Annotated in this window: 57 protein-coding genes; 27 read left to right on the top strand and 30 right to left on the bottom strand. The window is 38.2% G+C overall.

What is annotated here, in order from left to right:
• Positions 1-470 precede the first annotated feature (470 nt).
• Positions 471-1,001 (bottom strand): DNA methyltransferase, encoded by a 531-nt coding sequence (locus CYP51_RS09185; RefSeq protein WP_180997761.1) that lies wholly within the window; start codon positions 999-1,001, stop codon positions 471-473.
• 84 nt (positions 1,002-1,085) lie between these two features.
• Complete coding sequence (locus tag CYP51_RS09180) at positions 1,086-1,307, bottom strand: hypothetical protein (protein ID WP_103625200.1); 222 nt, start codon at positions 1,305-1,307, stop codon at positions 1,086-1,088.
• A 145-nt stretch (positions 1,308-1,452) separates the two neighbouring features.
• Here CYP51_RS09180 and CYP51_RS09175 point away from each other — a divergent pair, with 145 nt between their 5' ends.
• Positions 1,453-2,463, top strand: coding sequence for an IS1595 family transposase (locus CYP51_RS09175; protein WP_103625199.1), 1,011 nt, complete (start codon positions 1,453-1,455; stop codon positions 2,461-2,463).
• On the opposite strand, the gene CYP51_RS09170 is transcribed toward CYP51_RS09175, so the two are convergent.
• Positions 2,460-2,876, bottom strand: coding sequence for a hypothetical protein (locus CYP51_RS09170; protein WP_103559221.1), 417 nt, complete (start codon positions 2,874-2,876; stop codon positions 2,460-2,462). The genes CYP51_RS09175 and CYP51_RS09170 overlap by 4 nt on opposite strands.
• A 391-nt stretch (positions 2,877-3,267) precedes the next feature.
• Here CYP51_RS09170 and CYP51_RS09165 point away from each other — a divergent pair, with 391 nt between their 5' ends.
• The 4 genes from CYP51_RS09165 (at position 3,268) to CYP51_RS09145 (ending at position 6,947) form a co-directional block, all read left to right on the top strand.
• On the top strand, positions 3,268-4,389 hold the full coding sequence (locus CYP51_RS09165) for a glycosyltransferase family 4 protein (RefSeq protein ID WP_103559222.1): 1,122 nt from the start codon (positions 3,268-3,270) through the stop codon (positions 4,387-4,389).
• A 43-nt stretch (positions 4,390-4,432) separates the two neighbouring features.
• Positions 4,433-5,740 carry a sugar transferase gene (locus tag CYP51_RS09160; RefSeq protein WP_103625198.1) on the top strand — a complete coding sequence of 436 codons (1,308 nt, stop codon included), beginning with the start codon at positions 4,433-4,435 and terminating at the stop codon, positions 5,738-5,740.
• 404 nt (positions 5,741-6,144) lie between these two features.
• Positions 6,145-6,324 (top strand): hypothetical protein, encoded by a 180-nt coding sequence (locus CYP51_RS09150; protein ID WP_103625196.1) that lies wholly within the window; start codon positions 6,145-6,147, stop codon positions 6,322-6,324.
• 194 nt (positions 6,325-6,518) lie between these two features.
• Entirely contained in the window at positions 6,519-6,947 is a 429-nt protein-coding gene (locus CYP51_RS09145; protein ID WP_103625195.1) for a hypothetical protein, read from the top strand.
• A gap of 44 nt (positions 6,948-6,991) precedes the next feature.
• Here the strand turns inward: CYP51_RS09145 and CYP51_RS09140 are convergent, their stop codons facing one another.
• The 4 genes from CYP51_RS09140 to CYP51_RS09125 all read right to left on the bottom strand — a co-directional run bounded on the left by CYP51_RS09140 (position 6,992) and on the right by CYP51_RS09125 (position 9,992).
• On the bottom strand, positions 6,992-7,852 hold the full coding sequence (locus CYP51_RS09140; RefSeq protein ID WP_021091264.1) for a cysteine ABC transporter substrate-binding protein: 861 nt from the start codon (positions 7,850-7,852) through the stop codon (positions 6,992-6,994).
• A gap of 92 nt (positions 7,853-7,944) precedes the next feature.
• Positions 7,945-8,682, bottom strand: coding sequence for an amino acid ABC transporter ATP-binding protein (locus tag CYP51_RS09135; protein WP_103625194.1), 738 nt, complete (start codon positions 8,680-8,682; stop codon positions 7,945-7,947).
• Position 8,683: 1 nt separating this feature from the next.
• Positions 8,684-9,352, bottom strand: a complete 669-nt coding sequence (locus tag CYP51_RS09130; RefSeq protein ID WP_103625193.1) for an amino acid ABC transporter permease — start codon at positions 9,350-9,352, stop codon at positions 8,684-8,686.
• Complete coding sequence (locus tag CYP51_RS09125; protein WP_103625192.1) at positions 9,339-9,992, bottom strand: amino acid ABC transporter permease; 654 nt, start codon at positions 9,990-9,992, stop codon at positions 9,339-9,341. Before CYP51_RS09125 ends, CYP51_RS09130 begins: the two co-directional genes overlap by 14 nt.
• Positions 9,993-10,102: 110 nt before the next feature.
• Between CYP51_RS09125 and CYP51_RS09120 the strand changes: the two genes are divergently transcribed.
• Genes CYP51_RS09120 through CYP51_RS09105 form a run of 4 tightly spaced genes read left to right on the top strand, consistent with a single transcriptional unit; the run spans position 10,103 to position 13,116 of the window.
• Positions 10,103-10,348, top strand: coding sequence for a CBU_0592 family membrane protein (locus CYP51_RS09120; protein WP_103625191.1), 246 nt, complete (start codon positions 10,103-10,105; stop codon positions 10,346-10,348).
• On the top strand, positions 10,345-11,313 hold the full coding sequence (locus CYP51_RS09115; protein ID WP_103625190.1) for an agmatine deiminase family protein: 969 nt from the start codon (positions 10,345-10,347) through the stop codon (positions 11,311-11,313). Before CYP51_RS09120 ends, CYP51_RS09115 begins: the two co-directional genes overlap by 4 nt.
• 2 nt (positions 11,314-11,315) lie before the next feature.
• Complete coding sequence (locus CYP51_RS09110; RefSeq protein ID WP_103625189.1) at positions 11,316-12,242, top strand: cation diffusion facilitator family transporter; 927 nt, start codon at positions 11,316-11,318, stop codon at positions 12,240-12,242.
• Between the two features lies 1 nt (position 12,243).
• Positions 12,244-13,116 carry a carbon-nitrogen hydrolase gene (locus tag CYP51_RS09105; protein ID WP_103625188.1) on the top strand — a complete coding sequence of 291 codons (873 nt, stop codon included), beginning with the start codon at positions 12,244-12,246 and terminating at the stop codon, positions 13,114-13,116.
• A gap of 26 nt (positions 13,117-13,142) precedes the next feature.
• On the opposite strand, the gene CYP51_RS09100 is transcribed toward CYP51_RS09105, so the two are convergent.
• From CYP51_RS09100 to CYP51_RS09085, 4 genes are read right to left on the bottom strand one after another with little or no spacing between them, the layout of a single operon-like run.
• Positions 13,143-13,808, bottom strand: a complete 666-nt coding sequence (locus CYP51_RS09100) for a phosphate ABC transporter ATP-binding protein (RefSeq protein ID WP_103625187.1) — start codon at positions 13,806-13,808, stop codon at positions 13,143-13,145.
• Positions 13,777-14,634, bottom strand: coding sequence for a PstA family ABC transporter permease (locus CYP51_RS09095; protein WP_103625186.1), 858 nt, complete (start codon positions 14,632-14,634; stop codon positions 13,777-13,779). Before CYP51_RS09095 ends, CYP51_RS09100 begins: the two co-directional genes overlap by 32 nt.
• Complete coding sequence (gene pstC, locus CYP51_RS09090) at positions 14,621-15,478, bottom strand: phosphate ABC transporter permease subunit PstC (RefSeq protein ID WP_103625185.1); 858 nt, start codon at positions 15,476-15,478, stop codon at positions 14,621-14,623. Before pstC ends, CYP51_RS09095 begins: the two co-directional genes overlap by 14 nt.
• Before the next feature lie 4 nt (positions 15,479-15,482).
• Complete coding sequence (locus CYP51_RS09085; RefSeq protein WP_103625184.1) at positions 15,483-16,355, bottom strand: phosphate ABC transporter substrate-binding protein; 873 nt, start codon at positions 16,353-16,355, stop codon at positions 15,483-15,485.
• 314 nt (positions 16,356-16,669) lie between these two features.
• Here CYP51_RS09085 and CYP51_RS09080 point away from each other — a divergent pair, with 314 nt between their 5' ends.
• The gene (locus CYP51_RS09080) at positions 16,670-17,611 is read left to right on the top strand and encodes a TAXI family TRAP transporter solute-binding subunit (protein WP_103559235.1); all 942 of its coding nucleotides are present in this window, start codon (positions 16,670-16,672) and stop codon (positions 17,609-17,611) included.
• Positions 17,612-17,698: 87 nt separating this feature from the next.
• Positions 17,699-19,765, top strand: coding sequence for a TRAP transporter permease (locus tag CYP51_RS09075; RefSeq protein ID WP_103625183.1), 2,067 nt, complete (start codon positions 17,699-17,701; stop codon positions 19,763-19,765).
• Positions 19,766-19,929: 164 nt separating this feature from the next.
• On the opposite strand, the gene CYP51_RS09070 is transcribed toward CYP51_RS09075, so the two are convergent.
• The 3 genes from CYP51_RS09070 to CYP51_RS09060 all read right to left on the bottom strand — a co-directional run bounded on the left by CYP51_RS09070 (position 19,930) and on the right by CYP51_RS09060 (position 22,447).
• Entirely contained in the window at positions 19,930-20,415 is a 486-nt protein-coding gene (locus tag CYP51_RS09070; RefSeq protein ID WP_084042177.1) for a tetratricopeptide repeat protein, read from the bottom strand.
• Between the two features lie 74 nt (positions 20,416-20,489).
• Positions 20,490-21,173 (bottom strand): YgjP family zinc-dependent metalloprotease, encoded by a 684-nt coding sequence (locus CYP51_RS09065; protein WP_103625182.1) that lies wholly within the window; start codon positions 21,171-21,173, stop codon positions 20,490-20,492.
• Complete coding sequence (locus tag CYP51_RS09060) at positions 21,128-22,447, bottom strand: MATE family efflux transporter (protein ID WP_103625181.1); 1,320 nt, start codon at positions 22,445-22,447, stop codon at positions 21,128-21,130. Before CYP51_RS09060 ends, CYP51_RS09065 begins: the two co-directional genes overlap by 46 nt.
• Positions 22,448-22,541: 94 nt before the next feature.
• Between CYP51_RS09060 and abc-f the strand changes: the two genes are divergently transcribed.
• From abc-f to CYP51_RS09035, 5 genes are all read left to right on the top strand, one after another.
• The gene (abc-f, locus tag CYP51_RS09055) at positions 22,542-24,473 is read left to right on the top strand and encodes a ribosomal protection-like ABC-F family protein (protein WP_103625180.1); all 1,932 of its coding nucleotides are present in this window, start codon (positions 22,542-22,544) and stop codon (positions 24,471-24,473) included.
• Positions 24,474-24,539: 66 nt separating this feature from the next.
• Positions 24,540-24,890 carry a hypothetical protein gene (locus CYP51_RS09050; RefSeq protein ID WP_180997759.1) on the top strand — a complete coding sequence of 117 codons (351 nt, stop codon included), beginning with the start codon at positions 24,540-24,542 and terminating at the stop codon, positions 24,888-24,890.
• A gap of 95 nt (positions 24,891-24,985) precedes the next feature.
• The gene (locus CYP51_RS09045) at positions 24,986-26,497 is read left to right on the top strand and encodes a DKNYY domain-containing protein (RefSeq protein ID WP_103625179.1); all 1,512 of its coding nucleotides are present in this window, start codon (positions 24,986-24,988) and stop codon (positions 26,495-26,497) included.
• Positions 26,497-27,942 (top strand): DKNYY domain-containing protein, encoded by a 1,446-nt coding sequence (locus tag CYP51_RS09040; RefSeq protein ID WP_103625178.1) that lies wholly within the window; start codon positions 26,497-26,499, stop codon positions 27,940-27,942. The genes CYP51_RS09045 and CYP51_RS09040 overlap by 1 nt, the downstream gene beginning before the upstream one ends.
• A 129-nt stretch (positions 27,943-28,071) precedes the next feature.
• Entirely contained in the window at positions 28,072-30,012 is a 1,941-nt protein-coding gene (locus CYP51_RS09035; RefSeq protein WP_103625177.1) for a BCCT family transporter, read from the top strand.
• 352 nt (positions 30,013-30,364) lie between these two features.
• Here CYP51_RS09035 and modD read toward each other — a convergent pair whose 3' ends face one another.
• From modD to CYP51_RS08985, 10 genes are all read right to left on the bottom strand, one after another.
• Positions 30,365-31,198 (bottom strand): ModD protein, encoded by an 834-nt coding sequence (gene modD / locus CYP51_RS09030; RefSeq protein ID WP_103625176.1) that lies wholly within the window; start codon positions 31,196-31,198, stop codon positions 30,365-30,367.
• A 1-nt stretch (position 31,199) separates the two neighbouring features.
• Positions 31,200-31,457 carry a helicase gene (locus CYP51_RS09025; RefSeq protein WP_103625175.1) on the bottom strand — a complete coding sequence of 86 codons (258 nt, stop codon included), beginning with the start codon at positions 31,455-31,457 and terminating at the stop codon, positions 31,200-31,202.
• A 12-nt stretch (positions 31,458-31,469) separates the two neighbouring features.
• A complete protein-coding gene (locus CYP51_RS09020) occupies positions 31,470-32,933 on the bottom strand; it encodes an alanine/glycine:cation symporter family protein (protein WP_258032840.1) in 1,464 nt (487 codons plus the stop codon).
• A gap of 14 nt (positions 32,934-32,947) precedes the next feature.
• Entirely contained in the window at positions 32,948-35,023 is a 2,076-nt protein-coding gene (locus tag CYP51_RS09015) for a heavy metal translocating P-type ATPase (RefSeq protein WP_103625174.1), read from the bottom strand.
• The gene (locus tag CYP51_RS09010; protein ID WP_087577962.1) at positions 35,007-35,330 is read right to left on the bottom strand and encodes an oxidoreductase; all 324 of its coding nucleotides are present in this window, start codon (positions 35,328-35,330) and stop codon (positions 35,007-35,009) included. The genes CYP51_RS09015 and CYP51_RS09010 overlap by 17 nt, the downstream gene beginning before the upstream one ends.
• Entirely contained in the window at positions 35,330-35,644 is a 315-nt protein-coding gene (locus tag CYP51_RS09005; protein ID WP_103625173.1) for a hypothetical protein, read from the bottom strand. The genes CYP51_RS09010 and CYP51_RS09005 overlap by 1 nt, the downstream gene beginning before the upstream one ends.
• 9 nt (positions 35,645-35,653) lie before the next feature.
• Positions 35,654-35,965, bottom strand: a complete 312-nt coding sequence (locus CYP51_RS09000; RefSeq protein ID WP_258032839.1) for a hypothetical protein — start codon at positions 35,963-35,965, stop codon at positions 35,654-35,656.
• Positions 35,966-35,996: 31 nt separating this feature from the next.
• Positions 35,997-36,647 carry a ferritin-like domain-containing protein gene (locus CYP51_RS08995; RefSeq protein ID WP_103625171.1) on the bottom strand — a complete coding sequence of 217 codons (651 nt, stop codon included), beginning with the start codon at positions 36,645-36,647 and terminating at the stop codon, positions 35,997-35,999.
• Positions 36,640-36,963: an HMA2 domain-containing protein gene (locus CYP51_RS08990; RefSeq protein WP_021091233.1), complete on the bottom strand. Its 324-nt coding sequence runs from the start codon at positions 36,961-36,963 to the stop codon at positions 36,640-36,642. Before CYP51_RS08990 ends, CYP51_RS08995 begins: the two co-directional genes overlap by 8 nt.
• 100 nt (positions 36,964-37,063) lie before the next feature.
• A complete protein-coding gene (locus CYP51_RS08985; protein WP_103625170.1) occupies positions 37,064-37,510 on the bottom strand; it encodes a Fur family transcriptional regulator in 447 nt (148 codons plus the stop codon).
• 150 nt (positions 37,511-37,660) lie between these two features.
• On the opposite strand from CYP51_RS08985, the gene CYP51_RS08980 reads away from it, so the two are divergent.
• Entirely contained in the window at positions 37,661-37,870 is a 210-nt protein-coding gene (locus tag CYP51_RS08980; RefSeq protein ID WP_002942234.1) for a hypothetical protein, read from the top strand.
• Between the two features lie 91 nt (positions 37,871-37,961).
• Here CYP51_RS08980 and CYP51_RS08975 read toward each other — a convergent pair whose 3' ends face one another.
• Positions 37,962-38,624, bottom strand: coding sequence for a lipid-binding SYLF domain-containing protein (locus CYP51_RS08975; protein ID WP_103625169.1), 663 nt, complete (start codon positions 38,622-38,624; stop codon positions 37,962-37,964).
• A gap of 117 nt (positions 38,625-38,741) precedes the next feature.
• On the opposite strand from CYP51_RS08975, the gene CYP51_RS08970 reads away from it, so the two are divergent.
• Entirely contained in the window at positions 38,742-39,350 is a 609-nt protein-coding gene (locus tag CYP51_RS08970; RefSeq protein ID WP_103625168.1) for a trimeric intracellular cation channel family protein, read from the top strand.
• The gene (locus CYP51_RS08965) at positions 39,347-40,333 is read left to right on the top strand and encodes an SAM-dependent methyltransferase (RefSeq protein ID WP_103625167.1); all 987 of its coding nucleotides are present in this window, start codon (positions 39,347-39,349) and stop codon (positions 40,331-40,333) included. Before CYP51_RS08970 ends, CYP51_RS08965 begins: the two co-directional genes overlap by 4 nt.
• Here CYP51_RS08965 and ybaK read toward each other — a convergent pair.
• Positions 40,322-40,804, bottom strand: coding sequence for a Cys-tRNA(Pro) deacylase (gene ybaK, locus CYP51_RS08960; RefSeq protein WP_103625166.1), 483 nt, complete (start codon positions 40,802-40,804; stop codon positions 40,322-40,324). The two genes, CYP51_RS08965 and ybaK, sit on opposite strands and share 12 nt — an antisense overlap.
• Before the next feature lie 58 nt (positions 40,805-40,862).
• Between ybaK and fliL the strand changes: the two genes are divergently transcribed.
• From fliL to CYP51_RS10140, 3 genes are all read left to right on the top strand, one after another.
• Positions 40,863-41,399, top strand: a complete 537-nt coding sequence (gene fliL / locus CYP51_RS08955) for a flagellar basal body-associated protein FliL (protein WP_103625165.1) — start codon at positions 40,863-40,865, stop codon at positions 41,397-41,399.
• Entirely contained in the window at positions 41,396-41,740 is a 345-nt protein-coding gene (gene acpS / locus CYP51_RS08950) for a holo-ACP synthase (RefSeq protein ID WP_103576349.1), read from the top strand. The genes fliL and acpS overlap by 4 nt, the downstream gene beginning before the upstream one ends.
• Before the next feature lie 144 nt (positions 41,741-41,884).
• On the top strand, positions 41,885-42,712 hold the full coding sequence (locus CYP51_RS10140; protein ID WP_103625164.1) for a polyribonucleotide nucleotidyltransferase: 828 nt from the start codon (positions 41,885-41,887) through the stop codon (positions 42,710-42,712).
• A gap of 145 nt (positions 42,713-42,857) precedes the next feature.
• Here the strand turns inward: CYP51_RS10140 and radA are convergent, their stop codons facing one another.
• Genes radA through CYP51_RS08925 form a run of 4 tightly spaced genes read right to left on the bottom strand, consistent with a single transcriptional unit; the run spans position 42,858 to position 46,026 of the window.
• Positions 42,858-44,198 (bottom strand): DNA repair protein RadA, encoded by a 1,341-nt coding sequence (gene radA, locus CYP51_RS08940; RefSeq protein ID WP_103625163.1) that lies wholly within the window; start codon positions 44,196-44,198, stop codon positions 42,858-42,860.
• The gene (locus CYP51_RS08935) at positions 44,173-44,535 is read right to left on the bottom strand and encodes a VanZ family protein (RefSeq protein WP_103625162.1); all 363 of its coding nucleotides are present in this window, start codon (positions 44,533-44,535) and stop codon (positions 44,173-44,175) included. The genes radA and CYP51_RS08935 overlap by 26 nt, the downstream gene beginning before the upstream one ends.
• On the bottom strand, positions 44,528-45,394 hold the full coding sequence (gene ftsY / locus CYP51_RS08930; RefSeq protein ID WP_103625161.1) for a signal recognition particle-docking protein FtsY: 867 nt from the start codon (positions 45,392-45,394) through the stop codon (positions 44,528-44,530). Before ftsY ends, CYP51_RS08935 begins: the two co-directional genes overlap by 8 nt.
• Positions 45,394-46,026, bottom strand: coding sequence for a TlpA family protein disulfide reductase (locus tag CYP51_RS08925; RefSeq protein WP_103625160.1), 633 nt, complete (start codon positions 46,024-46,026; stop codon positions 45,394-45,396). The genes ftsY and CYP51_RS08925 overlap by 1 nt, the downstream gene beginning before the upstream one ends.
• A 49-nt stretch (positions 46,027-46,075) precedes the next feature.
• Here CYP51_RS08925 and CYP51_RS08920 point away from each other — a divergent pair, with 49 nt between their 5' ends.
• From CYP51_RS08920 to CYP51_RS08900, 5 genes are read left to right on the top strand one after another with little or no spacing between them, the layout of a single operon-like run.
• The gene (locus CYP51_RS08920) at positions 46,076-46,708 is read left to right on the top strand and encodes a 5-formyltetrahydrofolate cyclo-ligase (protein WP_103625159.1); all 633 of its coding nucleotides are present in this window, start codon (positions 46,076-46,078) and stop codon (positions 46,706-46,708) included.
• Entirely contained in the window at positions 46,641-48,194 is a 1,554-nt protein-coding gene (gene rny / locus CYP51_RS08915; protein ID WP_103625158.1) for a ribonuclease Y, read from the top strand. Before CYP51_RS08920 ends, rny begins: the two co-directional genes overlap by 68 nt.
• Positions 48,195-48,203: 9 nt before the next feature.
• The gene (locus CYP51_RS08910) at positions 48,204-48,800 is read left to right on the top strand and encodes a lipid-binding SYLF domain-containing protein (RefSeq protein WP_103559257.1); all 597 of its coding nucleotides are present in this window, start codon (positions 48,204-48,206) and stop codon (positions 48,798-48,800) included.
• On the top strand, positions 48,800-49,366 hold the full coding sequence (locus tag CYP51_RS08905) for a DedA family protein (protein WP_103625157.1): 567 nt from the start codon (positions 48,800-48,802) through the stop codon (positions 49,364-49,366). The genes CYP51_RS08910 and CYP51_RS08905 overlap by 1 nt, the downstream gene beginning before the upstream one ends.
• Positions 49,363-50,703 (top strand): DUF945 family protein, encoded by a 1,341-nt coding sequence (locus tag CYP51_RS08900; protein ID WP_103625156.1) that lies wholly within the window; start codon positions 49,363-49,365, stop codon positions 50,701-50,703. Before CYP51_RS08905 ends, CYP51_RS08900 begins: the two co-directional genes overlap by 4 nt.
• Positions 50,704-50,887: the final 184 nt, after the last annotated feature.

The following is a 50,887-nucleotide window of genomic DNA, read 5'->3' as shown; positions in this document are numbered from 1 at the left end:
ACATAATATTTACCTATCCGTCATAACAAGGGAGTTAAAGAATCGTTAAAAAACTTTACTCTTTTTATAGCTTCGGGTACTTGATTATTTTTTGAAAAGAACAACATGTAATCTTTAGTTAATGCCCCTTTTCTCTTGTGGGGGGGGGTGGTAATAATGAGCTTTACGCTATTACTTGAAATATCTTTCATCTTTTTTTAAACAGCTTTCGTTGTAAATCCCAGCGTTACTATAAGCTTTATATTCGTTCGGTAGGTTTTTTAATAATTTTTTAGCCTTATTAATAAAACAGTTCCACACGTTTATATAGAAATGCTCTTTTGGAAGCCAAAAACCTATAACCCAAATACCCACTTCTCGCTTACCGTTTCTATTAATCACGAAAACCATATTGTTCATCTGACCGGATAGCTGAAGTAACAGTTAAAAGCAAAGCTCTTTTGATATTTTCATCTTTAAATAGATGGATTTCATCTAACAGTATATCTATATTGTAGAGCGCCCTTTTTGTAAAAAAAATCATATATCGTCATACTAGAATTAACATTAATTTTATTATTATTGAAAAATGTTATGTCGTTTAAGTATTTAGTCTTATATTCATTATATTTATTTAAAGTATTTATATCTTTTTTTGTTGCAATTATCACTTGCTTTTTGCCGTCATTTTTTATCCAAACTTCAGAGATTTTTCCATCTTGCCATACATAATGCGTCGCTATGTTATTTTGCGAATCCTTATAGCTATTGTTGATTCTGTTTTTAATCTTGTTTTCTAGCTGGGTAATGGCTTTTTCATATTCGACTTGCGTCGATAAATTTGTTAAGAAATCGGCAAATATTTTAGAAAAGGGGTTTATATCTATACCTATGAATTTTCTCGTATCGTCTAAAATCGATATTACGTTTGAGCTTCCTAAAAAAGGCTCTAATACCGTATCGCCTTGGGTGGTTAATGTATCTATAAAATATTCGTAGTATTCGAGAGGCTTTTTCCCCAATATTTGTGAAATCCGTTTATGTCGGTATAAGTTGTGATTTTTTCATTCTTAGTATCTATATATCTTTGTTAAAGTGTATGATTATTAATAATTATTTTTATTTTTTAACTCTCTTATAATTATATCCTTATCTCTATTTGAAAGATATAAATTAATCCAACTATCAACCCACTCTGGCGTTTTTCTACCTTGCCTAGTAGTAGCCCAGCCGTTCATAGTTAACTTATTTGTTTTAGTAAGCTCGGCAAATTCGTCTCTATCTATTCCAGCTTCTTTAAGTTTTAATAAAAACTTATCATAATTCATTATGTACCTTAATTATATATTTACGTATTATACAATATCTTACAATTTAAAAGCAAGTAAATTTAGGTAAATAACTTATAATATTTTAAGCAATATTTATGTATAATACATATATTAAAAATAAAAATACATAAAAGGCTTAAAAATGTCCCAACACTTCCTTCTCTCGTCTAAAGCTAGAACAATATCCGTTAGAAAGATAGCTTTGATGAGCGAGAACGAGTGTTACGAGTATTTTAAATCAATTCGTTGGAGTAGTAACAAAGGTAATCCTATCTGTCCGACTTGCGGAAGCGCATCGTCTCACTACTTTATAGAAAGTAGATTACAATATCGCTGCAAGGATTGTTTTCATACTTTTAGCGTTACTAGCGGAACTATATTTCACTCTCATAAGCTTGATTTTAAAGTTATCCTTCTTGCTATCGTCATATTTTCTAATGCTACCAAAGGTATTTCAGCTCTACAGCTTAGTAGAGACCTAGACGTTCAATATAAAACGGCTTGGGTCTTATCTCATAAAATCAGAGAAAGCCTTATGACTAGCGATAGCGGAAATAAATTTAGCGGTATAGTCGAGATTGACGGAGTATACGTCGGAAACTATATAAAACCCGCTAACAACATAAACGATAGAATAGATAGACGAAAAGCTTTTAAGCCCAATAAGAGAGTTATTATATCGCTTAGAGAAAGAAATCTACTTGGAAGCGGAGCTAGTAAGACTAAGACCTTTATATTAAAAAGCGAGAATAACGTAGATATAAACGCTATCGCTAAATCGCATATTGCGCCAAATAGCGAAATTCATACCGATGAAAACTCGGCTTACGACGATTTGCTAGCTCATTACGATTTAAAAAGAGTAAATCACCAAATAGAGTATTCGGGACTAAATGGGGAGAATAATAACCAAAGCGAAAGCTTTAACGCTAGATTTAGACGCTTACAATACGGTCAATGCCATAAGCTAGGAACACTTTACTTATCAAACTATGCAAACGAGATTGCTTGCCGCGAAGATACGAGAAGGCTAGATAATAAAGCCATAATGGACGATATTTTATCGAGATGTTTGGCTGATAACTCGATATCAAATGAATTCTGCGGTTACTGGCAAGGCAATCACAGAGTAGCCGAAAGACTTGGAGCTTAGGAAGCTATCTTATAAAATTTTACTCCGTTGTCGGTAAATAACGAGACAGTTCCTCTTTTTATGAGCTTTGAAATTAAAGAGAATATGTTTTGCTTATATTTGGCAATGAGAGCATCCTCTACTTTTTCATCTTTAAAAACATACTCGGCTATTTCATTTACAGTGCTAGACTTTATCTTTAAACACTCTATAATCCTACGATTTAGTTCACCGTGAGGAAAATACGAAGCATTGCTAACTCTTTTAGCCCTAATAAACGTAGTCTTATAGCTAGGGTCGAATATCGCGATAGCTTTATCTATGGTTTCAAGTTCGGATTTTAGCTTTAAAACTATATCTTGATGATATTTGATATTTCCTTGAAGCTCGGAATGCTTACTAACGAGAGCGGATATTACGTGAGATTCAGCCATATAAAATACTTTATGATATGCTATAATAGGCTGAATTTTAGCGGATTTTAGAATGAAAGTCTTGTGCGGTTGCTACATAATACCGAATATTTTTAATATTTATAATATTAATAGCGTGGTTATCTAACAATTTATTCATTATAATGTTTAGTATTTTTTTTGTCATTATTTGCAAAATATTTTGCATTAAGTTATGAGCTAGCCAAATTTATAAAGGTAGTAAATTTTTATAATATCGCAATGGGTTTTTATAGCATTCCTTCATAGCGATGTCTTATGTCCTATCTGGTATGTATTCGTTTTACATCACGATAACAATACTTGTTGTTTTATTTATATTTAAAGGAAAAAAAATTATACAATTACTCAAATTTATAAAAATGGAGCTTGAGTGAAAAAAGCACTAATCCACGACTGGTTTAGCACCTATGCGGGTGCAGAAAAATGCGTCGAGAGTTTCACGAATGTTTGGGACGATTTTGAAATTTACGGCCTCATCGATTTTTTAAGCGAGTGCGACCGAGACAAAATTTTAAAAGGCAAGCGAGCGCATACGAGCTTTATTGGGAAGCTACCCTTTGCAAAGAGCAAATACCGCAACTACTTGCCGCTTTTTCCGCTCGCGATAGAGCAGTTTGATCTAAGCGGATACGACGTCGTGCTATCTAGCTCGCATGCCGTGGCAAAGGGGGTGCTGACGCACTCAAATCAACTCCATATCGCATATATCCACACGCCGATTCGCTACGCGTGGGATCTATATCATCAGTATCTGCGCGAAAGCGGGCTGGACCGCGGTTTAAAGGGCGTGCTGGCGAAGTATTTTTTACACAAAATTAGGCTTTGGGACGCCGTTAGCGCAAACCGCGTGGATCACTACGTCGCAAATAGCCGCTACATCGCGCGCCGTATAGAAAAAATCTACGGCAAGCCTAGCGACGTCATCTATCCGCCCGTAGACGTGGATAAATTTACGCTGCGCGAAGCCAAAGAGGAGTTTTATCTAACCGCCTCGCGAATGGTGCCGTATAAAAAGGTAGGCCTCATCGTCGAGGCGTTTTCGCAGACGGATAAAAAGCTAGTAGTCGTCGGCGACGGGCCCGATATGGCTAAAATCAAATCAAAAGCGGGCAAAAACGTCGAGCTTTTGGGTTTTGCGGACGATAAGACGATGAGGGATCTCATGGGGCGGGCTAAGGCGTTTGTTTTTGCCGCCGAAGAGGACTTCGGTATCACGCCCGTAGAAGCGCAAGCATGCGGCACGCCCGTGATCTGCTTTGGTCGCGGCGGCTCTCGCGAGACGGTGATTGACGGCGAGAGCGGGTTATACTTTATGGAGCAGAACACAAAAGAGATGCTTGCCGCCGTAGCTAAATTTGAGCAAAATCGCGATAAATTCGAACCCGTAAAAATCAGGGAAAATTCGCTAAGATTTTCGCGCGCGCGCTTTGAGGCCGAGATCAAAAGCTACGTCGAGAAAAAATACGAAAAATTTAAAGAAAAAATAAAATAGTCGCCAAGCGCGAAATTCGCACGGCACGTATCTGGATGGAAAAATGAAAAAATATCTTTGTAAAGCGATACTTCTTTTGGTCGATCTTTTGGCTATTTGGGTGTCTTTTGGTATAGCAGTCGAGCTTAAAAATTTATTTTACGGCGATCACGTGCTACTTGATATATCCAAGTATCAGGGCTTTGGCATCGCTTATGCCTTGATGATAGCCTTGTTTTTTTATCAGGGGATTTACGCTAGGAGGTATGATTTTTGGCACGAGTGCGCCATAGCGGTAAAAAGCTGTTTTTTTGGGCTTTTGCTTACTTTAGCCGCGCTTGCCTTGCTAAAGATAAACTATGATTTTTCAAGAGCTAGCTTGATTTTGGGCTTTGGCTTTATGATTTTTATTATCCCAGCTTTTAAATTTATAGCTAAAATTTCACTTTTTAAACTTGGCTTTTGGAAAAAGAAGGCTAAAATTTTAGGCGAGAACGAGAAATTTGGGCTGGCAATTTTTGAGGATAAATACCTCGGTTATATTCGCGCGCAGACTGAGTACGAGTCGCTTTTTATAGGCGACAGCGGCATGGGCGCACGCGAGCTAAATGAGCTCATAGAGCAAAATATCAAGGAAAATAAAGAGATTTTATTCACGCCCGTGCTTAGAGGCTACGATTTTACGCAAGCCCATATTTACAACCTATTTAACTCCCGCACGAGCCTTTTTGCGATACACAACTCTTTGCAGAGTAAATTTAACGTCGCGCTAAAAAGAGGGCTTGATATATTTTTGATAGTTATGGCTTTGCCGCTTTTAATTCCGATTTTTTGCGCGGTCGCGGTCGCTATGAAGGTAAGCGAGCCAAGGGGTAAGATATTTTTCTCACATCAAAGGATGGGGTTAAACGGCAAGCTATTTGACTGTCTTAAATTTCGCTCTATGAGAGAAAACGGAGCTGAAATTTTAAAAGGGTATCTTGAAAAAAATCCGCAAGAAGTAAAGTATTTTGAAAAATATCATAAATACAAAAACGATCCGCGCGTAACAAAACTCGGAAATTTTCTTAGAAAAAGCTCTCTTGACGAGTTCCCTCAACTAATCAACGTCTTAAAAGGCGAGATGAGTATAGTAGGTCCTCGCCCGTACATGCAGTGCGAGCGCAAGGATATGGGGCGATATGCCGATCTAATCTTGGCGGTTTTACCGGGGATTACCGGTATTTGGCAGGTTAGCGGCAGAAGCGACGTAGACTTTGAGACGAGGATACGGATGGATGCGTGGTATATGAAAAACTGGTGCATCTGGAGCGATATCGTGATAATCTTAAAGACCTTTAAGGTTGTTTTAATGCGTAAAGGTGCAAGTTAATTTCATTAAAAAGGAAAAATGTCAGAACGGAATGATCAAATAATTTATCAAGATGAAGAGATAGACTTATTTGAACTAGGCAAAAAGTATTGAGATATAAAATTAACTACCGGTGCGGCTTCGTTGGCGACCGGGTTATATGCCTTTGTAGCTACGCCGCTATATAAGGCTACGGCTTTAGTTGAGACGGGATACTACAAGAATGATAACGGCGAAGAAATCTTAATAGTAAATAATGCCGACAATGTACAAAAATTAACGATAAAGTATATCGACCTACTAAAAGGTGTTGAAAGCCTTAACTATAAAGTAGAAAAGATATCGGAGCTAAAAATAATAAAAAGTTTTTTGACGTAGAGGTCGTCGCAAAAAGTAATGATATAGCCGTAAAACAGATAAATAAAATGATAGATGATTTGGCGAGCGAGCATCAAAATGCCATAAACGCATATATCGAATTTAAAAAGGTTCAGCTTGCAAATATAGAATGTCAGATAAATTTCTTAAAAAACAACGTCATAGTGGAAAAGCAACAGCAGATAGAATATATAAAATCAACGCAGATACCTCGTATAGATAGGTAAATAACATATATGAAAGACGCTACTATACCTGCTGCACAGCGCGAAATATCGGCAATAGACGATATAAGTATTCCGTCGGTGCGAAAGAATATAGAGTTAAATACGCAAAGATTAAAAAATATGAAGCAGAACTAGAAAAACTTCGCACTAATAAAAATGTAGGCGAATCCGAAAATATTATACTTCGCCAGATGATGGAACAAGGTATTTATAATCAAATTTCAAATTTAGAGCAAAGTATGATAGCTTTTGAGCAGCAAAAGCAAGTATTATTAACAAAATCTAAACCTGATGCGCAGAATAGATTAGATAGGTTGGTTGGCGTAGAGCTAGAAAATATGAAGGCGGAAAAAGATATCTTAGTTAATGATAAATTACCGTCCTTACAAAGAGAATTAGTAAATTTGCAAACCGAGGAATTAAATAAGCTTTTAGATCAAAGATCTCTCATAGAGCTTGCATTAGAGCCCTATAATTACCAAAATACGCAGATAGTTTCCGATATAGTTATCTCAAATAAACCCGTTAAACCTAAAAAGGTAATCATAATTGCAATTGCATTTTTTGTCGAGTTTGATGCTGTCCGTATTCTGGGTTTTGGTTTACGATTCAATAAAAAATAGAATTAATAAAAATAAACGGGAGGGTTAAGTACCCTCCAAAATTTTTATAGTTTGCCGCCTTCAACGACAAGTGATTCTGGATTGACGCTGTCACCATAGATCGGTTTTAGTGTAGCATCATAGTCTTTGTGGAAGAAATTTTCTTTTCCAAGCTCAATGATCTCATTGTTTAGCCAGTCAAGTAAAACTTTGTTACCTTTTTTAACAGCTGGTGCTATCACATCCACATCACCAAGTGCTTCAACACCTACGACAAAACCAGGAGTCTCTTTTGCCCAGGCAAAAAGTAGGGCATTATCATGTGCTAGTGCGGCACCTCTTTTATCAACCAAAGCTGCAAATGTTTCAGTATTTTGGTCGTATTTTGCAAGCTTAATGTCAGGATAATTTTTTGTAAAAAACGCGTCTGCGGTTGTGCCTTTATTTACGATTAGGGTTTTATCTTTTAGCTCATCGATGCTCTTTATCACTGCACCTTCAGGGCTTACTATGCCAAGCGAAACCTTCATGTATGGAAGCGCAAAATCAACAACTTGTGCGCGCTCAGGTGTTTTTGTGAAATTTGCAAGCGTGATATCTACTTTATCAGCTACTAAAACTTCAACTCTACCAGCAGCCTCTACTAGCTCAAATTTTACCTTGCTCTCATCGCCTAGTAGATCTTTTGCGATACGTTTTGCAAAGTAAATATCATAGCCTTGGTTTTTGCCGTCTTTATCGACATAGCCAAATGGTGGTTTGTCGCTGAAAACGCCAATTCTTACATATCCGCGCTCTTTGATCTTTGCGATCGCATCAGCTTCGTTTGAAGCAGCTTTTGCCGTGTCGGCACCTTTGTCATTACCACAACCCGTTAGAAAGACGGTAGCGATTAATGCTAATAAGAAAAATTTAAATTTTCTCACTCTTTCTCCTTGTAAAAAGTTAAATAAATAAGAGCGTTAAAATTTCGCTCTAAACGCATTTTGAAAAAACGGCAAATTATCTCTTATTTTTTCTAAAACGAGAATAAATTTAGAAATTTCTTCGCGCGATCGCTCTTTGGGTTGGTAAAAAATTCCTCCGGCTCGCTGATCTCCACGATCGCTCCAGCGTCCATAAATACGATCTTGTTTGCAACCGCCCTTGCAAAGCTCATTTCATGGGTGACTATTAGCATCGTCATTCCATCTTTGGCTAAATTTAGTATCACGTCAAGCACTTCTCTAACGATCTCTGGATCAAGCGCAGCCGTAACCTCATCAAATAGCATAATTTCAGGGTTTAAACAAAGGCTTCTTACTATAGCTATACGCTGCTTTTGACCGCCACTTAGCTCCTTTGGATAGGCAAATTTCTTATCAAGCAGTCCAACCTTGCTTAACCACATATCAGCGGTCTTTTCGGCCTCGGCCCTATCTCTTTTTTGCACCTTTAAAGGCCCAAGAAGGACGTTGTCTATGACGTTCATGTGATCAAACAGCTCGTAGCTTTGAAAGACCATGCCGACTTTTTGGCGGATCCTTTGCCAATCATTAAATTTAGCATCAATTATTTCGCTATCAATTATTATCTCACCGCTTGCGATACTCTCAAGGCCGTTTATGCATCTAAGAGTTGTGCTCTTGCCACAGCCCGATGGTCCAAGAAGCACGACCACTTCACCGCTTTTTACCTCTAAATTTATGTCTTTTAAGGCGTGAAGCTCTCCATAAAATTTATTTATTTTTTTAAGTTCTAATATGTTTTCGCTCATTTTAGCTCCATTTTTCTTCTAGTTTTTTTGATAATTTTGAGACTGGATAGCAGATCGCAAAATATAAAAAGAATATGAGCGTGTATATCCAAAATGGTGCCATAGGATTTGTAAATACATTTCGCTCGATGATCTGCTGACCGACTTTGACCACCTCTACAACGCCGATTAGTACGACGATAGAGGTTGTTTTTATCATACGGCTTAGTAAATTTACAGCTCCAGGCACTAGCCTTCTTGTGGCAAGTGGGATGATGACATAAAAGTAAATTTGAAATTTACTAAGTCCAAGCGATGCGGCTGATTCAAATTGATGTTTTGGTATTGATGTTATTGCGCCACGCACGATGTCCATCATTTCAAAAATTCCCCACAAGCTAAAGACGATGAGTGAGGCTGTAAATGCTGAAATGTGAATATCAAACGCCTTACTGACACCAAAATAAAATAAAAATAGCCAAACGATCTGAGGCATTATGCGAACGATTTCTAGGCAAATTTTTAAAATAAAATAGATAAATTTGTTTTTCATGCTCATAAGTACGCCAAGCACTAAGCCACCGATTATAGAGATAAAAATAGAGATAAATGAAATTTCTGTGCTAACGACTAGACCTTCAAAGAGTCTTAGTAAATTTTGCGTGTCAAATAAAATACTAACTCCTTGCATTTCTCACCCTTTTTTCGATATAGCTAAGCGCCAGCGAGACTGGCAAGATGATGATGAGATAGCTAATTACTAGCATAAAAAGTGCCTCGTCTGTCTTGTAATAAAGCCCGATGAGATCCTTTGCGACGTAAACTAGATCAGCAAGAGCTACGATGCTAACGATGCTTGTCTCTTTTAGTAAAAAGATAATATTTGCACTAATGCTTGGCACTGCTACGCTAAATGCTTGAGGCAAGATAACATATCTTAAGAGCTGATTTTTGCTAAGCGCGATGCTTAGTCCTGCTTCTATCTGCGACTTTCTAACTGCCTCAAAACCAAGTCTAAAGCTCTCACTCATATAGCTGCCTCCAAGAAAGCTAAGTCCCGCGACCGCACAGGCAAAGCCACTCATCGACACCCCAAGCTTTGGCAAGCCATAATATAAAAAGAAAAGCTGTATAAGAAGTGGTGTATTTCTTGAGAGCTCGACGTAGCAGTCAATCACTTTTGATAGAAATTTTAGCTTGTAAAATTTCACAGCCATACAAAAAATACCGATCAAAATAGAAAAAACGATCCCTAAAAAGGCGATCTCACAGGTAAGCACTCCGGCCTTAACATAAAGCGGATAAAATTTCTCAATAAACTCAAAATCCATAAAACTTTAATCCAATCTGAAAAATGGAGTTATTTTATCTTATAATCATAAATTTAAAACTAATTAGATATGATCTTGCTTTAAATTTAAGCTTGCAAAAAGGATAAAATTTGATCGATCTTTTTCAGATCATCGGCTTTTTAGGGATGATTTGCATCGTGTTGGGCTACTTTTTACTTCAGATCGGCCGCCTAAATAGCCGCGATCTAGCCTATCAGATAATAAATTTAGCAGGTGCGGTGCTACTTATCATCTCGCTTTTTGTGCACTTTAACCTCGGTTCATTTTTGATAGAGGTCTTTTGGATATTCATCACGATTTATGGAATTTATAAAATTTATAAGGAGAGAGCGTGAGAGCTTACGCAGAGTGGGAAGAGCAGGAGCTTTTGTTTTTATCACTGCCACATAGTAAGAGCGACTGGGAGCCTTATTTAGAGGAGATTTTAGCTAGTTATGAAGAGCTAGTGGCTGCTATTACGCCGTTTGAAAAGGTAGTGCTCATCTGCCCTGATGAGGCAAATTTTGATAGATTTAAGAAATTTGAAAATGTAGAGTTTGTTAAGCTTGATACTGACGATACTTGGATCAGAGACTACGGCATGATCGACGTTTGCGATGGCTCTGGTGTAAAGAGCTACGACTTTAAATTTAACGCTTGGGGTGGTAAATTTAAGAGTTCAAAAGATAATGCAATAAATTTAGAGCTAGCTAAAATTTATAAAACTAAGCTTGAGCAAGTTGATATGATACTAGAGGGCGGGAGCATCGAGTTTAACGGAGATGGTGTGCTTTTAACCACCTCAAAATGTCTGCTAAATGAAAATAGAAACAAGGCACTTAGCAAAGAGCAGATCGAGGAGAAGCTAAAGAGTTTATTTGGTCTAAAACGTATCATCTGGCTTGAAAATGGCTTTATAAGAGGCGATGATACAGATAGTCACATCGACACTTTAGCGCGTTTTATTACGCCTGATACTATCGCTTACGCAGCTTGCGATGACGAGAGTGATGAGCACTTTGATGAGCTAAAAAGGATGGAGGACGAGCTTAAAAAAACTGGCTTTAAGTTGCTTGCTCTGCCACTTCCTAAGTCTAAATTTTATGATGGCAAAAGGCTTGGTTGCACTTATGCAAACTTCATCTTTATAAATGGTGCGCTAATCGTGCCAACATATAACGACGAAAACGATGAAAAGGTGCTAAATTTACTAGCTCAGGCACTGCCAGACAGAAAGATCATCGGTGTAAATTCACTAGTTTTTGTCCGTCAAAATGGCTCGCTTCACTGCTCAAGCCAAAATAGATACAAAAGGTCTTAAGCTTGGGAAGTCCGTTTGATTATGAGTTTAACCGCATAAATAAGCAGGAGTGCACGCAGGGCGAAAACAAGGCAGTTATCGCAGCTGGAGCTTGCGCCTTTTTACTCGCACTTGTGAAATTTACAGCGGGACTTTTTAGCGGCTCGGTCGCTGTGCTTGGCTCGGCGATTGATTCAATGCTTGATTTTATCGTTTCGCTTTTAAATTTATTTGCGCTTAGAAAGTCAAGAAAGCAAGCCGATGAGAGATTTAACTTTGGCTACACAAAGCTAGAGGCCTTGGCGGCGCTATTTGAGTGTGTCATCATCGTTGTGGCTGCTGGATATATATTTTATGAGAGCGTTAAGAAATTTAGCGAGCCAAATTTAGAGATAGACCTTGGCTTAAGCCTCGGCGTGATGATATTTTCAGTCGTAGTGACGCTATGTTTGGTGCTATTTTTAAACCAAATTTCTAAAAAAAGCGGAAACCTTATCATAAAAGCAGACGCGCTGCACTATAAGATCGACCTTTTTAGCAATCTAGCAGTCATCATCTCGCTACTTATTATTAAATTTAGTGGATTTGTGATGATAGATGCGATCTTTGGCATTGTGATAAGTGGCTACATCGCTCAAAGCGCAATAAGCCTTGGCAAAGACGCACTTGGTGTCTTGCTAGATCACGCAGCAAGCCCTGAAGTAACAGCCGAGATCATCAAGATGATAAAGGCAAAGCAGAGGGTTTCAGACTTTCACTACCTAAACACAAGGCAGAGCGCAAATACCATATTTTTAACGCTGCATTTAGTTTTTGACAAAGATATCTCGCTTTACGATGCGCACGAGGTGGCCGATTCGCTTGAAGCTGAGATAAGAGAGAAATTTAGGGATTATTCGTGGCAGATAACCACACATTTAGACCCATACAACGACAAAGAAGGGAAATGAGATGAAAGTAGCACTACTTCAACAAGAATTTAAAGGCACAAAAGAGGCGACCATCGCAAAGACGCTTGAGCTAATCGCTGAGGCAAAAAAGGGAGGTGCTGATCTCGTGGTCTGTCAAGAGCTGCACCAGACGCAGTACTTTTGCCAAAGCGAGGATACAAATTTCTTTGATCACGCAAATGACTGGCAAGATGACGTCGCTTTTTGGGGCAGGGTGGCTAAGGATAACGGCGTAGTTTTGGTCACTTCGCTATTTGAAAAAAGGGCTGACGGACTTTATCACAACACCGCCTTTGTCTTCGAGCGTGACGGCAGCGTGGCTGGCAAATACAGAAAAATGCACATCCCTGATGATCCAGGATTTTACGAAAAATTTTACTTCACGCCTGGCGATATCGGCTTTGAGCCTATTGAAACCAGTATTGGCAAGCTTGGAGTTTTGGTTTGCTGGGATCAGTGGTATCCAGAGGCAGCAAGGCTAATGGCGCTAAAAGGGGCAAAAATTCTTATCTATCCAACGGCTATTGGCTGGTTTGAGGGCGATAGTGACGATGAAAAATCAAGACAGCTTGAAGCGTGGGTGGCAGTGCAAAGAGGCCACAGCGTGGCAAATGGCCTGCCAGTGGTCGCAGTAAATCGCGTCGGCTTTGAAAAAGATGATAGCGGCGTGATGGATGGGATAAAATTTTGGGGAAATAGTTTTGTTTTTGGGCCACAAGGCGAGCAACTTTTCCGTGCAAATAGCACAGATGAGCTATGCAAGATCGTTGAAATAGACATGAAAAGAAGTGAAGAAGTCCGCAGAATTTGGCCATTTTTAAGAGACCGCAGGATCGATGCCTACGCAAATATCACAAAGAGATTTATCGACTAAATTTAGAGCTAGAAATTCTAGCTCTTTTAAAATGTAAATTTCTTATCCACTATGCGAACTATCCTACCGCCAAGCCTCTTTGCCTGCTCTTCGTTGTGTGTGTTAATGATGATCGTATATTTTTGCGATAGGCTTTTTAAAAGCTTCTCTACGATCAAGACATTTTTCATATCAAGCGATGAGCAAGGCTCGTCAAGCATGAGCACTTCAGGCTTTGTAGTTAGCATCCTTGCGATGCAAAGTCTTTGCTTTTGACCGCCTGAGAGTTTGCTAGCTGGCATGTCAAGGTCACTAATCTCATCAAGTAAATTTACGCTTTTAAGCAGCTCCTCTACTCTTTTTTGCTTATCTTTTATGCTGTCCTCGTAAAATTCCATCGCATAGGTCAAATTTCTTTCTACACTAAAAGGAAAGAGCGTGGCGTCTTGAAAGAGTATGGCTAGTTTTCGTCTTAGCCAAATTTCACCCTTATTTTTGATATTTTCGCCTTTAAATAGGATCTCTCCACTATATCTGCCGCCTTTTTGCTCCAAAAAGCCATTTAGCGCTGAAAGAAATGTCGATTTACCACATCCTGAGCTACCCATTAGGCAGATGATCTCGTTTTCGGCGACGTTTAAATTTAGATCTTTTAAAATTTCATTCTCTTGGTAAAAGATACTAAGATCTTTTATGTTTAAAATATCTGGCAATTTTCTCTCCTATATCAAATAAAACTACGGCTGAAAGCAGGTGCAAAATGATCAGTATAAAAATGAGCACAAGTGCCGTGGCGTAGGCATTTTGTGTTGCGACTGACTGGCTTAGTAGCATGTGCAGGTGAAAAGGCAGTGCCATAACTGGCGAGAGCAGGCCATCTGCCTTTGCCATGAAAACGACTCCAGTTAAAAGTAGCGGCGCGGTGGCTCCTATGGCGTAGCTACCAGCAAGTATTAAAATAGATATTATATTTTTTCTAATAGTTGGCAAAACCAGCTTTCTAGCCATGAAATTTTTATCAACACCAAGCGCGAAGCTATCTCTTAATATCTTTTCATCGATCTGCGAGATCACCTTTTCAACGCTTACTTCAACAAATGGAAAGACCATCAAGGCAAGCGTAATGCTAGCTGTTAGCAGGCTTTTGGGGATATCAAGACTAACGATAAAAAGTCCATAAACAAACATACCAAGCAAGATAGAAGGTATGGAGGCCATCGTTTGGATGATAAATTTAAGCCCAAGCTTTATTGTGCTAGAAGTGCAGTAAATTTGCCTATAAATGGCGCAGCTAACGCCAAGAAGTGCAGAAAATATCATAGATAGTATCATCAGCAAAAATGAGCCTATGATAGCGTCTCTTATGCCGCCACTCTCACCTAAATTTAAACCTTGCGGATTTTTAGTCAGAAAGTCTAAATTTATCTGAGAGATGCCATTTGCAAAGATGAAATAAAATATCCAAAATATCACCGCAACCACTATAAATACGCAAAGATAAGCGTAAAATTTGACTATAAAATCTTTAAAAGTGTTCATTGTTTTTCTCAAATTTAAAGATAAAAATATTTAGCAAAAATATAAAAACAAGCAGGATAAATCCGCTTGCAATAAGAGCGTGATAGTGCAAGCTACCAGCCTCGCTCATGCCCATTTCAAGGGCTATTAGAGATGGTATGGTCTGAGCTTTTGAGAGCAGGTGCGGAAAAAGCGGGGTGTTGCCTATGACCATCATCACAGCCATAGTCTCGCCAGCTGCCCTTGAAAATGCGAGTATAAAGCCTGAAATGCTAGCTTTTATAGATTTCCTAAAAATTATTTTTCTTATAAAATGTCCAGTGCTTACGCCAAGTGCGTCTGAGTTTGTTTTGAAATTTTGCTTTAGCAGACCCACGCTTTGGAGCAAGTGCGAAGTAAAAAAGGGCAGTATCATGACGCTAAGGATGAGGCTAGCTGCCAAAACTGACTCACCAGCGGACATTTTTAGCCCTGACTCTAAAATTTTTACAACCGTGTAAAGCGCAAAAAATCCATATATGATAGATGGTATGCCAGCTAGTATTCGTATCATCCAGTCTAGCACGTGCCTAAGCCAGGCGCTCGCAAAAAAACAGATAAATATAGTAACGCCAAGCGAGATAAAAAATGAAAATATACAAGCTAAAAACGCAACTGCGAAATTTGCGATTAGGATATTAAACAGCCCAAAGCTAAAAGGCTCTGTGCTAACGTCCCAGTCGCTGTTTAGCAAGAAGTCAAAAAGGCTTACTTCTGCAAAGAAACTCGTGGAATTTAGCAGTAAAAATCCCACGAGTAAAAGCAAAAGCATGGCGGATAAAAGTGTAAAAAGATATATCGCGCCTTTAAAAATTTGCCCTGTCATTAGACTATTTTACTGGTATAAATCCCATTTTTTCGATAGTCTTTTGACCTTCGGCTGAATTTAGCACGTCAACAAAAATTTGCTCGCTCTTGCTTAGATCCCCACTTTTTACGATGATGAGCGGACGAGAGATGTAGTATTTGCCATCAATTATATTTTTAACAGTTGGCTCCACGCCGTCAACGTTTAGTGGTATTAGCTTGCCTTTGTTTTGGTTTGTGATACCAAAAGATGCATATCCAATAGCGTTTTTATTTTCGATTATTTTTGAGACAAGCGCGCCCATGGAAGGTGATTGGATGACGTTTTTGCTAACTTTGACATCTTTCATTATCTTTTTTTGAAATACCTCGTGAGCGCCGCCACCAAGATCTCTTGTAACTACGACTATTTCGTCATTTGGTAGGGATTTGTCAAGATCGCTCCACCTTTTGTACTCGCCTGAGAAAATTTTGACGATCTCATCTTTGCTTAAATTTCCGCCCTTTAGCTTTATCACTTCATTTTCTGGATTTACAGCTACGCAAAGTGCGTCTATGCCAAGCGTGTAGGCTTTCATATCCTTGATCTTTGCCTTTTCGCTATCTTTTACGTCGCGAGCTAGCATGCCAAAGTCAGCGACATGATCAAGCACGGCTTTTACGCCAGCGCCAGAACCACCAGCTGAGACAAAAATGGTGATATTTTTGTTTGGTAAAGAGCTATCTACTTTATCCCAAGTCTCGTACTTTTCGATAAAGTCGGTTGAAATTTTAGCAATGACTGGAGCTAGGGTGGATGAGCCACTAAAGCTAACTTGCGTTTTTTCATCCGCACCAGAAGCGAAATTTAAAGATAAAAGTAGCATAGAAGCGGCCAACATAAGTGATTTTTTCATAAAAACCTCCAAAATTTGATTGTTATTAACATTTATAAAAGCTATTGATTAGTTGTAAATTTGCAACAGTTTTTCTAAAACTTAGAACTGCGGTGGATTATACAATAAAAAATGATATTTAAATAGCCGGTTTATCAAATTTATTTTGGCTGATAAAGAAATATAAATTTAATCTTAAGAAAATATTTTTTTAAGTCTTGATTGTGTAGAATGGTTGCAACTTTACTAAAACGGCATGAAAATATCATATCAAATAAGGTAAAAAGCTAAATTTATAGAATAAAATAGCCTTAAATTTCTTGAAAGGATCTTAGATGAAAACTACTTCTTTGGCACTTGCTGGCTTGCTTTTAGCAACAACTCTTTCAGCAAAAGAATTTATCAGTATCGGTACTGGCGGCATGACAGGCACTTATTATCCGATAGGTGGAGCGATTTGCCGTTTAGCAAACAAAAATACTAATGTAAAATGCTCAGTCCAATCAACTGGCGGCTCAGTCTATAACGTAAATAACGTCCTCAAAAAAGAGCTCACATTTGGCTTTGTTCAAAGTGACGTTGTTTATGATAAATATAACGGCACTGGCAAATTTGACGGAGCAAAAGATGAAAATTTACGCTCAGTAGTTGCTATCTATCCAGAACTTCTTGCATTTGTTGTAGCAAAAGATAGCGGTCTTACAAGTGATCTTGCTTCATTTGCAGGTAAAAAATATAACGTTGGAAACCCAGGCAGTGGCAACGAAGTGAGCACGCTTGAAGTCTTTAAAGCAAAAGGCTTTGACGTTTCAAAACTAGGCTACCGCGGCGTTTTAACAGTTGGTGAATGCCCACACGCACTAAAAGATAAAAAGATAGACGGATATAGCTTTGTTGTCGGCCATCCAACTGCAAACATCACTGACGCTGCGACATCTTTGCCGATCGATATCCTAAATATCGAAGGCAGCGAGATAGATAATCTTCTTAAAGAGAAGCCATACTTTGCAAAAGGTGTGATCCCAAAAGGCTCATATGACGGCGTTGATCACGATGTAAATACTATCGGCGTAAAAGCTGTTTTGGTAACTAATAAAGATACAAAAGATGAGGCTGTAAAAGCTGTGATAAAAGCTATTTTAGACAACTTTGATGAGTACAAAACTCTTCACCCAGCGCTAAAATCAGTAAACAAAGAAGATCTTGTTCAAGGTCTTTCAGCTCCGCTCCACCCAGCTGCAGAGGCTGCATTTAAAGAGGCTGGTATTTTAAAATAACCCATTTCCAGGGGCTTTTGCCTCTGGATAAAATTTAAATATACAAATTCTTATAAATTTATATATTTAAATTTTTAAAGGAGAGAGATGAACGAAGTCAAAGACAACGAAGAACAATTTGTCGAAGTAAAAACAAGGGAGATAAATAGCAATTTTTACAACTATTTCATTGCGATCGTATGCTTTTCTTGGTCAGTTTTTCAGCTTTATATAGCTTATTTTCCGCTAAATACTAACATTTCGCGCTCGATACACTTAGCCTTTGCGGTTGGGCTTGTATTTTTGCTTTATCCAGTCACTTTTCATAAAAAGGCACATTCTAGTTTGCCATTTTACGATCTGGTCTTTTGTGTAGTAGGCGTTGTTGCCGTGCTTTATCCAGCGGTTTATTTTTATGAACTAGCTGATAGGACCGGGGACTATATCACACAAGATATCGTCATATCGTTTTTAGCGATCATTGTCTTGCTTGAGGCTGGAAGGCGTGTCATGGGGCCAGCACTTCCAATTATTTGTATATTATTTTTGATATATGATCACTTTGGCCCTTATATGCCAGACATCATTGCTCATCAGGGTGCCAGCTTTGAAAAGATCGCAGGCCATATGTTTTTGACAACTGAGGGCATCTTTGGTGTGCCTATCGGCGTTAGTGTTAGTTTTATCTATCTTTTTGTTCTTTTTGGCTCGTTGCTTGAGAGGGCAGGTGCCGGACAATACTTCATAAATTTAGCTTTCTCGCTCCTTGGCAAATATAGAGGTGGCCCAGCTAAGGCTTCAGTTATCGCAAGTGGTCTAACTGGCATGGTTTCAGGAAGCTCCACAGCAAATGTTGTAACAGTTGGTACATTTACCATACCACTTATGAAAAAAGCCGGTCTTTCACGCACAAAAGCTGGAGCCATTGAGGTTGCAGCTGGCGTAAATGGACAGCTCATGCCTCCGATCATGGGTGCAGCTGCTTTTATCATCGCTGAGTTTTTGGGCATGACATATACAAATGTCATGATGGCAGCAATTATCCCAGCGTTTGCTTGTTATTTGTCGCTATTTTTTATCGTGCATTTAGAGAGTGTGAAGCTTGGCTTAAAAGGTATAAATCAAAGCGAATTTCACTCAAGATTTAAAATTTTTGTAAGCGGACTTCACTATATAACTCCGATTTTGATTTTGCTTTATACGCTATTAATCGCAAAAGAGTCAGCCATCGCTGCAGCATTTAATGCGATTGGATTTTTATTTTTAATAATGATCTTTCAAGAGCCAGTTAAAAAACTAGCAAGTGGCGAAAAAGTTGGAATAAATGATGTGTTAATAGGCTTTGAAGATATATTTTGGGCAATGGTTGCAGCCGCAAAAAGTATGACAACGATCGCCATCGCAACCGCACTTGCAGGTATCATCGTGGGCTCTATCTCTTTAACTGGCCTTGGTCAAGTACTTTCAGATCTAGTTGAGCTACTTGCTGGTGATAATATAGTTATGATATTGCTTCTTACTGCGATGATGTCGCTAATACTAGGAATGGGCCTTCCAACGACGGCAAACTACATCGTAGTTTCAAGTCTTGTGGCACCTGTCATTTTATTTTTGGCGCACAAAAATGGCTTTTTGATCCCAGCCATTGCTGTGCATCTTTTTGTATTTTACTTTGGAATTTTAGCTGATGATACGCCACCAGTTGGTATCGCGGCTTATGCGGCAGCTGGTATTGCTAAAGCAAATCCTATAACCGTTGGCGTTCAAGGATTCTTTTATGATCTAAGAACAGCGATCTTACCATTTGCCTTTTTCTTTAACAACAAACTTATGCTAATAGAAAGCGTAAACGAGGGCGATCCGCTTGATTCAAAAGGAATAATCTGGATGAGCAATCCACTTGAAATTTTACTTGTCTTTGGTATGGCGATCGTGGGAATGTTTGCATTTTCAAGCTTACTTCAAGGCTACTATGTCACAAAGCTTAGGATCTGGGAGCGTATTCTTTTGATCCCTGTTGTGCCACTAGCTCTTGTACCAAATATATGTGTGAAATTTAATCTTATACCAAACGAATACACTGCTTATATCGTAGCTGCTGTACTTTATGGATTTGTTTTTATGACTCAATGGGGCATTAAAGACAAACCACTTGATCAAATAAAAATAATCTAATCTTAGGCAAGATCATTCTTGCCTAAATTTCTAATATAAATTTTTTAGACTACCTTTATACTTTGAGTAATTTCTATTTAAAATAAGTGTTTTTTTAATTTTTTGTTTAAGGATATTGGTGTAATAAATTAAATAAGAAATTTCTAGGCTCGTAAGCCTAAAAATTATAGTTGTTTTGAGCGTCTTAGATCGCCTGCAAATTCGCAAGACATCTTATCGCCTAATTCGCAGCCTTTTACTAAAAATTCATAAGCTTTTTTAAATTCTTTAGCCTCTATCAAGATAGAACCTACCATCTCGCAAGAATATCCATCATTCTTATCACAAGCTTTATTAAAAAGTTCTCTTGCTTTTTGTGGCTCAGTATTTAGATAAAGTCCACCAGCTGCCGAGCAACCTTCAACCTCGCCAGCTTCGCAAGCTTTATTATAATACTCTAAGGCCTTGCTTGGATTAGGTAGAGCTGTTTTTCCTAGTTGGTAAATCGCTCCAACTTTTACGCAAGATTTTACATCATTTGCCAAACATCCTGCTTCAAATTTAGCCAAAGCTTCTTTGAAATTTGAGCTCCCATATGCCTTTAGTCCATCTTCAAAGTTACCTGCAAAAGCACAAGCAGCTAAGATTGAGATAAAAATCATTTTTTTCATTGAAATTCCCTTTTTTTGTGAATTAACATGCGATTTTAGCATATTAATTTTTACACTTACTTGATGAAAATAAATTACGCTCTTAAAATTCTTTCTTGCTCTTTATAATCAGGCATGATTTTTTCTATAAAATCGTAAAAACTTTTTTGATGATGTGGATATAGCAGGTGTGTTAGTTCGTGAAGAACGACGTAGCGCACGGCTGAGAGTGGCTTTTCTATGAGTCTTAGACTTAGGTTTATATAGCCTTTTTTATGATTGCAGCTGCCCCAGCGAGTTTTGCTATTTCGTATGACGATGCGCTTGATTGGCTTATTTATAAAAGGCTGGAAGTTGCTTACAAGCTCTAAAAATTGCTCTTTTGCTCTTATTTTTTTAAAATGCTCAAGACTTTTTAAATTTGGCGTAAAGACAAACTCGCCATCAAAAAATGGCTCTTTAAAATTTTCATCAAATTTTATCTTATAAACTTGTCCAAGAAATTTAATCTCATCATCTTTTGGCAAATTTACAAGAGCTTTTTTGTAAGTATTTTCAAGCCAAATTTTATGCATCTCAAGAAAGCTAAGAGCCATCTTTTGTGTGCTGTAAAATGGCATAGATAGCGTGATCTTAGCGTCCTTACCAACTCTTAAACGCATGGATTTTACATTTGTTTTAAAATTTATTAAAACGCTTAGCTCATAAAAGTCTAAATTTATACTCTTTTGCTTTAAACTAGGCGTTTTTCTTGCCATTTTTTGCTTCTCCAACGCCATGTATTTGCAAGGCCTCTTAGCCATTCATCAGCACAAAACCCTATCCAAACGCCGATAATTCCCCAGCCAAGATAGATGCCTAAGAAATATCCAAGTGGCAGCGAAAGCCCCCACATGAAGATAAGGCCAGTCGCAAGAGGAAATTTTGCGTCACCGCTTGCACGAAGGGCATTTACGATGACTATGTTAAAAGTTCTACCCGCTTCAAGAAATATCGAAAGTGTAAAAAGCGGTAACATGATCGCACGTAAATTTTCATTTAAATTTAGTGCGTCCATGATTTGATGCTTTAGTGTATAAACTATAAGCACGACTACAAGCGTTATAAAAACTCCAAGTCTTAACGCCCTAAATGTCCTTGTATAGGCCTCGTTAAACTCGCTTGCTCCAACTAAATGTCCTACAATGACCTCGTTTGCCACGCTAATGCTCGCTCCACAAAGCAAGATAAGAAGCGTGATCTGAAAGTAAATGGTCTGCACGCTAAGGCTAGCCTCACCCATACTTGCCACAAAGCCAAAAGCGACCATGTATTGCGCCATCCAGAGTAAATTTTCGCCTGCGCTTGGAAGGCCGATTGAGAGTATTTTCTTTAAAATTCCAAACGGCACGACAAGCAGTTTACTAAGATAAATTCTAACTTTTGCCACGCGTATGAGCATGTAAAGTAGGACAAAAACGCCTATTAGTCTGCCCACAAATGTCGAGATAGCAACACCTTGCAGGCCTAAATTTGGCAGATCAAACCAGCCAAAAAGAGCGATGGCGTTGCCAAAGATGGTGATGATGTTCATTAAAACCGATGTTAGCATTACAGCAGTTGCTAGATTATAGACGCGAAGCACCGCAGCTAGCACCATGCCGATGCCATCAAATAGCAGGGCAAAGCCAAGGATGTGAAGGTATGAAAAGCTATCGTTTATGAGATCATTTGGCACGTTTAGTAAATTTAAGATGTTGTAGCCAAAGACGTAGATGATGATGGCTGAAAAGATGCCAAAGATAGTATTTGACGTGATACTTGCGTGTATGACGCTGGAGGCTAGCTCGTTTTGCTTTGCGCCAAGGGCTTGTGCGACGACGACTGAGCAGCCCATGCTTAAAAAGTTAAAAATGGTCATAAAAAGATCCATCACTTGATTGCCAGCACCCATGGCGCCAACTAGATGCACGCTCACTTTTGTCACCATGTAGGTGTTGATGATGAGCGTTATAAAGTGTAAAAACATATCTAAAAATATAGGGACGACCAGCTTTTTCATAGAAAGATTCATAAATTTCTCCCTTTTAAATTTTGGGCGATTATAGCCAAATTAGGTTTTAGCTCCCTTTTGATATAATCCAAAAAATTTAAAATTTGAGAGAAAAATGGCATTAATCGACCTAATAGACGTAAGTAAAAAATTTGGCGCAAATGAAATTTTAAACAGCGTAAGCCTTAGCGTAAATGAAAATGAAAAGATAGCGATCATCGGCAAAAATGGCAGCGGCAAGAGCACGCTTATGAAGATCATCTCTGGCGAGGTGGTAGCAGATAGCGGCAGACGCATAGTGCAAAACCTAATAAGCGTCGAGATGCTAGCGCAAAATCCAAATTTTAACGCCACTTTTAGCGTAAGAGATGCGCTAAATAACGAGCTAAAAGAGATATTTGAGGCGATAAGCGAGTATGAAAAAAGTGGCGTCTTGCTAGCAAATGATCCTGAAAACAAAGAAATTTTAAAAGAGCAAGAGAGACTTTTGAAATTTATAGAGGCAAAGGACGGCTGGAATATCGAGCACAAGATCGAGCGAATTTTGCAAGAATTTAAGCTAAAAGAGTATGAAAACAGGCCCATTTGCTCGCTAAGTGGTGGCGAGATCAGGCGCGTGGCACTGGGCGCACTCATCCTTAAAAAGCCAGATGTGCTGCTGCTTGACGAGCCTACAAACCACCTTGATGTCTATATGGTCAAATTTCTTGAAGATATGCTTAAGGGCTCAAATCAAAGCATAGTTTTTATAAGCCACGATAGGTATTTTATCGATGCTCTCGCTACTAGGTGTGTTGAGGTCGAGGAGGCTGGGCTTAGAAGCTTTGATGGTGGATATGCAAACTATCTAACCAAAAAAGAGGAAATTCTAGCAAGTCTTGCAAAGTCGCATGAAACACTACTAAAACAGCTAAAAGCTGAGGAGGAGTGGCTAAGGCGCGGCGTAAAAGCTAGACTAAAACGAAATGAAGGCAGAAAAGAGCGAGTGCTAGCCATGCGCGAAGAGGCTAAGAAAAATCCAGGTGTGATAAGGCGCGTGAGGCTTGAGCTAGAGCGTGCGAGTAAAAATTTCAACCAAACGCAAAGCCAAAACCGCAAAAAAATGCTCTTTGAGTTTAAAAATTTAGGTAAAAGCATAGACGGCAAAGTGCTTTTTGAAAAATTTGACGCAAGGGTTTTGCAGGGCGAGAGGATCGCCATAGTCGGACGAAACGGTAGCGGCAAGAGCACGCTGCTTAAAATTTTACTAGGGCTTGAGCAGTCAAGTAGCGGCGAGATAAAAAGAGGCGAAGTAAGTATCGGCTACTTTGATCAAGCGAGAAATGTCCTTGATGATGACAAGAGCCTCATCGAGACATTTTGTCCAAACGGTGGCGACCACGTGCTAGTTCGTGGGCGAAATATGCACGTTTATGGCTATCTTAAAAATTTCCTTTTCCCAAAAGAATTTTTAGATAAAAAGATAGGTGTTTTAAGTGGTGGCGAGAAAAACCGCGTGGCGCTTGCACTTCTTTTTACAAAAACCTACGACGTACTAGTACTTGACGAGCCGACAAATGACCTAGATATCGCAACTATTAACATTTTAGAGGATTATTTGCAAAGCTTTGAGGGGGCGATCTTGTTAGTAAGCCACGATAGATATTTTGTCGATAAGATGGCAAATAAGCTTTGGGCGTTTGAAGGCGAGAGGATAAATGTTTTGCACGAAGAATACAGCGTATATTTGGAGCTTGAAGATGAAATGAAAGAGCTTGATAAATTTGAAAAAGAGCTCTCAAATAGTCAAAATGAAGCTAAGCAAAAGAGCAAAACAGGCGCAAAGCTGAGCTACAAACAAACGCAAATTTTAAACACATATCCAGATAAAATTTCAGCCCTTGAAATAAGAATAACCGAGCTAAACGAGGCTCTAAGCGACCCTAAAATTTATCAAGAACTAGGTCTTACCACGCTTTATAACGAGCTAGAAGCGGCAAAAGCCGAGCTAGAAGAGCTTGAAAATGACTATTTTGAAGTACTTGAGATCGCCGAGGGGCTGGAGTAGCTTGAAAAAGATCGGTAGGATAAGCGCGCTAAATAGAAGAGTTGTTAGGCAAATTTAGCCACAAGCATGAGTCTTTTGATAGGTAAAGAGAGATTTAGCGGGGTGTTTTCACCAGAGATAGAAAAATATGAAGTAGGCGATCTAGTCGAGATAAAATATAACAAGGTTGGTTTTTTAAATAAGATAGAGAGCATTTGGCTCGTCGCAAAAAACAGCGAAGAGTCAGGGCTTTTGGCAAGGATCAAAAATTTATTTTATTTGCTTGTTGCCTTGTATCTTTGTTTTCTTGCTTTGGGAATTATCTATTATGGGATCACGTTGGAATTTAGCATTTATAGGTTTTTTGTTATGTTAGCAGCCGCTTGTTTTCTATTTTGGATGGGTAAATCCGCATATTTTAGGCTTTTAATTTTTTAGATATTTTATATTTGGATAGGTACTTTGAAATTTAAATTTATGAAAGGTTTTTGCACCATGATGAGGCCTTTAAATTTGTTTAAAACGGAGCTAAAATGTTAAAAAAACATCCGCTAATTTCCGTAATGATCGCCATTGTTGTGATATTTTTTGCTACCTACTTTTTTATCTTTAGGTTAGTTTCTATTTTAGATGACGACATTGGCGATAGTAAAGAGCTAAATAATAGCTTTTTTTACGTCAAAGATGACAAAGTCTATGCCATGGTGCCAAGTGGGGGTAAATTTGAGCTAATAGGCGTGAAGGCCAGCAAATTTAGATACATTGACACTGGAAAATACGACAACAGAAACGTTGGCGCTAGCGATGAGGCGGTATATTGCGGCAACCTCGTGATGAGCGGGCTTGATCCAAATGGCGTTAGAGCGCTTGGTAATGGCTACTTTGGCGATGGCAATGTAACATACTTTTGCGATAGCGTAAGCGAGACAAACCTCGAAATATCCGCACTTAAAGAGTTTTGGGACATCCTCTCACATAAAATGTTTAAAACCCCAAAAGCGCAAACTCATATCTATAAATTTAGGCAGGTTGATAACACAAATTTAGCAGCGATCTTGGGCTTTGGCTACGCAAGTGACGGCGTGAAGGTCTATCATGAGGGCAAAGAGCTAGAGGGCGCAAATGCCAGCAAGATGCGCTACATCGAGCAGGTATCTGGCAGAAAGAGCGTGCATTTTACGACTGATGGAGAAAATGTCTATTATGACAGCACAAAGCTAGGGATCAAATTTAGCCCGCAAATGCGTGATATCGGCGAGATATGGCGCATTCACTATCTTTATGAGCCAAATTCTGGCATGGTCTATGCAAATGATCATGAATTTGACCCCAAATTTGCCCCATACGAGCCACTTTTTAACCTAAAAGATGAGCACTCCTATCACGCTCTTTTTCGCGGCAAAGGCGGGATCTATCACTGGGAGCGAAAGTGGCAGTGGTATAACAGCATAGATGAGGGTGAGTTTGTAAGAGACGGCGATGATCCATTTAAAGGCGAGATAACGCCGCTATATGGCGACGTGGTGATAAGTGATGGCAAGACATATTTTTTAAAAACCTATGAAATTTGGCACAACACAAAACAAAACCACAGCCTAAGCTCACGCCACACGTCTATCGTTAGGCTTGATACAAAAGAACAGTGGCGAAAGATCGGCTTTGTAAGAAACGATGGCTACGGAGCGGTCTATGCAAACGGCGATAAGACCTATTATTTTGATAACGTCGGCTACGGCTGGCATTTTAACAGCAGTGTTTATGATATAAACGACCTTGGCGTGGTTGAAATTCTCACTCGTCCTTATGACTCAAATGTTGAGAATTTAAAACTTGATGAGATAGTAAAAATGGTAGATCAAGGCGCTATGGTGCCAGCTGAGGGCGAGGTGGTGATCGATGCGATAAGCGACTTTGATGATTACTCGCAAAAATATGCCTACTGGATATTTTTAGCCATTGCATTTATAGTCTCGGTAGTTGGCGCTATTTTTAAAAATAAAAATCAAAAAAGCGAGCTTAAAAAAAGGGTGGATGATTATAGATAATGAGAAAAATTACTATTAGGTTTATTTATTTTTTAGTTATCTTGACGCTATTTTATGTTTTGGCGATGCTTTATCTATGGCATGAGGGCGAGTATCAAAGAAGCTTTGCAAACATTGATAATAGCGAGTTTTACCGCTCGCCTGAGGGTAAAATTTACGTTCAAATTTCAGGCAGTGGCAAGTATGAGCTAAAAGGCGTTGATGAGGCTAGTTTTAGGGTCTTAAAGCTAAAACACGCGTATGACTACTCAAACGTAGCGGCTGATAAAAACAGTGTCTATTGCGCTAGAGAAATTTTGCCTGGTCTTGATCCAAACAGCACCAAAGCGCTTGGCAATGGCTATATAAGCGACGGCAAGATAAGCTATTATTGCAGCTCTAGAAGCGAGAAAAAGGCTGTATTTAATGAATTTATCGCCGTCATGAAAAGCCTTGCTCATGTCTTTATAAAAAGCTACGATGATAGCTCATATTTTTATAGGACAAAGCTGGTTGAAAGTGCAAATTTAGAGCCTATATTTGACGCTGGCTTTGCAAGAGATGGCAGCATACTTTACTACAAGGGCGAAAAGCTTGACGCGAAGCCTAGCGAGCTAAGATACATCACGGCAGAAAATGGCGCTCCTAGCGGATATTACACAGATGGTAAAAGCCTATTTTTAGGCTTTTATAAGCTTGATGCTGGCTACACAGATAAGGTGCGCCAGATATGTTATGACCCAAAGCACGATATAGAATATCTTTTTGAGCCAAAAAATGGGGCGGCGTTTGCAAATGAGCTCAAATTTAGCGCTCAAAATATGCCTTATAGTGCCATTCATAGCGTGGATAACGTGCACTCGTTTTGGCCTCTTTTTGCCAGCAAAGATGGAATTTACTTTTGGGATAGCACGAAAAACGAGCAGGCTAAAATTTCAGACTATCAGCTAAAAGGCGAGCCAAAAAGGCTCTATGATGACGTTTTTGTAGATGAGAGCTCAGCGTATTTTTTACAGCAAGGCGAAGAGTGGCGGCGCTCAAAGCACGGCAGGCACTTAGAGGCGCAAACAGTCTCTTTATATAAATTTGCCCCAAGCAGCTCTTGGCGCGAAGTAGGGCTGGTAAAAGATGGCGAATATGGCGCAGTATATGCAAACGGCGAGAAGGTCTATTTTTTTAGCAAAATAAAGCCATTTTACGGCATAAAGCATAGCGTTTATGAGGTGGCTGATCTTAGCGCCATAGAAAATTTAACAAGAGCGTCTAAAGAGCTTAGCGCAAAAGATATCAGCGAGATGATAAAACGTGGCGAGCTAGTGGAGGCAAGCGGCGAAGAGGTCGCAAGGTCGAGGATAGAGTATGACTCGCCAAAGATCATTTTGTATATCACATTTGGTATTGCTTTTGTCGTCATAGCGCTAATAACTCTTGCAAAACCAAAGAAAGATAAAAGCGACTTGAGATAAATTTCAAAGTGGCTATTTTTGGTGGCTAAAGCTTAAAATTTCATAAAAACTTTAAAGAGAAAATTTGACCCATTTACTCTTTTTTGTTATTTTGAAATGAAGCTGAAATTTACAAAAAAAAGGAGAAAAATGATCAAATTTCAAAGGTCGAAATTTAACAATTCGGTATTTATCCCATCGCTTGTCGTCATATTTTTAATAACGGCATTTGCAGCGATATTTCCAAATTTCTCAAATGAGTTTTTTAAAGGTATGCAAAACTACATCGCGGCCAAATTTGGCTGGTTTTACATCCTGGTTGTCGCCGTCATACTGCTAAGCGTCATCATCCTTGGCTTTAGTAAGCTTGGCGAGATCAAGCTAGGAGCCGATCACGTAAAGCCAGAGCACAAAAATATCTCGTGGTTTTCTATGCTTTTTGCCGCTGGCATGGGCATAGGTCTAGTGTTTTTTGGTGTGGCCGAGCCGCTCATGCACTATCTAAACCCGCCAGTTGGCGACGCACAAACTATCGCAGCGCAAAAGCTTGCGTTGAATATCACATTTTTTCACTGGGGTATGGGTGCATGGTCGGTCTATGCTATCGTGGCGCTAATACTCGCCTTTTTCTCGTATAGGCACGGCTTGCCACTCACGCTTAGATCGGCATTTTATCCGATCATTGGAGATAAAATTTACGGCAAGATAGGTAGCGCCATCGATACATTTGCTGTCGTGGCGACCCTTTTTGGCGTGGCGACATCGCTGGGATACGGCGTGCTTCAGGTAAATGCCGGTCTTACGCACGTTTTTGGCCTGCCGACTATGCATATCACGCTTCTAATAGTGCTTTGTTTTGCTGCTACCATCTCAGCGGCAAGTGGTGTCGATAAGGGCATTAAAATCTTATCAAACGCAAACATCGCACTAGCTATATGTTTTATGTTTTTGATATTATTTTTAGGCGATACGACGCAGCTTCTAAAGTCGTTTGTACAAAACAGTGGCGACTACGTCTCTACGCTCATCTCAAACACCTTTAACCTCTACGCCTACGAGAGGCAAAACGAGAGCTGGCTTGGCGGTTGGACGCTACTATACTGGGCTTGGTGGCTATCTTGGTCGCCGTTTGTGGGGCTATTTATCGCCAAAATTTCAAAGGGCAGGACGATAAGAGAATTTGTCATCGGCGTGCTTTTAGTGCCAACTGGCTTTACTTTTGCTTGGATGAGTTTTTTTGGTAACTCAGCGATTGCGCTTGTTCAAAGTGGCTTTAGCGAGCTAGCGACCACGGTAAATTCTGACTCAGCCTCAGCACTTTTTATGTTTTTGGAGAAATTTAGCTTCTCAGGCGTGCTAAGCACCATCGCAGTCTTTATGATCGTCATATTTTTCGTGACTTCTGCAGACTCTGCGGCGATCGTGATGAATATGCTTTGCTCAAACGGCAAGGATGATACGCCGGTTTGGCAAAAGGTCTTTTGGGGCGTTACAGTGGGCGTCGTGGCGGCATTTTTGATGCTAGCAGGCGGTCTTGCCTCGCTTCAAGCTCTCACGATCACGACAGCGCTGCCATTTTCCATAGTGCTACTTGGTGCCATTTACGGGTTATTTAAGGCGTTACGTGTGGATCTAACCAAAAAAGAGACAAATAACTTTAGCAACATGCCCATTAGTGATCTTTCAAAGCCGTGGCAAGAGCGCCTAAGTGCGATCATTACGCTACCAGGCAAGAAAGATGGCAAGAAATTTTTAAACGAAGTCGTGCTAAAAGCTTTTAACGAGCTAAAAGAGGAATTTGCCAAAAACGGCCTTGAAGCAAAGGTCACAAATGGCGAAAATTTTGCAAATTTAAATGTCGGACTTAGCGACGAGATGGACTTTAGATATGGCGTCTATCTCACCAAGAGCCAGAGCCCAGACTACACCAGAGAGCTTGACGGCGACGATCTTTACTACAGAGCCGAGGTCTATCTAAAAGAGGGCGGTCAAGACTACGACGTGCTTGGCTGGAGCGAAGCTACGCTGATAAATGACGTCATCGAGCAATACCGCAAACATATGCAGTTTTTGCATGTCGTTAGAAGGTAGACTTTATTGAAATTTGCCTGGAATTTGAAAAGTTCTAGGCAAATTGTAAATCTTACTCACTCGTTATCATTTGTTGCTGAATTTAAAAGCATGATTTGCTTATAAATTTTAAAATTTAATTGAATTTATGCACGTGGTGTAAAGCAAGATATAAGTGTTATTGTTTTTAGAAAAAAACAAATTAGAAAAATTAACTTTATTAGTTTATGTTTTTGCTTGTAGTTATGAGATGAATTTGAAATAAAAAATGCTAATTTTTTGTTGCGTATCGTTCAAATTCCAGAGCCAAAATGCATTTTCTGTAAATTTTTAACTTTGATAGATGTTTTGTTGTATCGGTCGTTGTAAAAATTTACAAAATCTCAAGTCTAGTGCTGATATCAGCAACGCCTTTTGAATACATCGCTGACGTTACTATCGCATCGGCATTTGCGTAATCTTTTGCATTTGATAAATTTATACCACCAGCTGCTAGGATAATGGTATTTGGCGAAATCTCATCTCTTAAAGAGAGTACATTTTCGATGAGCTCTGGACTAAATTTATCACACTGCACGACGTCGCAATTTGCTTTTAAAAGCTTGTTTACTTCGTCTAAATTTTCAGCTTCAACGCAGATTTTTTTCTCAACCATTTTGGCTTTAAATTCTGGCAAAAGAGATACAAACTCATCAAAATTCGCATAAGCTTTTATGTGGTTTTTAAAAAATAAAATGCTATCACTAAGCCCAAGCCTATGCATTTTACCGCCACCTTCAAGCACTGCTTTTACGCAAAATTTCTTAGCAAATGGAAAGCTCTTTCTGGTTGCTAAAATTTCACATTTTTTATTGACGCACTTTGTGGCATTTACCATTTTGTTTGTATAAGTTGCGATGGCACTGGCATATTCTAGTGCGACTTGAGCTAACTTCCAAGCTTTATGCACATTTTCATAGTTTCCATAAATTTTTATGATCACATCGCTAGCTTTGCAGATTTGAGAATTTTGCACAAAAATTTCACTCTCGCACCCAAGTAGCCTTGCAACACTTGCGGCTACATCAACGCAGCTAACACAAATTTCATCGCGTGAATAAATTTCAAGTGAGGCTTTTTTATCGATATTTTGAAGCGACGTAGTAAGATCAAAGTAAGGTATATCTTCGTTTATATAGCTTAGAATTTCTGCGTCGCTAAGTATCATTTTATGCCTTTTTTGCCTCATTTTTTGCTTTTATTATCATTTTTTTAAAGATTCCATTGTCATAAAGCCCAGCATGATAAAGAGCAAAGCAAGTAAATGCAATGCCTGAAACTGTGTGTAATTTTTTCATACCTCTGCCATTCATGCAAAGTGCCGTTAAGCAAACTGTCGCTAAAGTAACGCCCATACCGACCTTTGCTACCTTTCTGTGAGTATTTATGTCAAGTAGTTTGCCACTTATTTTTGTATCGTTTTTCAAATTCTTCTCCATTTAGTTTTTATTCCAGCAACTTGTATTTTTTATACCAAGACTTTCTGGGTCAAATTCTGGATTTAGCCCAGCCTTTCTTTGAGCTTCGTAGTCTTTGACTGCTATTATCACTACCTTTGAAAGTAAGAATATAGCGATAATATTAATAGTTGCCATTGCAGCCATCGTGATATCAGCGATATTCCAAGCGAGCTTTAAATTCATTTGAGCACCAATAAATATCATAACGACGGCCGTTATCTTAAATAGCAACGTAAGCTTGTGGTTTTTGGTTAAAAATTTCATATTTGCCTGAGCGTAGTAGTAGTTGCCAATAAGTGAAGTGATAGCAAAAAGTACGACTGCAAGAGTGGTAAAATGAACTCCAAATTCGCCAAAGTACTCTTTCATTGCAGCTTGTACTAGCGGAAGTGCTGTTAGTATTTCGCCACTTGAGCCAGTTTGCTTTGTAAGATAGGCCTGCGAAAATAGCACGATCATACCAGAAGCGATACATATCGTCATATCTATAAAGACCGCCATAGCCTGAACTAGGCCTTGTTTTACTGGGTGGCTAGTATGTGCTGCAGCTGCTGCGTTTGGAGCTGAACCCATACCAGCTTCGTTCGAGAAAAGGCCTCTTTTGATACCTATTACGATTACGCTACCGGCAAATCCACCAAATATCGCTTTAAAATCAAAAGCATTTTCCAAAATCATCTTGATAACATCAGGAATTTCTTTAAAATTTAAGATGATAGCAACAAAGGCTAGCGATATGTAGGCAAGTGCCATAAAAGGCACTATGTATGAGCTTACTTTACCGATGATGTGGCTTTTGCTAAAAAACATTACTGCTGCAAATGCCGTAAGAATAAGACCAATGCCAACTGGCAAGCCGCTTTGCGAAAAGGTCACATTGCTACCAGCTTTATCGTAGTAAATTTCAAAAGCTGATGTCATGGTGTAGCTTTGAAGGCCGTTAAAGCCGTATGCGTAGGTGATGATGAGGATCACTGCAAAAAGCGAAGCCAGCCATTTTATACCAAGGCCATTTTTGATGTAATAGGCCGGGCCGCCTTTAAACCCAAAAACGTCTTTTGTCTTATAAATTTGTGCTAGTGTGCTCTCTATAAAAGCCGAAGCTGATCCTAAAAAAGCCATCAAACACATCCAAAAAAGAGCACCAGGACCGCCTGCGGCGATAGCAGCTGAAATTCCAGCGATATTGCCTATGCCAACGCGTGAAGCAGTCGAGATCATAAGTGCTTGAAACGGCGTTAAATGGTGCTTATTGTACTTGTCTTTTTTTTCTACTAAGACCCTGCAAGCCTCAAAAAACATCCTAAACTGCACAAAACGAGTCAAATAACTAAAATAAATTCCCGTAGCCACAAGAATAATGACTAAAAAATATCCATATAAAAAGTCGTTGGCTACGTCCATTTTGCCGTTTAAAAAATTTAAGAAACTATCAAGCACCATCTACCCTTTCAAATTTATTTTGATTTGAATTTTACGCCCTTCATTGAATTTAATAAAAGCCAAATCGTTGTGCCATTATGAAGCATGGCAGTTGCTATTGGATTTAACATGCCAAGTGTAGCAGCACTTAGTATAGCTGTGTTTACGCCAACGGTTGAGCGGAAATTTGAGCTAATTAAATCCATTGTTTTATTTGCAAGCTCTTTTACGAGAGCTACGCTCATGATGTCGTCTTTTAAAAGACTTATGTCAGCCGTCGCTTTAGCTATATCAGCACCTTTGTGCATGCTTATACCCACATTTGCTTTAGTTAGGCTTGGAGCATCATTTATGCCATCTCCCACAAAGGCTACTTTTTTGCCCTCACTCTTTAGCTCTTCGATGATAGCTGCTTTATCTGTTGGTAAGCACTCCGCATAGACCCTATCAAGCCCAAGCTCACGTGCCACCTCTTCAGCCTTGCTTTTGATGTCACCACTTAGCATGACGACCTCTTTTACGCCAAGACTGCGTAGTTTTGCCACCATGTCTTTTGCGTTTTCTCTCATATCATCTTTCATGGCGATGACTCCGACTAGCTCTTTGTCGTATCCAACGTAGAGTAAAGTTAAGCCGCTATTTAATGCTTTGCTTATTAAAGCTTCATGAGCCTTAAAGCTTATCATCTCGTCATCTTCTAAAAAGTGTCTACTGCCTATAACCACCTCTTTGCCGTGCATCGCAGTTTTTACGCCGTGAGCTACGATAAATTCAACTTCATCGTGATGAATATGGTGAAAACCACGCTTGTTTGCAGCTTCAACTATTGCTTCGGCTACTGGATGAAAGTAGTGCTCCTCAGCACTCGCAGTTAAATTTAATATATCATTTTGAGAAAAGCCCTCTTTGAATGAGTAAATTTCAACTACGCTTAGGCGTCCGTGTGTCAGAGTGCCCGTCTTATCAAATACAAAAGTATCAACTGAGCTTAAAGCCTCGATCGCTTTTGCACCTTTTACAAGAATGCCATTTCTTCCTGCTTTTGAGATGCTTGATTTAAAAGCAACTGGTGTAGCAAGCTTTAATGCGCAAGAGTAGTCCGCTTGAAGTACGCTAGCAACACTATTCATATTTTTATTTATAATGTATGAAAGTCCAGCAAGCGAGAGAGTAACAGGCACAAGTTTATCAGCTAGTTTTAACGCTTTTACACCAATGGCTGATTTTTCATTGAGTGAAGTTTGTATGTACTCTTTGATCCTAGCTGTTGCTGTATCACTACCTACATTTTCAGCCCAAATTTTTATCCTACCTTCATCAACCACGGTGCCACTTATAACACGGTCGCCTCTAGCTTTTGGTATAGGTTCAGCCTCTCCTGTCATTGAGACTTGATTTACATCGGCGTTGCCTTCAACGATATAACCATCAACACCTATCGTCTCACCAGCTCCTACTACTACGATGTCACCCTTTTTTAAATTTTCGGTTTTTACTTTTTCAAGCGTCTTTTCACCATTTAAATTTCTCTCGACCCAGACTTCTTCGATATTTGGTTTTGCTAGCTCTTTGATGAGATCATCACTTCTGTGGCTAGCACTTTCTTCCATATATTCGCCGATATTTATCATCAAATTTGTGCTATTTGCTGCTAAATGATCGCCCATTGCTAAGCTAGTACCAATGGCAGTTGCCTCAAGCACTTTTGAAGTGATGCCCTCATGCCTTAGTTCTTTTGCACCTTCTATTAAATTTGGTGCTGTGGCATAAAGAGTCACGGCTGATTTTAGAGTTTTATTGCTCATAAATGGTGTTATGCCAAGTGCAGCAGCAGCCTTATAGATATTTGCCTTGCTTGGCAAATTTGGATCTTTTGCCTTTGTTGGAAATTCGTAGCTCTTTATAAAGTTTAAAATTTTATCGTAGTTTTTATTGTATTCAACGATAATGCTTTTTGCGTATTTATTTACACGAACACTTAGTGCATCAGTTCGCTCTGAGATCGCAGCCTCGATAGCACTGACGTCGCTTCTAGCGTTTAGGCTCTCGCAAATAAACCTCGCTCTATTTTTACTCTTGTGAGCTAGAGTGATCTTATTTTTGTGAGTCAAGTTCTGCTTTGACATCTTCAAAACGCTCTTTTAGTTCTTCTATGCCAGCATTTATAAGCTCGCCACCTTTGATAATCGCTTTAAATACGCACTCTTGTGCTTTTGGATTAGTTAGTACATAAGCTGCGATACCACCTAAAACTAGACCTTTTACAAAGCCAGCAGCATTAAAATTTTCAGGTACAAATGGTAAATTTTGAGCTGCATTGTTTATTGCGTTATCAATTGCGCTTGGCTGAGTAGCTGCTGCATTGTTAGCCGCAGTTTCACTTGCTACGTTTTCTTCGTTGATGTAAGGGTTGTTCATTATTTACTCTCCAATTTTATTAGTTTTTCTGCTATCAAAAGACCGCCGATACCAGCTGCTGTAAAAGCTGCTGCATTTAGATATTTTTTTTGTGCTATTAAATTTGAAGCATGAATACCAACAGCACCTACAAAACCACCTGTTACAGCGTATTTCGCTATCTTTTTAGCGACATCTTTTTTAGTTGCTCTATTATTTAGATAGTCGCTAAAGCCAAGTGCAGTTGCACCCATGCCAGCGATTAAAGCACCACTGATGAAGTGATCAAATGGAAGTCTTGTGCTTGAAAGTGTAAAAAGACTATTTTCTTGCATTCTCTATCCTTAAGCTATATCGTTTGGTGTGATAGCTTTTGGAGCAGCTGGCTTTTTAGTGCGTGGTTTTCTTGTTTTCTTTACCACTTTTTCAGCCTCTTTTTCTACTTTTTTAGCACCGCGTTTTGCTTTTTTCTCTTCTTTTACTATAAAGTCTTTTGCATCTTTTGCAACACTTTTACCTTTTTTGTAAAGATCTTTTGCGGCCTCTTTGCCTTTATCAAAGCCATCTTGGGCGTACTCTTTGATCTTATCTCTTTTATTCCAAGCAGCTATCGCTAAACCGCCTACTGCTAAACCCGCTAAAAATGGTAATGCCATTTTAAATCCTTTCTTTGTTTGATTTTGTAAATTATTCATTTTCTTCATCCTTATTAAAATTTTTGCTAACTACTGAAATGCCTAATGCCCCAAGCGCAAGTCCGCTAAAAAACGAGAAATTTGGATTATTAGTTATCTTTGCTAACTCGCTTTTATCAGCCTTGCCACTTGCGATATTTTGCAAGCTTTTAGTTATCTCATTAAAGTCATTTTGATAGTTGTCTAAAATATTTGTTATGCCATTTTGCTCAAAATTTTGTGAAATTTCATTTAAATTTAGCTCATTTTTTATTTCACAGCCACTATAAATTTCTTTTAAGCGTTGCTTTAAAGAGGCAACGTATTCGTTATTTGAAGTAGCCCAAAGTCTAAAAAATAGATCTTTTAGCTCTTCATCATCTAAGCTTTCACAAAATTTTTCATACATTTTATTTAGCTCTAACTCATAGTTTAAAGCTTGTATCAGCGCATCTTCTTTATTTTTTGCTGGCAAAAATATAGCTTCATTTTCGCAAGCAAGCTCATAATCATGTGTGCTCGCAAATTTTTCTATCAAGATGATCGCATTTTTTCTGATATTTGCGATCTCGTTAAAAACATCACCAAATAAAGCTAAATTTTCATATAAGCTAAGTGCATTCTTTTCGCTGGTGTATGATGCATTTAAAAGTTCATTAAGCATATTTCACTTCTTTTGCAACTTCATTTACTCTAGTTGAAATCTCTTCTAAATTTTGCCCTTTTAAAAGATCTTCCCAAAGGTTTTTTGGAAAAATTTCATGATCATATTCGATCGTTACAGAGCCGATTAGCTTGTTAAATTTTACATTTTTTATACCATTTATCTGAGCTATCACATCATCTAGGCTAGCTAAATTTACGCTGCTACTTAGCTCTTTTATCTTTGGACTAACTCTTACTCTTAGTCTGCCGTTTGTGTGAGCTATCATTGAAAAATAGCTTGCAACTTGTGCTAAAGTTTGTGTTTTTATATCCATTTTCATCCTTTTTTAATTGCGTATTATCTATTTCACAGCTTAAATAAATCTGAAATTTTTTTGTTTTTCATTATCAAAAAGTAAAATGAAATGATAAAATTTAATTTTCATTTTTCTCTTGGCAATCACTACAAATACCATAAAGTATCATCGTATGCGACTGCTCGCTAAAATTTTTTTCTTTGCAAATTTGCTCTTGTCTTTGCTCTATCATCTCATCTTCAAAATCAACTATCTTTTCACAAATTTCACATATCAAATGATCGTGCGAGGATTTTAAATTTAGCTCAAATTTCTTTACTCCATTTTCTTCAAAACAGTTTGCAAGATGATGCATTTCGAGAAAATTTAAAAACGAGTAAATTGATGTCATTGAAATTTCATTCTTGTGGATTTTGTAAATTTCTGAAGAAATTTCTTGAGCACTTAGATGAGAGTTGCTAATAAAAAGTACATGCAAAATTTGTTCTTTTAACTCTGAGCTTTTCTGCCCAAAGGCTTCTAAAAACTCTTTAAAATGCTTATAAAATAGTTCAAAATTATCCACAAAAACCTAACTAAAATGATAATGAATATAAGGATTTTACAACTTTACTTATAAAAAAAGCATAAAATTTCTTACGAATTTCAAGTAAAGTATTTTATAAGATTGTTTTGGTATAGTGTCGCATTTTTTAAATCAAAATTAAGGAATAAAATGACTTACGACGAGCTTGAATTAGACGCCGTTTTGTTAGAGGTTTTAGAAAATAGAGGCAGTTTTGATTCTATGGACGATGAGGAGCTTTATGAGCTTATCGAACAAGTTGCACAATATACAGATGGCGATTACGAAGAAGCGTTTGAGTATATGACTCAATTTTCTCCAATCCCTAAAAAACGCTTTGTTTCACTATTTATGGTTTAGCAAAAAGCTAAGCCATAACTTCTATAAATTTAATCAAAAAAGTAAAAATAAAAAGAGCCCTTGACCCACTTAATGAGCCAAGAAATTTGAGCTATAAGAAGTATTTTGAGATTATTTCTTTAAATTTTAGTGTGTATTTACTAGCTTTTGGGCTATTATTGTAGATATTTTCAAAATCATACATTCGCTCATAGTAATCATTTGTGTCTTGTCTATTTATTTTTAGTCTTGCCACATCTAAGCTAACTCCTACAAAAGCACCACTTGTCTTGCCACGCTCCTCAGCAAATGCTGAAATTTCAGGCAAATCACTTGTGATCGCTACTTCGTTACCAACGCCACCAGTTGCTTCTGCTTTTAGACTGATCGTATCTTTTGCATTAAATAAATTTGCATAAGCTTCTGAATTTTTAAATAAGATGATCATGTCAGCTGAGCTGTAACCAAGCTGCAAGCCTATGCTGCCAGATGTGTAATTTACAAAAAATGGGCTTGACCATTCACCATCATCGTTTTTAGCGATAAATACGCCTTTACCTGTTGAGCCAGTAACGATAGCGCCTGCTTTTGTCACATCAGGGATTATGGCGATCGCTTTTATGCCTTCAAATTTGGTGTTTGGCTTTAAATTTCTTGTACCAAAAGCGTTTAAAATATTTATTGCATTTTTTAGCTTTTGATTTTGGATCACATCAGCGTTTAAGTTTGGCGTGAAAAATAAACCAGCAAGAAATATGATTAATAGTTTTTTCATTAAAATTCCTTCCTTAAATTTTTCGTTATTATAGCCTAAAATAAACTAATGGTAAAAATATTATTAATGATTTTTTATGAGAGTTCGTTATAAAATGCGACCTTTTAAGGAAAAAATATGAGTTTAATACTTTTTGTCGAATACGTCGGTATCGCATCAGCTGCACTTAGCGGGTTTTTATTTGCAGTAAAAAAGGAGTGTGACTGGCTTGGAGTCTTTTTGTCTGCATTTTTGACCGCACTTGGTGGCGGTATCATGCGTGATATGCTCGTTGGTAGGGCGGTTTATTCATTTACACACTATATGCCAGTAAGCGTTGTTATTTTTATGTTGATTGTTTCAAGAGTGGCAAATTTACACATAAAAAGAGAAGGTTTGGAGCGAAAATTTGTATTCATCTTCGCCGATGCGATCGATGTTATCTGCTTTTCTATTGTTGGTGCGATGGTTGCTATTGAGTACAACTACAATATCTTTGGCGTCATGATGATCGCCTTTTTTAACGGCGTTGGTGGCGGTATCTTAAGAGATATTTTGCTAAATGAAATTCCATGGTTTTTACGCACTGGACTTTACGGCACGATAAGCCTTGGCGTGGGGCTTGCTTACTTTGTGCTATATCATCTAGGCCTAACCAATATATTTTTTACTATACTCTTGCTTGCTGCTGGCATTACGGTTAGGATGTTTGCATTTTATAGAGGCTGGAAGCTACCTGATCTATGAAATTTAGCGAGTTTTTTGATATCTGGGTCAATGAAAACTACTATAAATTTGGCGTAGATATCGGCAAAAATGGTGATTTTTACACAAATGTAAGCGTTGGCTATCTTTTTGGTACCTGCCTTGCAAACTATTTTTTAAAACTGCTTAAAAATGGCGAAATTTCTAGCTCTTGCAAAGTCGTGGAGATCGGCGCAAACTCAGGTGAAATGCTTGCTGATTTTGCGCAAGGAATTTTTACGCTTGAGCCAGAGATCTTAAAAAATTTAGAGTTTATTATCATTGAGCCTCACGAAAATTTAAGGAAAAAGCAGCTTGAAACTTTTACAAAGCGCTTTGGCAATGATGTCAAAATAAGACATTATAAAAATTTAGACAAGTACTTGTTTGATGAAATTTTTGTCATCTCAAATGAGCTACTTGACGCATTTAATTGCGAGGTTATAGATGGGCAAAATATGCTTTTTGTGGATGATGATCTAAAATTTCACTGGCAAAAGGCTGATCAAAATTTACTAGCTCTTGCAAAGAAATTTGGCATAAAAAAGGGTGAGATATCAACTAGCTACGCTAAATTTGCAACTCAACTTGCAAATGCGGCAAAAAAGGTGAGATTTTTAAGCTTTGACTACGGCGAATTTGAGCCAAAAAATGAGTTTAGCCTAAGGATTTTTAAAGATCATCAAGTTTTTTCTTTGTTTGAAATTTCAGACCTTGAGCCATATTTTAAAAGATCGGATCTAACTTATAGCCTTTGTTTTAAACAAGTAAAAGAGGCTTTTTGCGAGGCTGGCTTTGAGATGCTTAATTTTAAAAAACAAAACGAAGCTTTAGTTTGCGATCTTGGTGTGGATGAAATTTTATCTTTAGTGCTTGAAAAAGGTAGCAAGCAAGCCTATGAAAATGCAGCTAAACAGGCGAAATTTCTACTCTCGCCCGAGTTTCTAGGCGAGAAGTTTAAATTTATAGAGTTTTTAAAGAGCTAGCCTAGCGACATCAGCGTAATTTGCTTCGCAAGCCTTTAAAAGATCATTTGGAGCTATCTTTATCTGCTTGCCTCTTACTCCAGCGCTTACTAACACGTATTCTTGCTCTTTTGCACGTTCATCGATAAATGTTGCAAAGTGTTTTTTCATAGCAAGCGGTGAGCAGCCGCCCCTGATGTAGCCAGTGATCTTTTCTAAGTCTTTTAAATTTATAAGTTCGCAGCGTTTGGCGCCACACGCGTGAGCAAGTGCTTTTAGATCAAGCTCCAAATCACCCTGCAAGCAAGCAACAACGAAATTTTTAGGCTCACACTCACAAACGATAGTTTTGTAAATTTGCTTTATATTTTGCTTAGTGCTAGCTGCTACGTGGAGGGCTGAAAGATCGTTTAAATCGACCTCATACTCTAAAATTTTATAATTAATTTTTAGCTTATCTAAAGCTCTGGCAGCATTTGTCTTATGTATCATTTTTTCTCATTTTTGCGAATTTTTTGTATAATTATAGCCAAAACTTAAAGGAGGAAAGATGGCTGAAGAAGTTGAAGAGAAAAAGGCAAAAAAAGGTGGCAATGGTGCATTAATGATAATTATCATTGCGATATTTGTTTTGCTGCTAGTTATTGGAGGGCTAGTCGCGTTTTTGATGCTTAGTTCTGACGAGCCAAAAGAGGCAAATATGGCGCAAACACCAGCTCAGACTCAAACTCAGTCCATGCCAGCTCAAAATAAAGCAAAGCATGGTAGCAACGAATATTCAAATATGGGACCGATATATCCGCTTGATCAGTTTATTGTAAATTTGCTTAGCGAAAATGGCTCAAGATTTCTTAAAACTAAGATCGATATGGAGCAAAGCGATGAGTTGCTAACTCCTGAGCTTGATAAGAAAAAGGCACTTTTAAGAGATATTATTATAAGAACACTTTCATCAAAAACCTACGAAGAAGTAAGCACTGCAAAGGGCAAAGATAGGCTAAAAGATGAGATCGTGGGTAAGTTAAACGAAGTGCTAAATGATGGCTACATCAAAAACATATTTTTTACTGATTTTGTGGTGCAATGATAGGCATTGATATCATTAAAATAGATAGAATTTCTAGACTTAAAGCTCGTTATGGCGAGCTTTTTTTAAAAAAATTTCTTAGTGATGACGAGATCACGCTAGCAAAAAACGATGCAACTTTGGCTGGATTTTGGGCGGCCAAAGAAGCAGCTAGTAAAGCTCTTGGTGTGGGTATCAGCAAAGAGTGTGGCTTTTTGGACATTGAGCTTAGCAAAGACGCAAAAAATGCACCAAAGATAAAATTTAGCCCAAGAATTTATACAAATTTTAATATCAAAGAAGCAAGCCTTAGCATAACTCACGACGGCGGATTTGCCGTAGCTGCAGTGATGATTGTCTAAAATTTATGCATTTTTACAAAGCTTTTTAATATCTTTTAACTACTTCTGATAAATTTAAAAAACGTATTTTTATAAAATTTTTTAAAGAAAAGACGATATCTTTAATTAAGATTGAATGGAGCTAAAGAGACTAAGGATAGTAAAATGCAAATTTCTAATAATTTTTCAACTCCTAACTATCTCTCAAGAGAGAACATAGCAAGAGAGATGGGTTTTAAATTTAATGATATAAACGAGATACTTAGTAACGATATGGGATATGGTATGAGCTTTCCTAAATATGCAAGGCTTGATAGAAAAGCCCAAGCTGCGTCTTATGATAGACATATATATCCACTATCTGGCTTTACAAAGGGCGATGAAGCAAAAGTCACTATCATAGGAAAGCTTAGAGGTTATGATCCTAACTTTACAAGCGAGCAGCTATCAGATCTTAAAAATTTCATAAATGAAAGCAAGGGTTTGTTTGTAGAGTATATACAAGGTCAGCAAGCAAAACTATACAATGATAAGCCAAAAATTTTAAGAGATACCCCATACACTGTAAATGAATTTTTAAATGAATATCGTGGCGATAGCGATTTGCTATTTATGCAAAACTCAAGGACTATTGATCTGCTTGATAGCGATATGAGTGTTGATGAGTTTAAAGAGGAGTGGGCTAAATATGCACTAAAAGAGCGGTTTAATATAACTTTATCTGGCGAAGATGCTAAAAATGCTGTCAATATATTAAAAGAGCTAAACGAAAAAGGTATTCAGAATATAGATAATCTTGAAAAAGAAGACAACGCTAAAGAGAAGAAATTTACACCTATACAAGTTACAAAAAAATCTCACACCTATAAGTTTGAAGCTGATGAGAGATTAAAAGAGCTTTATAAATTTATAAAGAGTGAATTTGATAGTGGCAAGAGTATGTTTGAGATTTTAGAAAAAGTGGCAAAGCTTAAAGTGGATAAGAAGGCATAGGTATTTTATAAGCAAAGAATGGAATTTTTATAATTTAAATTTCAAAGAAAAAGCATAGATGCTCTCAGACTTATGTAAAAGATAAATTTCAAAAAACATGGCTTAGCCAGCAAAGTATTGATGTTAAATCGCTGGCAAGATAAATTTACATCCACTCAAGCACTTGCGTGATATCTTTGGCGTAAAAGCACTTTAGACCTTGCGTCTCAAGCGGTTTGTTTGGGATGATCGCATTTTTAAATTTCTGCGTTTTTGCCTCTTTTAGACGCTGATCGAGGTTGAAAATTTCTCTTATCTCGCCGTTTAGGCTTAGCTCGCCTATGAAGACGCTGTCCTTGCTGATAGGGCGGTTTTTGAAGCTGCTGATTATCGCTGCGATGACGGCTAGATCGGCAGCGGTCTCGCTTATCTTAACGCCACCTGAAACATTTATAAAGACGTCGTAGTGCCCAAGTGGAATTTCAAGCTTTCGCTCAAGTAGGGCTAGCAGCATATCTAGGCGGTTTTTCTCAAAGCCAGTCGAGCTTCGTTTTGGATAGGCACTTTCGCAAACAAGTGCTTGAATTTCGATGCTAAGCGCCCTTGAGCCCTCCATTATGATGGTGATCGCGCTACCACTCATCGCTCCGCCACGTGTGAAAAATTTACTCGATACCTCATTTGCACTCACGAGCCCTTGCTGGCTCATCTCAAATATGCCAACTTCGCTCGTCGAGCCAAAGCGGTTTTTAAACCCACGCAAAATTCTCAGCTCTCTGCTCGCGTCGCCCTCGAAATAAAGCACCACATCGACCATGTGTTCAAGCACTCTAGGACCTGCGATCGAGCCCTCTTTGGTTATGTGCCCGATGATGAAAACGCAGATATTTTGACTCTTTGCAAGCCTCATCAGCTCAAATGTGATCTCACGAACCTGCGTGATCGAGCCTGGAGCGGAGGTTATATTTTGGCTATAAAGCGTTTGTATGGAGTCAATTACAAGCACCTTGTAGTCGCTCTTTTGCACTTCTAGCATGATATCTTCTAGGCAAATTTCAGTTAGTAGGTATAAATTTTTATCCACCGCATTTAGCCTGTCAGCTCTCATTTTTATCTGGCTTTGGCTCTCTTCGCCGCTTACATAGAGCGTTTTTTTGCCGTCTTTTGCTAAATTTGAGCCGATTTTTAGAAGCAGGGTTGATTTGCCGATGCCTGGGCTGCCGCCTATTAAAACAAGCGAGCCCTCAACCACGCCACCACCAAGGACAAGGTCTAGCTCACTATCTTTGGTGCTAAATCTCGTGAAATTTTGAATTTCAACTTCGTCTATACTTATGGCTTTGCTAGGTGTGCCACTACTTTTTGCTATCTCTTTACTTATTTTTATCTCTTGCTGGCTAAGCTCGACAAAGCTATCCCAAGCCCCACATTGTGGGCATTTGCCCAGCCACTTTGCCTGTTGATTACCGCAAGCTTGACACTCAAAAACTGGCTTTGCTTTTGCCATAATATATCCTTTTTAAAATTTCAACTACTATCACTCCAAAGGCCGCTCCGATCATGTCAGCCACAATGTCAAGCAAGCTAAAGCTCCTGTTTGGTAAAAATGCTTGAACGAGCTCTATTTGCACGCCGAAGGCTAAAAGTAGGGCTAAATTTTTAAAAATTTTAAACTTATAGCCAAGATAGAGCAGGATGTATAAGACGCAAAAAGATAAAAAATAGTTTGCTTTGTCCCATGAGTTTTCGATGATCGTGGGACTTTTTGGAGTAAATGCAAGAAAATCAATCGACAAAAGAGCAGCAAAAAAGCAAATTTTACTAAGGAATTTTACTCTACTCAAAAATAGCGTCCATCAGCTCGTCTAAAAACTCGTCTGGGTTAAATTTGATGATATCATCCATGCTCTCGCCAACGCCAATATAAAATATAGGTAGCTCAAGCTCCCTTGCCACGCCAAATAGCGCTCCGCCCTTTGCAGTGCCGTCAAGCTTTGTGATGATGACACCATCAAGCGAAATGATATCGTTAAACGCTTTCGCTTGCGCAACTCCGGCGTTACCTTGCGTTCCATCAAGAATCAAAATTTTGCGGTGAGGTGCTTTTTCGTAAGCTTTTTTGCTAATACGAACGATCTTTTCTAGCTCATTTGCCAAATTTGTCTGGTTTTGAAGTCTGCCGGCTGTGTCAAGGATGACTCGGTCGATACCTTTTGCAAGGGCTGAGCTAATCGTATCGTAAGCAACAGCCGAAGGATCATGCCCTTGCTGTGTGGCGACTATTGGCACATTTAGTCTGATTGACCACTGGCGCAGCTGCTCGATAGCCCCAGCTCTAAATGTATCACAAGCGCCCAAAATAACGCTTTTGCCGTTATTTTTATATAAATTTGCAAGCTTTGCGATCGTTGTCGTCTTACCAGCACCATTTACGCCGAGGATAAGATCGACAAATGGCTTATCAGGCTCGATCATACGCTCATTTTCGTAGATGAAATAGCTACTCATAACGCGCCTTAGATTGGCTCTACTTACTTCATCTTGTGGCGGCAAGTAGTATAAAATTTCTTCCACGATCTCGTAAGCTATGTCAGCTTCAAGTAAAATTTCTTCTAAGCTCTCTTTGTCTATATTCTTTGACTTCTTCGCTGAGCTTATCGCTCCAAAGGTCTTTTCAAAGCCTTTTTTTAGAAAATCAAGCATTATTTTGTTGCCCTATTTATGTCATTTTCAAGCATCTCTTCAGGCACAAGACCGATGTAGCCTTGAACGTAGTCGCCATTTGCTTTAAAAAGTGCTGACGCAGGCAAGCCTTTTATGCCACCCATCGCTTTTTCAAATAAAAAATTTCCCTCGCCGACTGCGACTTCATATTTTATTTTATATTTTTGAGCAAAATCTTTTACTTCATCTTCACTTTTGTCTTCAAGTAGCACACCAACGATATCTAGTTCGTTTTTAAATTTCTCACTTAAGTTGTTTAGGTGCGGGATCTCGGCCTTGCAAGGTGGGCACCAAGTGGCGAAAAATACGTAAAGAGTTGCTTTTTTGCCATCTTTTACATCAAAGCCATTGCTTCTTTTTGTAATCTGCATAGTTGCTCCACTTAGCAGCTTTAGATTTATCTCTTTTATCTCGCTATCTTGGGCACTTTCACTCATTTTTGGAGTGAGTGAGTCTTTGCTTAAATTTTCATCTTTGCTAGCATTTTTATCTAAAATTTTGCCTTGCGTTTGTTCGCTTGTATTTTGCTCTTTTTTTTGCTTGTTCTCATCGCCGCATCCAAAAAATGCAAAAATGCAAAGTGATGTTATAATTGCTCGTTTTAATGTCATAAATTTCCTTTTGAATAAGATTTCAGGATTATACAAGAAAGAGCATAAAATGAGCGTTAATTTAGAAAAAAATGAATTTAGAAAAAATGCAAGAGCAATTTTAATGAAACTTACTAAATTTAAGGCCAAATGCTCGCACTATAAAGCTACAAAAACTCTTTTAAAATTGATAAATTTTACAAATTCTAAGAAAGTACTGTTTTATTTGCCACTTAACTACGAAGTTGATGTGCTTAAAATAAGGCGAAATTTATCACATAAATGTGAAATTTTTGCCCCTTTTATGGTAGGTCTTAGCTTAAAGATGGTAAGATTGCGACTGCCATTTATAACTTATAAATTTAACGTCAGACAGCCATCTGGCAAAAAAATGGATAATGTTAGACTTGATATGGCAGTAGTTCCAGCGATTGGGGTTGATGGAGCTATGGCTAGGATAGGGCACGGAAAAGGATTTTATGATAGATTTTTTGACTCTTTGCTCATTAAGCCAAAACGGATAGTTTTTCTTGAGATAAAAGACTTTTATACCAAAGATGTGCTTTCAAATGCACAAGACGTGGTAGCAGACTTTTATATAACCCCAAACAAAAATTATATAAAAAGAGGAATAAATGATAGAGGTTTTAATAGGCTTAGGAGCCGGTGTGGCGGGCGTTGGAGCAGGGTATCTATACGCTAAAAAGATAAATGATGCAAACTACAACATATTCTTAGAACAAGCAAAAGCAAAGGCAAAAGCTATTGAGTATGAAGCTGAGCTAACGCTTAAAAATTCTAAAATTTCAGTACAAGAGGCTGAATTTGAGGCTAAAAAAAGGTACGATGACAAAACAACAAAGCTTCAAAAAGAGTATGCGAGTAAATTTGATGAACTAACCAAAAAAGAGAAAAATTTGCTAAATGAGCAAGAGCTTTTAAACGAAAGTAAAGAGCTTTTTGAAAAGGATAAGCAAGACGCAAAGATAACTTACGAAGAGGGCTTAAATTTAAAAGCGACTTATCAAAACAAGGTAGAAGAGGCGATAAGGGTACTTGAGCACGCTGCTGGCTTAACCGAAGAAGAAGCAAAAGATGTTGTGCTTAAAAAGGTCGAGGAGAAGTCTCGTGCGGATATCGCTCATATCGTTAGAAAATACGAAGAAGAAGCAAAAAGAGAGGCTAAAAAGAGGGTTAATTACATATTGGCGCAGGCTACGTCAAGATTTGCTGGAGAATTTGCGGCTGAGCGTCTGATAAATGTCGTAAATATTAAAAATGATGAGCTAAAAGGTAGGATCATTGGCAAAGAAGGACGTAACATCAAGACCCTTGAAATGGTGCTTGGCGTTGATATTATCATCGACGACACGCCTCACGCGATCATACTAAGCAGCTTCAATCTTTACAGACGTGCGATCGCAACAAGAGTGATCGAGCTTTTGGTAGAAGATGGAAGAATTCAGCCAGCAAGGATAGAAGACCTTCACAAAAAAGTGACTGAAGAATTTGAGCAAAGTATACAAGAAGAGGGCGAAAATATCGTCATAGATCTTGGTCTAAATAAAATTCATCCAGAGATCGTAAAACTAATAGGCAAGCTTAAATTTAGAGCAAGCTATGGTCAAAATGCCTTGGCTCATAGCCTTGAAGTAGCTCACCTTGCTGGCATCATTGCAGCCGAGTGTGGCGGAGATGAGAAGCTTGCAAAAAGAGCTGGCATACTTCACGACATCGGCAAAGCACTAACTCATGAATACGAGGGTAGCCACGTTGATCTTGGAGCAGAAATTTGTAAGCGCTACAAAGAGCATCCAGTAGTCATCAATGCTATCTACGCTCACCACGGCCACGAAGAAGCAACAAGTATAGAAAGTGCGGCTGTTTGCGCAGCTGACGCACTAAGTGCAGCTCGTCCAGGTGCAAGGCGTGAAGTGCTTGAGAGCTTCTTAAAGCGTGTCGAAGAGATCGAAAACATCGCAAAAAGCAAAGATGGCATCAAACAAGCTTATGCGATAAATGCTGGCCGTGAGATTCGCGTCATCGCAAACGCTAAGCTCATAAACGACGACGAGGCAGTGCTTGTAGCAAAAGAGATAGCTCAAGAGATCGAGAGCAAGGTGCAGTATCCTGGTGAGATAAAAGTAAGCGTCATCAGAGAGACTCGTGCTGTTGATTTTGCAAAATAACGGCAATATATGAAATTTCTTTTTTCAATTTTATTATTTTTCTCAATTGGCTTTGCCAGCGAGGAGCTCGTGCTGGACTCGGCAAACTCGTTTATAACAACGATGAGAGGTGCTAGAAACGCTCCTATAAAAGAGCTAATCGAGCAGTCAAAAGCAACGATCATCTTTCCAAGTGTTAAAAAGGTCGGTTTTGTAGTTGGTGGCATGGGCGGAGATGGCATCATGGTTGTTGGTAACATTAACTCGCCAAGTGAAATTTTACCAGTTAGCATAAGTGGCGGCAGCATCGGTATACAGCTTGGTTATGAAGATAGTTCACTTGTACTTTTTATATTTAAAGATAGCATTATCCACGATATTAAAGATGCCAAGATCACGCTTGATACAAAGCTTTCAGTAGCTTTTGGTGACATTGGACGCAATTACAGTAAAGTAAGCGATTTTAAATTTTCAAGTGATATCTACGCATATGCCGCAAATGATGGCTTTTTTGCGGGAGCTAGTTTTGGTGGAGCAGTCATCAGTGCAAGAGAAGAAATTTTAAAGCAAAGTGGCTATGCCTATGAACAGCTAATAGCCTCTGCATCTAAACTTTTAGGAGATTAATGCAAGATATCATAAACTCAGTTTCAACATACGGCTATATTGTATTGTTTTTTTATAGCCTTGGTGGCGGTATGGTTGCATTAATCGCCGCTGGAATTTTAAGTTTTGCTGGCAAGATGGATATTACTCTTAGTATAATTGTCGCTGCTGTGGCAAATACAATCGGCGACACGCTAATTTTTTGTGTCGCAAGATTTAATAAAAACTCACTTATGCCTTATATCAAAAATCATAAAAGAAAGCTTGCTTATGCAGGAATTTTGGCCAAGAAACACGGCGATAAGATAATATTTATCAAGAAATTTATCTACGGCGTCAAAACTTTGGTTCCTATCGCGCTTGGACTTACGAAGTATTCATTTTATAAATTTAGCATTATAAATTCGATCTCGTCAGTGCTTTGGGCGGTCATTATCGGATTTGCCAGCTTTAAAGCGGGTGATTATTTTGTAGGTGCAAGCGACTATCTTGGCGAGCATGGATATATTATGCCTCTTGCTATGGTTTGTTTGTTGCTTGGAATTTGGTTTTTTTTACAACATATTACAAAAAGGAGAAAAGCATGAAAAAGGTGATATCTGCTTTAATCGTGGTTATCGTGGTGGCCATTGGAGCGGTTTATTTTGCTTCAAATGAGGTGGAGAAAAACTATCAAAGGATAGTGAATGATCTAAACAATATTAAGGGCTTTAAAATTTCTAATAACAATTACAAAAAAGGTTTTTTTGGTTCAAAAGGATCATTTGATTTTAGTGTTTCAAAAGATCTTTTGGAAAATATATTTGGTAAAAATGTAAATGAGGATTTGGTTTTTAAAGTAGAAAATGAAATTTCTCATACAGTGCTTGCTTTTATAGATGGCTTTGAAATAGACTCAAAAATTTCTATTCAAAACGATATGATTAAAAATATTATCGCAACATTTATGGGATCAAATGTCATTGCAACAACTAAAACAAAAGTTAGCTTAACTGGCGATAAAGATGTAGATATCAAATTTAGCAATATTGAATTTAACGATAAGCAAAAAACTGCCGTTAATACAAAAGATATAAAGATTGGTATGACACTTGATTCAAAAGATAGTATGAACAGCTTAAAGGTTGAAGCAGATAAGATTGCTTTGAAAGATTTTAGTGAGTACAACAAAGTTGATCTAAATATCGAAGGATTTTATATTGACTCAAGTTATAAAGAGCCGGTTAAGTTTTCAAAAATTTTAGAGAGTCAGCTTGTACCTTATTTGGCAAAAGTTAAATTTAAAAGGGTGTCTTTCGCATCTAATGATATAAGTAATATCTTGATAGATGACTTTAAGTATGATTCAAAATTTGAAATCTCAAATGATCTTGGAAGATTGGACGATGTTATAAAAATAGGTATAGTAGCAGTTGATAAAGTAAAATATACAGATTTTGTCTTTGATAGCAAAATCGCAAATATCAATGTGCCTGCATTAAATAATGTATTAGACAAGCTTAATAATTTAAATAATGAAGAAAATTATAATGTTTTAGCTGGATTAAATTTTGATGAGATAATAGATCAAATCTTAGAAAAGAATCCAAGCATAAAAATAGATACATTAAGCTTTAAAAAAGGAGATAAGGCTTTAAAGCTAAATTTGGATGCAGCGGTAAATGGCTTTAAAAAGGGAACAAATCAGTCAGAAATTTTTGATAAATTATCTCTTAGTGGAAAAATAAGCGTCGACGAAAGTCTAGCGAATTTTTTTGATACACTAGTGCCAGAAGTAGCTTTTGTTGAGCCTACTTTGATATCTGCTGGATATTTTAAAGAAGAGGACAAAAAAGTAATAAGCGATTTTAAATATGATCCAAGCAAAAAAGATATTATATTTAATGGAAAAGTTGGACTTCAAAATTTCTTTATGGGTTTTTAAAAAATTAGCCTGATTTTTATCTGCATTTAAGCATCACTTCTATATACTTCACTTTCTGTTTTGCAAAACGCAGAGCAGAATGTTCTTTTAACTTACAATTGTTAAACTATTAGTCAATCTTTGAAATCTAAACAAGTGATCGATTGAGCCAGTCTATTATTTTATAATTTATAATATATTAGAC

The sequence above is a fragment of the Campylobacter concisus genome (genome assembly GCF_002912895.1).
In the GTDB taxonomy this organism is placed as follows: Bacteria; Campylobacterota; Campylobacteria; order Campylobacterales; family Campylobacteraceae; genus Campylobacter_A; species Campylobacter_A concisus_G.
This window is presented reverse-complemented; position numbering and strand designations above follow the sequence as displayed.

Excerpts from the sequence above, each read along its gene's own strand:
- CYP51_RS08900 (WP_103625156.1), top strand. The coding sequence starts at position 49,363 with ATGAAAAAGGTGATATCTGCTTTAATCGTGGTTATCGTGGTGGCCATT.
- CYP51_RS09020 (WP_258032840.1), bottom strand. The coding sequence starts at position 32,933 with ATGGTGCTTGATAGTTTCTTAAATTTTTTAAACGGCAAAATGGACGTA.
- ftsY (WP_103625161.1), bottom strand. The coding sequence starts at position 45,394 with ATGCTTGATTTTCTAAAAAAAGGCTTTGAAAAGACCTTTGGAGCGATA.
- CYP51_RS09145 (WP_103625195.1), top strand. The coding sequence starts at position 6,519 with ATGGAACAAGGTATTTATAATCAAATTTCAAATTTAGAGCAAAGTATG.
- CYP51_RS09085 (WP_103625184.1), bottom strand. The coding sequence starts at position 16,355 with ATGAAAAAATCACTTATGTTGGCCGCTTCTATGCTACTTTTATCTTTA.
- pstC (WP_103625185.1), bottom strand. The coding sequence starts at position 15,478 with ATGACAGGGCAAATTTTTAAAGGCGCGATATATCTTTTTACACTTTTA.
- CYP51_RS08990 (WP_021091233.1), bottom strand. The coding sequence starts at position 36,963 with ATGGATATAAAAACACAAACTTTAGCACAAGTTGCAAGCTATTTTTCA.
- CYP51_RS08925 (WP_103625160.1), bottom strand. The coding sequence starts at position 46,026 with ATGACATTAAAACGAGCAATTATAACATCACTTTGCATTTTTGCATTT.
- ybaK (WP_103625166.1), bottom strand. The coding sequence starts at position 40,804 with ATGATACATAAGACAAATGCTGCCAGAGCTTTAGATAAGCTAAAAATT.
- CYP51_RS09135 (WP_103625194.1), bottom strand. The coding sequence starts at position 8,682 with ATGAGCGAAAACATATTAGAACTTAAAAAAATAAATAAATTTTATGGA.
- CYP51_RS09125 (WP_103625192.1), bottom strand. The coding sequence starts at position 9,992 with ATGGATTTTGAGTTTATTGAGAAATTTTATCCGCTTTATGTTAAGGCC.
- fliL (WP_103625165.1), top strand. The coding sequence starts at position 40,863 with ATGGCTGAAGAAGTTGAAGAGAAAAAGGCAAAAAAAGGTGGCAATGGT.
- CYP51_RS10140 (WP_103625164.1), top strand. The coding sequence starts at position 41,885 with ATGCAAATTTCTAATAATTTTTCAACTCCTAACTATCTCTCAAGAGAG.
- CYP51_RS09175 (WP_103625199.1), top strand. The coding sequence starts at position 1,453 with ATGTCCCAACACTTCCTTCTCTCGTCTAAAGCTAGAACAATATCCGTT.
- acpS (WP_103576349.1), top strand. The coding sequence starts at position 41,396 with ATGATAGGCATTGATATCATTAAAATAGATAGAATTTCTAGACTTAAA.
- CYP51_RS08920 (WP_103625159.1), top strand. The coding sequence starts at position 46,076 with ATGAGCGTTAATTTAGAAAAAAATGAATTTAGAAAAAATGCAAGAGCA.
- CYP51_RS09070 (WP_084042177.1), bottom strand. The coding sequence starts at position 20,415 with ATGAAAAAAATGATTTTTATCTCAATCTTAGCTGCTTGTGCTTTTGCA.
- CYP51_RS08970 (WP_103625168.1), top strand. The coding sequence starts at position 38,742 with ATGAGTTTAATACTTTTTGTCGAATACGTCGGTATCGCATCAGCTGCA.
- CYP51_RS09130 (WP_103625193.1), bottom strand. The coding sequence starts at position 9,352 with ATGCAAGGAGTTAGTATTTTATTTGACACGCAAAATTTACTAAGACTC.
- radA (WP_103625163.1), bottom strand. The coding sequence starts at position 44,198 with ATGGCAAAAGCAAAGCCAGTTTTTGAGTGTCAAGCTTGCGGTAATCAA.
- rny (WP_103625158.1), top strand. The coding sequence starts at position 46,641 with ATGATAGAGGTTTTAATAGGCTTAGGAGCCGGTGTGGCGGGCGTTGGA.
- CYP51_RS08905 (WP_103625157.1), top strand. The coding sequence starts at position 48,800 with ATGCAAGATATCATAAACTCAGTTTCAACATACGGCTATATTGTATTG.
- CYP51_RS09010 (WP_087577962.1), bottom strand. The coding sequence starts at position 35,330 with ATGAACAACCCTTACATCAACGAAGAAAACGTAGCAAGTGAAACTGCG.
- CYP51_RS08910 (WP_103559257.1), top strand. The coding sequence starts at position 48,204 with ATGAAATTTCTTTTTTCAATTTTATTATTTTTCTCAATTGGCTTTGCC.
- modD (WP_103625176.1), bottom strand. The coding sequence starts at position 31,198 with ATGATACTTAGCGACGCAGAAATTCTAAGCTATATAAACGAAGATATA.
- CYP51_RS09075 (WP_103625183.1), top strand. The coding sequence starts at position 17,699 with ATGAACGAAGTCAAAGACAACGAAGAACAATTTGTCGAAGTAAAAACA.
- CYP51_RS09065 (WP_103625182.1), bottom strand. The coding sequence starts at position 21,173 with ATGGCGTTGGAGAAGCAAAAAATGGCAAGAAAAACGCCTAGTTTAAAG.
- CYP51_RS09150 (WP_103625196.1), top strand. The coding sequence starts at position 6,145 with ATGATAGATGATTTGGCGAGCGAGCATCAAAATGCCATAAACGCATAT.
- CYP51_RS09000 (WP_258032839.1), bottom strand. The coding sequence starts at position 35,965 with ATGGCATTACCATTTTTAGCGGGTTTAGCAGTAGGCGGTTTAGCGATA.
- CYP51_RS09060 (WP_103625181.1), bottom strand. The coding sequence starts at position 22,447 with ATGAATCTTTCTATGAAAAAGCTGGTCGTCCCTATATTTTTAGATATG.
- abc-f (WP_103625180.1), top strand. The coding sequence starts at position 22,542 with ATGGCATTAATCGACCTAATAGACGTAAGTAAAAAATTTGGCGCAAAT.
- CYP51_RS09170 (WP_103559221.1), bottom strand. The coding sequence starts at position 2,876 with ATGGCTGAATCTCACGTAATATCCGCTCTCGTTAGTAAGCATTCCGAG.
- CYP51_RS09045 (WP_103625179.1), top strand. The coding sequence starts at position 24,986 with ATGTTAAAAAAACATCCGCTAATTTCCGTAATGATCGCCATTGTTGTG.
- CYP51_RS08975 (WP_103625169.1), bottom strand. The coding sequence starts at position 38,624 with ATGAAAAAACTATTAATCATATTTCTTGCTGGTTTATTTTTCACGCCA.
- CYP51_RS09080 (WP_103559235.1), top strand. The coding sequence starts at position 16,670 with ATGAAAACTACTTCTTTGGCACTTGCTGGCTTGCTTTTAGCAACAACT.
- CYP51_RS09005 (WP_103625173.1), bottom strand. The coding sequence starts at position 35,644 with ATGCAAGAAAATAGTCTTTTTACACTTTCAAGCACAAGACTTCCATTT.
- CYP51_RS09040 (WP_103625178.1), top strand. The coding sequence starts at position 26,497 with ATGAGAAAAATTACTATTAGGTTTATTTATTTTTTAGTTATCTTGACG.
- CYP51_RS08995 (WP_103625171.1), bottom strand. The coding sequence starts at position 36,647 with ATGCTTAATGAACTTTTAAATGCATCATACACCAGCGAAAAGAATGCA.
- CYP51_RS08980 (WP_002942234.1), top strand. The coding sequence starts at position 37,661 with ATGACTTACGACGAGCTTGAATTAGACGCCGTTTTGTTAGAGGTTTTA.
- CYP51_RS09050 (WP_180997759.1), top strand. The coding sequence starts at position 24,540 with ATGAGTCTTTTGATAGGTAAAGAGAGATTTAGCGGGGTGTTTTCACCA.
- CYP51_RS09095 (WP_103625186.1), bottom strand. The coding sequence starts at position 14,634 with ATGAACACTTTTAAAGATTTTATAGTCAAATTTTACGCTTATCTTTGC.
- CYP51_RS09160 (WP_103625198.1), top strand. The coding sequence starts at position 4,433 with ATGAAAAAATATCTTTGTAAAGCGATACTTCTTTTGGTCGATCTTTTG.
- CYP51_RS09035 (WP_103625177.1), top strand. The coding sequence starts at position 28,072 with ATGATCAAATTTCAAAGGTCGAAATTTAACAATTCGGTATTTATCCCA.
- CYP51_RS09105 (WP_103625188.1), top strand. The coding sequence starts at position 12,244 with ATGAAAGTAGCACTACTTCAACAAGAATTTAAAGGCACAAAAGAGGCG.
- CYP51_RS08965 (WP_103625167.1), top strand. The coding sequence starts at position 39,347 with ATGAAATTTAGCGAGTTTTTTGATATCTGGGTCAATGAAAACTACTAT.
- CYP51_RS09180 (WP_103625200.1), bottom strand. The coding sequence starts at position 1,307 with ATGAATTATGATAAGTTTTTATTAAAACTTAAAGAAGCTGGAATAGAT.